This window comes from Streptomyces sp. Root431 (assembly GCF_001426585.1).
In the GTDB taxonomy this organism is placed as follows: domain Bacteria; phylum Actinomycetota; class Actinomycetes; order Streptomycetales; family Streptomycetaceae; genus Streptomyces; species Streptomyces stackebrandtii.
On sequence record NZ_LMEI01000006.1, the window covers coordinates 638,267 to 680,762 of the forward strand.

At 72.7% G+C, this 42,496-nt stretch carries 39 protein-coding genes and 1 pseudogene (1 of these 40 only partly in view); 18 read left to right on the forward strand and 22 right to left on the reverse strand.

Going from position 1 to position 42,496, the window contains the following annotated elements; translation table 11 throughout:
* Window positions 1–233, forward strand: partial view of a cytochrome P450 gene (locus ASC82_RS07150; protein WP_056643122.1) — the 3' end only. The gene continues 1,135 nt to the left of window position 1, outside the view; only the last 233 of its 1,368 coding nucleotides appear in the window; its start codon lies beyond the left edge, outside the window; it ends in the stop codon at window positions 231–233.
* On the opposite strand, the gene ASC82_RS07155 is transcribed toward ASC82_RS07150, so the two are convergent.
* The 3 genes from ASC82_RS07155 to ASC82_RS07165 form a co-directional block, all read right to left on the reverse strand.
* Complete coding sequence (locus ASC82_RS07155) at window positions 209–661, reverse strand: hypothetical protein (protein WP_157863449.1); 453 nt, start codon at window positions 659–661, stop codon at window positions 209–211. The genes ASC82_RS07150 and ASC82_RS07155 overlap by 25 nt on opposite strands.
* Before the next feature lie 38 nt (window positions 662–699).
* Entirely contained in the window at window positions 700–1,506 is an 807-nt protein-coding gene (locus tag ASC82_RS07160; protein ID WP_157863450.1) for a hypothetical protein, read from the reverse strand.
* A 393-nt stretch (window positions 1,507–1,899) separates the two neighbouring features.
* Complete coding sequence (locus tag ASC82_RS07165) at window positions 1,900–2,727, reverse strand: oxidoreductase (protein WP_056643130.1); 828 nt, start codon at window positions 2,725–2,727, stop codon at window positions 1,900–1,902.
* Between the two features lie 96 nt (window positions 2,728–2,823).
* Between ASC82_RS07165 and ASC82_RS07170 the strand changes: the two genes are divergently transcribed.
* Window positions 2,824–3,285, forward strand: a complete 462-nt coding sequence (locus ASC82_RS07170; RefSeq protein ID WP_056643133.1) for a MerR family transcriptional regulator — start codon at window positions 2,824–2,826, stop codon at window positions 3,283–3,285.
* A 96-nt stretch (window positions 3,286–3,381) separates the two neighbouring features.
* Here ASC82_RS07170 and ASC82_RS07175 read toward each other — a convergent pair whose 3' ends face one another.
* The gene (locus tag ASC82_RS07175; protein WP_199862479.1) at window positions 3,382–4,653 is read right to left on the reverse strand and encodes an MFS transporter; all 1,272 of its coding nucleotides are present in this window, start codon (window positions 4,651–4,653) and stop codon (window positions 3,382–3,384) included.
* 277 nt (window positions 4,654–4,930) lie between these two features.
* On the opposite strand from ASC82_RS07175, the gene ASC82_RS07180 reads away from it, so the two are divergent.
* Together ASC82_RS07180 and ASC82_RS29325 are read left to right on the forward strand one after the other, a co-directional pair.
* The gene (locus tag ASC82_RS07180; RefSeq protein ID WP_056643136.1) at window positions 4,931–5,677 is read left to right on the forward strand and encodes a phosphotransferase; all 747 of its coding nucleotides are present in this window, start codon (window positions 4,931–4,933) and stop codon (window positions 5,675–5,677) included.
* Between the two features lie 28 nt (window positions 5,678–5,705).
* A complete protein-coding gene (locus ASC82_RS29325) occupies window positions 5,706–6,014 on the forward strand; it encodes an ester cyclase (protein ID WP_277914779.1) in 309 nt (102 codons plus the stop codon).
* Here ASC82_RS29325 and ASC82_RS07185 read toward each other — a convergent pair.
* On the reverse strand, window positions 5,941–7,833 hold the full coding sequence (locus ASC82_RS07185; protein ID WP_056643139.1) for an NAD(P)-binding protein: 1,893 nt from the start codon (window positions 7,831–7,833) through the stop codon (window positions 5,941–5,943). The two genes, ASC82_RS29325 and ASC82_RS07185, sit on opposite strands and share 74 nt — an antisense overlap.
* Window positions 7,834–8,125: 292 nt before the next feature.
* On the opposite strand from ASC82_RS07185, the gene ASC82_RS07190 reads away from it, so the two are divergent.
* On the forward strand, window positions 8,126–8,518 hold the full coding sequence (locus ASC82_RS07190; protein WP_056643142.1) for a nuclear transport factor 2 family protein: 393 nt from the start codon (window positions 8,126–8,128) through the stop codon (window positions 8,516–8,518).
* Between the two features lie 31 nt (window positions 8,519–8,549).
* Here the strand turns inward: ASC82_RS07190 and ASC82_RS07195 are convergent, their stop codons facing one another.
* Window positions 8,550–9,533, reverse strand: a complete 984-nt coding sequence (locus ASC82_RS07195) for a helix-turn-helix domain-containing protein (RefSeq protein WP_056643145.1) — start codon at window positions 9,531–9,533, stop codon at window positions 8,550–8,552.
* A gap of 70 nt (window positions 9,534–9,603) precedes the next feature.
* Between ASC82_RS07195 and ASC82_RS07200 the strand changes: the two genes are divergently transcribed.
* Window positions 9,604–10,572 carry an NADP-dependent oxidoreductase gene (locus tag ASC82_RS07200; RefSeq protein ID WP_242427590.1) on the forward strand — a complete coding sequence of 323 codons (969 nt, stop codon included), beginning with the start codon at window positions 9,604–9,606 and terminating at the stop codon, window positions 10,570–10,572.
* A gap of 138 nt (window positions 10,573–10,710) precedes the next feature.
* Here ASC82_RS07200 and argG read toward each other — a convergent pair whose 3' ends face one another.
* Window positions 10,711–12,165, reverse strand: coding sequence for an argininosuccinate synthase (gene argG, locus ASC82_RS07205; RefSeq protein ID WP_056643149.1), 1,455 nt, complete (start codon window positions 12,163–12,165; stop codon window positions 10,711–10,713).
* A 143-nt stretch (window positions 12,166–12,308) separates the two neighbouring features.
* On the opposite strand from argG, the gene ASC82_RS07210 reads away from it, so the two are divergent.
* Both ASC82_RS07210 and ASC82_RS07215 read left to right on the forward strand, forming a co-directional pair.
* Window positions 12,309–13,133, forward strand: coding sequence for a maleylpyruvate isomerase family mycothiol-dependent enzyme (locus ASC82_RS07210; RefSeq protein ID WP_242427591.1), 825 nt, complete (start codon window positions 12,309–12,311; stop codon window positions 13,131–13,133).
* A gap of 49 nt (window positions 13,134–13,182) precedes the next feature.
* On the forward strand, window positions 13,183–13,482 hold the full coding sequence (locus ASC82_RS07215; protein WP_056643155.1) for a DUF1876 domain-containing protein: 300 nt from the start codon (window positions 13,183–13,185) through the stop codon (window positions 13,480–13,482).
* Window positions 13,483–13,646: 164 nt separating this feature from the next.
* On the opposite strand, the gene ASC82_RS07220 is transcribed toward ASC82_RS07215, so the two are convergent.
* The gene (locus tag ASC82_RS07220) at window positions 13,647–14,264 is read right to left on the reverse strand and encodes a CBS domain-containing protein (protein ID WP_056643158.1); all 618 of its coding nucleotides are present in this window, start codon (window positions 14,262–14,264) and stop codon (window positions 13,647–13,649) included.
* A 165-nt stretch (window positions 14,265–14,429) separates the two neighbouring features.
* Between ASC82_RS07220 and ASC82_RS07225 the strand changes: the two genes are divergently transcribed.
* Window positions 14,430–15,704, forward strand: a complete 1,275-nt coding sequence (locus ASC82_RS07225) for a YncE family protein (RefSeq protein ID WP_056643161.1) — start codon at window positions 14,430–14,432, stop codon at window positions 15,702–15,704.
* Between the two features lie 19 nt (window positions 15,705–15,723).
* On the opposite strand, the gene ASC82_RS07230 is transcribed toward ASC82_RS07225, so the two are convergent.
* The 4 genes from ASC82_RS07230 to ASC82_RS07245 form a co-directional block, all read right to left on the reverse strand.
* Window positions 15,724–17,796 (reverse strand): discoidin domain-containing protein, encoded by a 2,073-nt coding sequence (locus ASC82_RS07230; RefSeq protein WP_056643164.1) that lies wholly within the window; start codon window positions 17,794–17,796, stop codon window positions 15,724–15,726.
* A 132-nt stretch (window positions 17,797–17,928) separates the two neighbouring features.
* Window positions 17,929–18,522 (reverse strand): TetR/AcrR family transcriptional regulator, encoded by a 594-nt coding sequence (locus ASC82_RS07235; protein WP_056643168.1) that lies wholly within the window; start codon window positions 18,520–18,522, stop codon window positions 17,929–17,931.
* A 76-nt stretch (window positions 18,523–18,598) separates the two neighbouring features.
* Window positions 18,599–19,270 carry a GntR family transcriptional regulator gene (locus tag ASC82_RS07240; protein ID WP_056643170.1) on the reverse strand — a complete coding sequence of 224 codons (672 nt, stop codon included), beginning with the start codon at window positions 19,268–19,270 and terminating at the stop codon, window positions 18,599–18,601.
* Window positions 19,271–19,343: 73 nt separating this feature from the next.
* Window positions 19,344–20,504: a CoA transferase gene (locus tag ASC82_RS07245; RefSeq protein ID WP_056643174.1), complete on the reverse strand. Its 1,161-nt coding sequence runs from the start codon at window positions 20,502–20,504 to the stop codon at window positions 19,344–19,346.
* A 170-nt stretch (window positions 20,505–20,674) separates the two neighbouring features.
* On the opposite strand from ASC82_RS07245, the gene ASC82_RS07250 reads away from it, so the two are divergent.
* On the forward strand, window positions 20,675–21,868 hold the full coding sequence (locus tag ASC82_RS07250; protein ID WP_056643177.1) for an acyl-CoA dehydrogenase family protein: 1,194 nt from the start codon (window positions 20,675–20,677) through the stop codon (window positions 21,866–21,868).
* 33 nt (window positions 21,869–21,901) lie between these two features.
* Here the strand turns inward: ASC82_RS07250 and ASC82_RS07255 are convergent, their stop codons facing one another.
* Both ASC82_RS07255 and ASC82_RS07260 read right to left on the reverse strand, forming a co-directional pair.
* Window positions 21,902–22,405, reverse strand: a complete 504-nt coding sequence (locus ASC82_RS07255) for an FBP domain-containing protein (protein ID WP_056643180.1) — start codon at window positions 22,403–22,405, stop codon at window positions 21,902–21,904.
* Between the two features lie 67 nt (window positions 22,406–22,472).
* The gene (locus tag ASC82_RS07260) at window positions 22,473–23,939 is read right to left on the reverse strand and encodes a PLP-dependent aminotransferase family protein (protein ID WP_056643183.1); all 1,467 of its coding nucleotides are present in this window, start codon (window positions 23,937–23,939) and stop codon (window positions 22,473–22,475) included.
* A 100-nt stretch (window positions 23,940–24,039) separates the two neighbouring features.
* Between ASC82_RS07260 and ASC82_RS31345 the strand changes: the two genes are divergently transcribed.
* Window positions 24,040–24,171 carry a hypothetical protein gene (locus ASC82_RS31345; RefSeq protein ID WP_277914777.1) on the forward strand — a complete coding sequence of 44 codons (132 nt, stop codon included), beginning with the start codon at window positions 24,040–24,042 and terminating at the stop codon, window positions 24,169–24,171.
* On the forward strand, window positions 24,168–24,827 hold the full coding sequence (locus ASC82_RS07265; RefSeq protein ID WP_157863451.1) for a universal stress protein: 660 nt from the start codon (window positions 24,168–24,170) through the stop codon (window positions 24,825–24,827). Before ASC82_RS31345 ends, ASC82_RS07265 begins: the two co-directional genes overlap by 4 nt.
* Here ASC82_RS07265 and ASC82_RS07270 read toward each other — a convergent pair.
* Window positions 24,786–26,039 (reverse strand): DUF6777 domain-containing protein, encoded by a 1,254-nt coding sequence (locus ASC82_RS07270; RefSeq protein WP_107105842.1) that lies wholly within the window; start codon window positions 26,037–26,039, stop codon window positions 24,786–24,788. The genes ASC82_RS07265 and ASC82_RS07270 overlap by 42 nt on opposite strands.
* Window positions 26,040–26,586: 547 nt before the next feature.
* Here ASC82_RS07270 and ASC82_RS07275 point away from each other — a divergent pair.
* Window positions 26,587–27,918, forward strand: coding sequence for a streptophobe family protein (locus tag ASC82_RS07275; protein WP_199862481.1), 1,332 nt, complete (start codon window positions 26,587–26,589; stop codon window positions 27,916–27,918).
* 99 nt (window positions 27,919–28,017) lie between these two features.
* Here the strand turns inward: ASC82_RS07275 and ASC82_RS07280 are convergent, their stop codons facing one another.
* Genes ASC82_RS07280 through ASC82_RS07290 form a run of 3 tightly spaced genes read right to left on the reverse strand, consistent with a single transcriptional unit; the run spans window position 28,018 to window position 32,355 of the window.
* Complete coding sequence (locus tag ASC82_RS07280; protein WP_056643186.1) at window positions 28,018–29,010, reverse strand: serine/threonine-protein kinase; 993 nt, start codon at window positions 29,008–29,010, stop codon at window positions 28,018–28,020.
* The gene (locus tag ASC82_RS07285; RefSeq protein ID WP_056643189.1) at window positions 29,010–29,801 is read right to left on the reverse strand and encodes a hypothetical protein; all 792 of its coding nucleotides are present in this window, start codon (window positions 29,799–29,801) and stop codon (window positions 29,010–29,012) included. Before ASC82_RS07285 ends, ASC82_RS07280 begins: the two co-directional genes overlap by 1 nt.
* Before the next feature lie 4 nt (window positions 29,802–29,805).
* Window positions 29,806–32,355, reverse strand: coding sequence for an FHA domain-containing protein (locus ASC82_RS07290; protein ID WP_056643192.1), 2,550 nt, complete (start codon window positions 32,353–32,355; stop codon window positions 29,806–29,808).
* A 103-nt stretch (window positions 32,356–32,458) separates the two neighbouring features.
* Between ASC82_RS07290 and ASC82_RS07295 the strand changes: the two genes are divergently transcribed.
* Window positions 32,459–33,115 (forward strand): TetR/AcrR family transcriptional regulator, encoded by a 657-nt coding sequence (locus ASC82_RS07295; RefSeq protein ID WP_056643195.1) that lies wholly within the window; start codon window positions 32,459–32,461, stop codon window positions 33,113–33,115.
* Here ASC82_RS07295 and ASC82_RS07300 read toward each other — a convergent pair.
* Entirely contained in the window at window positions 33,079–33,885 is an 807-nt protein-coding gene (locus ASC82_RS07300) for a class II aldolase/adducin family protein (RefSeq protein WP_056643198.1), read from the reverse strand. The two genes, ASC82_RS07295 and ASC82_RS07300, sit on opposite strands and share 37 nt — an antisense overlap.
* Before the next feature lie 116 nt (window positions 33,886–34,001).
* Window positions 34,002–34,817 carry a DUF3626 domain-containing protein gene (locus tag ASC82_RS07305; RefSeq protein WP_056643199.1) on the reverse strand — a complete coding sequence of 272 codons (816 nt, stop codon included), beginning with the start codon at window positions 34,815–34,817 and terminating at the stop codon, window positions 34,002–34,004.
* 158 nt (window positions 34,818–34,975) lie between these two features.
* Between ASC82_RS07305 and ASC82_RS07310 the strand changes: the two genes are divergently transcribed.
* Window positions 34,976–35,635, forward strand: a complete 660-nt coding sequence (locus ASC82_RS07310) for a ThuA domain-containing protein (protein ID WP_056643202.1) — start codon at window positions 34,976–34,978, stop codon at window positions 35,633–35,635.
* Between the two features lie 128 nt (window positions 35,636–35,763).
* Window positions 35,764–37,161 carry an NADP-dependent succinic semialdehyde dehydrogenase gene (locus ASC82_RS07315; RefSeq protein WP_056643205.1) on the forward strand — a complete coding sequence of 466 codons (1,398 nt, stop codon included), beginning with the start codon at window positions 35,764–35,766 and terminating at the stop codon, window positions 37,159–37,161.
* A 60-nt stretch (window positions 37,162–37,221) separates the two neighbouring features.
* Here the strand turns inward: ASC82_RS07315 and ASC82_RS07320 are convergent, their stop codons facing one another.
* Both ASC82_RS07320 and ASC82_RS07325 read right to left on the reverse strand, forming a co-directional pair.
* On the reverse strand, window positions 37,222–38,247 hold the full coding sequence (locus ASC82_RS07320; RefSeq protein WP_056643208.1) for a PHP domain-containing protein: 1,026 nt from the start codon (window positions 38,245–38,247) through the stop codon (window positions 37,222–37,224).
* Window positions 38,248–38,292: 45 nt separating this feature from the next.
* A complete protein-coding gene (locus ASC82_RS07325; RefSeq protein WP_056643212.1) occupies window positions 38,293–40,377 on the reverse strand; it encodes a SpoIIE family protein phosphatase in 2,085 nt (694 codons plus the stop codon).
* A 254-nt stretch (window positions 40,378–40,631) separates the two neighbouring features.
* Here ASC82_RS07325 and ASC82_RS07330 point away from each other — a divergent pair.
* Both ASC82_RS07330 and ASC82_RS07335 read left to right on the forward strand, forming a co-directional pair.
* On the forward strand, window positions 40,632–41,888 hold a 1,257-nt coding region (locus ASC82_RS07330), incomplete at its 3' end, for a BTAD domain-containing putative transcriptional regulator (RefSeq protein ID WP_242427592.1).
* A gap of 106 nt (window positions 41,889–41,994) precedes the next feature.
* Window positions 41,995–42,496, forward strand: a pseudogene (locus ASC82_RS07335) (AfsR family transcriptional regulator); the annotation flags it as partial.

Consider the following 42,496-nt stretch of genomic DNA (forward strand, 5'->3'; position numbering starts at 1 on the left):
CCCGCCACGCCTTCCTCCCCTTCGCCGCGGGCGCCCGGAAGTGCATCGGCGACACGTTCAGCATGATCGAGAGCACCCTCGCCCTCGCGACGATCGCCACACGCTGGCGCCTGGAGCACGTGTCCGGCCACCGAGGCCGCCTCGCCGCGGCCGTCACGCTCGAACTCCGCGACCTCCGGATGCAGGCGACCCCACGCACCGCGGCGCTTCACGGCCAGACGCGAATGTCGTAGCACTCGGGCCCGCCGACGCCCCTCGCCGGGCGCCGCCACACCCGCACCTGGTGCTCGCCCTCGTCGGGCAGCACCAGGACGGGTCCGGGCTCCCGCCCCTCCACGTTGACGAGAGCAAGCTCTCTGTCGGGCGCCACGATGCGGCTCGTGCCCAGCAGCTTGCCGGGCCCGTCCGGCGCGGGCCCCTCCCAGACCGACAGCGCGACGGCGACATGCCCCGCGGAAGCGAGCGTGGGGATGCCGATCGCCTCTCCGTTCCCCGTCAGGGAGTCGCCTTCGGGGATGGCGCTCACGATGCCGGCGCCGGGTCCGTCGCCGGCGACGAGCCAGAACTCGCCGTGAGACACCCGCAAGACGTCGAACACCACGTCCCAGGGCTGGGCGTGGGGGAAGAGGTCTTCGCCGGTGAAAGCCGTCTCGGGACGCATGGCCGCTACCGTAGCGCCCGGCTGCTCGCTGCGAATCGTCACAAGTACCGGATGGCCGGCGGCGTTCGTACGGTCTCGGGTTCCGCCGACTCTTCCTCCGGCATCTCGGTCTCCTCGGTCTCCTCGGTGGCGCGCGGGGGCTGGGGCAGGTTCTGGAACGGCAGCCACGTCCGGTGCTTCGTGTCCGTGTCGCAGCACTCGTCGTAGCGGACGCCGACCTTGAAGTCGGTCGCCTTGACGGTCTCGGGGAACGTGGCGTCGAGGCGACAGCTCATGATCAGCGTGCCCCGCGAGGGGAAGTTGGTTCCGTCGCCGTCGTTCCGGAGTTCCTCGCAGCCGCTGTAGAACGACCCGGCGGAGAGCTCACAGAGACCGACGCCTTCCAGGGGCAGGCAGTCGGGGAATCGCGACGGCTTGACGAAGAAATTGAAGCCGTAATTGTGCCCCACCCACAGGCTGTTGGGAGAAGGGATCTCCGGACGACGGTCGTCCGTCGCCGTCATCTGCACGGTCAGCGTGACGTGTACTTCGCCCGGCTTGTCGTACTGGCCGCCATCACCGTTGACGTCCTTGGAGAACCCGCGCCAGGCGTACCCGTAACGCCAGTCGTCGATGGTGACCGCGGTGAGCTCGGGCGTGATCGGCTTCGGTGACGGAGGCGGTGTCGTCTCCGGCGCGGGCGGTGCGGGGCTGGGGCTGGGACTGGAGCCGGGCGTGGGGGCCTCCTGCGCGGCCGTTTCCCTGTCCGTGACCGGCGGCTTCGCGTCGGCGATCTGCCCGGACGGGACGGCGCACGCGGTGGCGGTCACGAGCATGGCGACGGCCGCGAGGAAGCGGTGACGCACGATGACCCTCCTGATGACGTGCTTGCGGTGCACGAAGGGTAGCGATCCCGAGGTGGGTTGGGTCCGTTAACGGAGAAATGGGCTCTTCACGTCAGCTCGGGAGTTGACGGAAGATGATCTCTCTTCACGGACTCGGACTCGGACGTGCTGCGGCCGGCACGGAAATCACTTCGCCCCACCGCGGTGCGACCGAGTGAGGCAATCGCTCGACGACACCGCCGGGTTGGACTCCGCGGACTGAGAGGCGTACGACGGCGACAACGGAACCTCCCTGTGCTCAGCCCACTCGCATTGCCGAGCTACCAGGAGGCCCCGTCTTCATGCGTCGGCGCCGGCGCAACCACCTGATCAGGTCCCCGCGTTCGTACCGACGGCGCGGCCAGAAGTGGCCGCTCAGGCGCCGGTGGAGAGGGCTACGTGGCGCCATTCGTCAAGTTCGCGGCGCACCAGATCCAGCTTCGCCTCGACGCGCTCGATCGCGTCCGCGCCCAGTTGCAGGCGCAGCGGCGGCTCGGCGACCTCGGTGATGTCGACGATGGCCTTCGCCGCCTTCACCGGATCGCCCGGCTGGCGGCCGTCGTTCATGGCCAGCGCCTCGCGCACCGGCCCCGCGCCGGCGGCGTAGTCGGCGATGGAGGCCGGTTCGACCCGCATGCTCAACCCGCTGAGGAAGTCGGTGCGAAACCCGCCGGGCTCCACGATCGTGACGCGGACGCCGAGCGGGGCCAGCTCTCCGTGCAGCGCCTCGGAGATGCCCTCGATGGCGAACTTCGACGCGCCGTACAGGCCCGCCGCCGGAGCGGTGACGAAGCCGCCCACGGATCCAATGTTCAGGACGTGTCCCGAACGCTGGGCGCGCAACGTCGGGAGAGTCGCCCGCAACGTGTCGAGCACGCCGAAGACGTTGACGTCGAACAGTGCCCGGGCGGCCTTGTCGGAGATCTCCTCGATCGCGCCGACGAGTCCGTATCCGGCGTTGTTGGCCACGACGTCGATCCGGCCGAACTTCGCCAGGCCGGCCTCCACCGCAGCCGTCAGCTGCTCCGGTTCGGTCACGTCCGCGTTCACCGCCAGCAGCCCGTCCGGCGCTTGCGGGTACGCCCGGAGCACCGCTGACGCGTCCCTGGCCGTGGCGATCACGCAGTGCCCGCGGTCCAGCGCCTCCCGGGTGATCTCCGCGCCGAGCCCACGCGATGCCCCGGTGACAAACCACACGCTCATGCTTTCCCCCTGTTCCGATGGCCCGATTGGCCTACGCCCCGACGCTAGAACCTAGAGTCGTGTCTAGATCAACAGTCATGCGGGGGAGGGGCGCTCATGGACCTGAGCATCGGTGAGGTGGCACGACGCAGTGGGTTGAGCGTGCACGCGCTGCGGTTCTACGAGCGGGAGGGCCTGTTCGCCAACCCGGTGCGCCGCCTGTCCAACGGCCGCCGGATCTACCACGAAGAAGACCTGGAGTGGCTGGCGATCTGCACGAAGCTACGCTCCTCCGGCATGTCCCTGGCGATGATCCGGCAGTACATCGAGCTGGCCCGACAGGGCCCGGGCAACGAACACGAGCGCCTTCGGCTACTGCGCCACCATGAGAACCACGTGGAGGCGCAGATCCGCGAGCTGCAGGACACCCTCGATGTGATGCGGCACAAGGTGCGCATCTACGAGGACCATGTCGCCCGCGGTGAAGCCGACCGGCTCTGGAATCCGTCCCACCCGTCCCACTCGGATGCCGCACAGGCCGGGACCCACCAGGACTGCCATCCACCCGAGGACACGTGATCGTCCGGTGACGACCCGCGCGAAGTCGGGCGCGACATGCCAACGAGCAGCGTGCGCCGCTGCCGTCGGGCGGTACGTTGCGCGAGATGGCCTGCCTCAGGATGCCTTTCGGTCGGCGGGCTTCTCGATCTCGGTGGCCACCCGTGCCCCTCGGAAGAGCACCGGGAGCCAGAGGATGCATGCCAGCACGGGGACTGCGGCGTAGGCGGCCATGCCCGTACCGGAGCCCAACCCGTCCATGAGCGCGCCGAGGACGAGATAGCCGGTGCCGATGAGCGCCGACTCCACGAACGCGATCATCGACAGCAGGCTCGCCCGGTGGCGCGACGGCACTGCCTCGTTGAACACGTTGTCCACGAGCACGGCGGTGATCTCGGGAATTCCGACCAGAGCAAGAAACGCGGCGATGGTGACCCAGACAACTCCGAGGCCGCTCAGGGCGAGTGCCGCAGCCAGCGTCAGGAGAGACACCGGGACGACGATCCGATACCCGATGCGCCGGTTCGCGCGGTCCGACAGCAAGGGAGTGAGTCCGCCGACGAAGAATCCCGCGGATATGACCACGCTGACCCATGCGGTGCCCGCTCCCTGATCCGAGAGGGTCTTCTGCGTAAGAATGATGTACGGCGTCAGTGTCGCGTGCATCAGTCCGGACACCACGACGAGCGTCACGAGCGCCGGCGTGGCGACCCGAAGCATCGCCCGCCATGCCGTGGCGTCGCCGTGCCCCTCCTCGGTTCCCTCCTGCTCGTCCACCGCGTCCGCGCCGCGGATCTCGGGCACCCGTGACATCAGCACCACCACGGCCAGGACGAGGCACGCCGCCGAACCGGCGTACACGACTCCCCAGGAAATCCGCTGCAGTTGGCCGCCGAGGACGATGGCGGCTCCCGAGGTGACCGTCCCGAGCATGGTGAACCGGGACTTGATCTTGACGTAGTCGGTCGTTGCGCCACGACGCACGAGCAGGTCGTACAGCAGGGCGGTGTCCGAACCGGACACACACGCCATGCCCACGCCCTGCCCGATGAACAGCGCCAGGAACACCCAGTAGTTGGAGGACGTCACCTGACCGAGCAGGCATCCGGCTATCAGCACCTGGCCGATCACGATACTGGCGCGCCTGCCGATTCGGTCGGCGATGACTCCCGTCGGCAACTCCGCAAGTCCGCTGACCAGGTAGAGCAGTGTCTGAAGCAGGGCCACCTGCCCGACGGAGAAGCCTCGCTGATAGAGGAAGAGGACGAATACGCCACGCTGAAACAGCGAGTTGGCGAGCACGGCGTACACGTAGAACGGGCGTGTGACGCTTGGTGCTGCACGGTCGACTGAAGCCGACCCGCCAAGGGCCTCCGTGGTGCTGGTCATGTGGTGAGCTCCCCCTGGTGACTCCGGTGATCGCTGCCGAACTCGATGAACGCCGGCGGACGCTCAAGCGCGTCATCCTCGGCCCCAGCTGCCGTATGGGTGACGTAGCCCGCGCCGCCCCTGCCCGCGACCGCCACTGGACTCCTCATGAAAGTAGTGGGCTTGACCTGGTCAAGGGTGAGTGTCGCGCACGAGGGTGGAGGGTGGCGGTCAGCCGCGTAGTCGCATGCGATATATCCGGCGACGTCGGCGATCATCTCCGGGATACTGGTCGCCCATGGATGAGGTCAAAGTCGTCGTCGCCCATTCCGAGCGCGTGACCCTGCACGTAGGCGACGTGTTCCTGAAGGTGGACGCCGATCAGGCGCGTATCGACGTCGAGGTCGAGGCGATGTCCCTCGCGCCGGTCCCGACCCCGGAGATCCTGTGGCGCAAGCCGTCCGTGCTCGCGATCGCCGCGCTCCCGGGGACGACGCTCGGGCGCCTCGGCGGGCCGTCGACCGGGTCGTCGGCGGCGTGGACCGCGGCGGGCGCCGCCGTCCGGAAGCTGCACGACGCGCCGCTGCCGCCCCGGCCGGGCCGGGCGGGCCGGAGCATCGCCGCGCTCGCGGCGGAACTCGACGACGAGTGCGAGTTGCTCGTGACGAAGGGCATCCTGCCTTCTGACCTGGTCACCCGTAACCGCCGGGTCGCCGAGGCCGCGCTCCGGCCGTGGACTCCGGCGTTCACGCACGGCGACCTGCAGATCGCGCACGTCTTCGTCGACGGCGACGAGGTGACGGGCATCATCGACTGGTCCGAGGCGGGCCAGGGTGATGCTCTGTACGACCTCGCCACCTTCACGCTCGGACACGAGGAGCATCTCGACGACGTCCTCGCCGGCTATGGCGCCGACATCGACCTCGACGTGATCCACGCGTGGTGGTCGTTGCGAAGCCTGCTAGCGGTTCGCTGGCTGATCGAGCACGGCTTCGACCCGTTCGCGCCGGGTTGTGAGGTCGACGTCCTGAGATCCCGGATGTGAGGCTGCGCGGGTACGACCGCGACTGCGACTGCCCTGCGCAGTCGTCGCCCTTCGCCCGGGGGCATCTGCTGGAGGCGCAGGCCATGCTGACGGATTTCCCGACCTTCGGATCGATGTCGAGGACATGTTCGGCGCCGGTGACAAGGTGGCGGTCCGGGTTCGTTTTCGGGGAACGCACCGGGGCGCTTTCCAAGGGGTTGCGGCGACGAACGCGCCGAAGGACGGTCGCAATGCCGGGGTCCGGGCAGGTGGACGCTCCCGGATCACGCGTCGGCGTCGGTACGCGGCCGGTGTCTGCCCAGCAGTTCCGCGAGGCCGAGGCGGGTGGCGGCGATGACGACGCGGTCCTCGGGGCGCAGGACGTAGCCGGGGTGGAGGTCCCACAGGAGTTGGGGCTGTTCGCCCGCGTGGCGGGCGGCGGCGAGGTCGGGGCGGCGGGTGCCCGGGGCGGCGGTGTCGAGTGCGAGGACGCGCCACCCGCCGGGGCGGAAGGCCTCGGTCACGGTGCGGCCTTCGAGCTGGGGGAGCCCCGCGACGGGGAGGGCGGCGAACACCAGGACCCGGCGCTCGACAGGGATCGCGCCCAGAATCTGGCGGCCCATCATCGCTCCGGCGAAGGCGGGTGCGGCGAGGTGGGTGACGCTGCGGCTGCGCGTGAGGGCCTCGGGGTGCGCCGCGCGCAGCGTGCGGTACACGGCGGTGGCGAAGTCGTCGTCGTACAGGCGCAGGGCGACGCGCAGGTCGGGCTTGACCGTGCGGGCGTAGAGCGTGGCCTCCAGGTTGGTGGTGTCGGAGCTGGTGAGGGCTAGCAGGGCGTGCGCCCGGTGGACCTTGGCGGCCTCCAGGACGCCGTCCTCGGTGACGTCGCCCAGGATGACGGGGATGCCCAGGCCGCGGGCCAGGGGGATGCCGCGGGCCTCGGGGTCCTCCTCGACGCAGACGACGGGGATGTCGAGTTCCCGCAGCCGGGCCAGGACGCGGGTGCCGATCTTGCCGAGTCCCAGGAGGACGACGTGGCCGGACAGGCCGCGGGGCGGACGGCGCAGCGCGCCCGTGGCGCGGAAGGTGCCGAGCGCCTCCAGGGCTCCGGCGACCAGGAGGGGCAGCAGCGCGAGGCCGACGAGCCCGGACAGGAGTTGGAGGATCTGATGGGTGGTCGTCGCGTCGATCGCGGGGTCGTTGATCGAGAACAGGTCGAGCAGCGTGATGTACGCGGCGTGCACGGGGTCGGCGTCCGTGAGCAGCGTGGTGGTGAGCGTCAGGCCGAGCACGGAGGCGGCGATGCCGGCGAGCGCCCACCGCAGCCGGCGGGAGAAGAGCTCGCGCAGCGGAGCACCCCGACGGGCCGGGCGCCGTGAGGACCGGGCGGGCCCGGCGTACCGTACGGCCTCCAGAACGACGCTCCCGCGCCCGGCCGAGACCGCCACCGCCCGGTCGTCGGGCAGGAGGAGGGGGCCCTGGGGGCCACTGGCCTCCGAGCCCTCGGTGCCCGCCGGATCGGTGGTCGTGGACGACAGCAGCGCCAGGGTGCACAGGCCCGGATCCGGGACCTCGCCGCGTCCGGGCGGGGTGTGCTCGGCGGCGCGCAGGAGGACGCCGTCGGCCTGGACGACCTTGCTCGTCCCGGCGACGGCGGTGGCGGCGAGCGCGGGGGCCGCCGTGTCCGCGTCGGACAGGACGGTAGTGGAGGCGTCGAGGACGCTGCGGTCGATGCCGGGGGAGTGCACGAGGGCGGCCTGGTCGAGCAACTCCTCCAGGTGCTGGCCCAGTTTCCGGTCGTACATGCGGACCACGAGCCGCAGCCCCGGGCTGAGCCGTCGGGCGGCGATGGCGGCGCGCAGGTTCGTCTCGTCGTCCTCGTACAGCAGGGCGAGGGCTGCGGCCCGGTTCACACCGGCCCGCAGGAGCGCCGCCTCGGTGGGTGCCGGTGACACGACGTCCTGCGGAGGAGCGGGCGCGCTGCCGGTCGGGCCGTCCGGTACGGGTCTGGCGGCGCGGCGCAGAAGCCGTGCCGCACGGGACGGTACGGCGGCCTGCTCGCCGTCCGGTTCCCCGGGCGGGCCGCCGGGCGCGACGAGGACGACCTGCCGGCGGTAGACGTCCCGCAGCTCGGCGGCGAGCCGGTGCGCGAGTCCGTCGTCGCCGCAGACCACCATGTGGCCGCCGTCCCGTCGTTCTCCCGCGTCGTGGTGCGGTGGCGCGATCACGCTTCCTCCCCCGGACGGATCCTCGGCGTGAGCGGCGCCGCGCCGTTGCGAGGGATGGTCCCAGAGGGACGGACGTCCGCACAGTGCCGGACTCCGGCAGTCCTCGCCCCCTCCTGTGTGCCGCTGTACCGCTGTGCCGCTGTGTCGCGCGGGATGAGGCCAGGTATCGCTGGACAGGTTGATCCGCCAGGCATAACCTCCGAATCACCTATTCAATTCTTTGAGTATTCGAGGAGGGTGCATGCACCCGTTCCGCAAGGCCGTCGAGGACCGGGACCCGGACGCCCTGGAAGCGCTGCTCGCCGAGAACGTCGTCTTCACCAGCCCGGTGGCCTTCGCCCCGTACGCCGGCCGCGCGATGACCGCGGCGATCCTGCGCGGCGTGCTGCGCGTCTTCGAGGACTTCACGTACGTCCGCGAGATCGCGAACCCCGAGGGTCGCGACCACGCCCTCGTCTTCACCGCGACGGTCGGCGGGAAGCAGATCCAGGGCTGCGACTTCCTGCACGTCGACGAGGACGGGAAGATTGACGACCTGACCGTCATGGTCCGCCCGCTGTCGGCGGCCCGGGCGCTCTCCGAGGCGATGGGCGCGCAGTTCGACCGGATCGCCCGCGAGGCGTCCGGCGGCTGAGCGGCGAAACGAAGGCGGTCCCGGCGGCGGCTCAGACGGTCGCCGCCTCCGGGGTCGTCCTCGTCTCGCCCCGGAATGTGCGCCGGTACGCGAGCGGGGTGACGCCGATGGCGGCGTGCAGGTGCTGGCGCAGCGAGGTGCCGGTGGCGAAGCCGACCTGCCCGGCGATGTCGTCCACGGCCAGGTCGGTGGTCTCCAGGAGCTGCCGGGCACGGGTCACCCGCTGCTGGATCAGCCACCGGCCCGGGCTCATCCCGACCTCCTCGTCGAACCGCCGGGCGAAGGTGCGCAGGCTCATCCGGGCGTGCCCGGCGAGGTCGCCGAGGGCGATCGGCTCGTGCAGCCGCTCCAGTGCCCACTGCCGGGTCGCCGAGGTGTCGTTCGCCGTCGCCGCGGGCACCGGCTGCTCGATGTACTGCGCCTGCCCGCCGTCCCGCCACGGCGGTGCGACGCACATCCGCGCCACCCGGTTGGCGACGGCGGCGCCGTGGTCCTTCCGTACGAGATGGAGGCAGACGTCCACCCCCGAGGCCGCGCCCGCCGAGGTCAGGACGGACCCGTCGTCGACGAAGAGGACGTCCGGGTCGAGCTCCACCCCCGGGAACCACGAGCGGAAGGTCTCCACGAGCGCCCAGTGGGTCGTGGCGGGCCGCCCGTCGAGCATCCCGGCCGCGGCCAGCACGAACGCGCCCGTGCAGATGGACACCAGCCGGACCCCCGGCGGGATGGACGCGAGCGCCTCGGCGACCGCCGGCGGCGGCTCGCGGGTGAGGAGCGACAGGTCGAAGGGCGGCAGCACCACCGTGTCGGCCGTGCGCAGCACCTCCGGGCCGTGCGCGACGGTCACCGAGAAGTCGGAGTTGGTACGGACGGTCGGGCCGTCCACCGAGCAGGTCACGACCTCGTAGAACTCGGGCACGGCACCGAACACGCGGTTCGGGATCCCCAGCTCGAAGGGGTACACCCCCTCCAGGGCGAGGACGACGACGCGGTGGCGGTTTCCCCTGACGGTCATGGCAGAATCCTGTCGAAAGATGGCAATCATGCCATGGTACGCCGCCGGGCCGGCGGCGAGGCTGGTGCACATGACCAATCACCGCACCATGCGCGCCATCAGCCAGGACGTCCACGGCACCCCCGACGTGCTCCAGGAGGCCGTGGTCCCGCGCCCCGAGCCGGGCCTGAACCAGATCCTCGTCGCCGTCCGCGCGGCCGGCGTCAACCCGACCGACTGGAAGCACCGCTCCTCCGGGCTGTTCCTCGACCGTCTGCCGCTCGTCCTCGGCTGGGACGTCTCCGGCGTCGTGGAGGCGGTCGGCTACGGCGTGACCGTGTTCAAGCCGGGCGACGAGGTCTTCGGGATGCTGCCCTACCCGTACGGCGTCGGCTCGCACGCCGAGTACGTGACGGGCCCCGCCCGCGCCTTCGCGCACAAGCCGGCCGACGTCGACCACGTCCAGGCCGGAGCCCTGCCGCTCGCCGCCCTCACCGCGTACCAGGCGATCGTCGACACCGCCCAGGTCGGCCCCGGACAGCGGGTCCTCGTCCACGCGGCCGCCGGCGGGGTCGGCCACCTCGCCGTCCAGATCGCCAAGGCCCGCGGCGCGTACGTCATCGGCACCGCGAGCGCCGGCAAGCACGACTTCGTCCGCTCCCTCGGCGCGGACGAGGTGATCGACTACCGCTCGGTCGACTTCGCCGAGGTCGTCGCGGACGTCGACATGGTCCTCGACCCGCTCTCCGGCGACACCCGTACCCGCTCCCTCGGCGTCCTGCGCCCCGGCGGCGTCCTCGTCTCCCTCCTCCCGGGCGCCGACCCGGACGAGCCGGCGAAGGCCGCGGCCCGGGGCGTGCGCGTGGAGACCCTCCTCGTGGAGGCCGACCACGCCGGCATGAACGCCGTCGCCGAACTCGTCGCGTCCGGCGCCCTGCGCGCCCACGTCGAGGCCGTCTTCCCGCTCGCCGACGCAGCCAAGGCCCACGCCCTCGGCGAGACCGACCGCACCACGGGCAAGATCGTCCTGGTCGTGGACGAGGCGCCCGCCGGGGCCTGAGTCGGGGCCTGAGACGGGGCCTGAGACGGGCCGCCCGGGGCTCGGGGTGAGGTTCGAGACCGGGTCATGAACGCCGAAAGGCCGGCCCGGCGCTTCGCGCGCCGAGCCGGCCTTTCCCGTGCCCGAAGAGGCGGACGGTCAGTCCGTGCCCATCTCCATCGCGGCGCGGTCCAGCATCTCGTCGTCGCCGGAGACCTCGCCGCGGGAGGCGATCGCCTCGGCGCCGCCCTCCGGCAGCTCCGTCAGGGTGCCGATCAGACCGGTCGCGGCCGCCTGGGCGGCACCGATGGCGGGGCTGCCGGTGCCGATGAGGCCGAGGACGGCGTACTGCTCCAGCTTGGCGCGCGAGTCGGCGATGTCGAGGTTGCGCATGGTGAGCTGGCCGATCCGGTCCACCGGGCCGAACGCCGAGTCCTCGGTGCGCTCCATGGAGAGCTTGTCCGGGTGGTAGCTGAAGGCCGGGCCCGTCGTGTCGAGGATCGAGTAGTCCTCGCCGCGCCGCAGCCGCAGCGTCACCTCGCCGGTGACGGCCGCGCCGACCCAGCGCTGGAGCGACTCGCGGACCATCAGGGCCTGCGGGTCCAGCCACCGGCCCTCGTACATGAGCCGGCCGAGACGCCGTCCCTCGTTGTGGTACTGGGCGAGGGTGTCCTCGTTGTGGATCGCGTTGACGAGCCGCTCGTAGGCCGCGTGCAGCAGGGCCATGCCGGGCGCCTCGTAGATGCCGCGGCTCTTGGCCTCGATGATCCGGTTCTCGATCTGGTCCGACATGCCCATGCCGTGGCGGCCGCCGATGGCGTTGGCCTCCATCACCAGGTCGACGGCGGAGGAGAACTCCTTGCCGTTGATGGTCACGGGGCGGCCCTGGTCGAAGCCGATCGTGACGTCCTCGGTGGCGATCTCGACCGAGGGGTCCCAGAATCGGACGCCCATGATGGGCTCCACCGTCTCCACGCCGGTGTTCAGGTGCTCCAGGGTCTTCGCCTCGTGCGTGGCGCCCCAGATGTTGGCGTCGGTGGAGTACGCCTTCTCCGTGCTGTCCCGGTAGGGGAGGTCGTGGGCGACGAGCCACTCCGACATCTCCTTGCGGCCGCCGAGCTCGGTCACGAAGTCCGCGTCGAGCCACGGCTTGTAGATCCGCAGGTGCGGGTTGGCCAGCAGGCCGTACCGGTAGAACCGCTCGATGTCGTTGCCCTTGAACGTCGAGCCGTCGCCCCAGATCTGGACGTCGTCCTCGAGCATGGCCCGGACCAGCAGGGTGCCGGTGACGGCGCGGCCGAGCGGCGTGGTGTTGAAGTAGGCACGGCCGCCCGAGCGGATGTGGAACGCGCCGCAGGTGAGCGCGGCCAGGCCTTCCTCGACCAGCGCGGCGCGGCAGTCGACCAGGCGGGCGATCTCGGCGCCGTACGCCTTCGCACGGCCGGGCACCGAGGCGATGTCGGGCTCGTCGTACTGGCCGATGTCAGCGGTGTAGGTGCACGGGACGGCGCCCTTGTCGCGCATCCACGCGACCGCGACCGAGGTGTCGAGGCCGCCCGAGAAGGCGATGCCGACGCGCTCGCCGGCGGGAAGGGAGGTGAGGACCTTAGACATAGGAAGAGTATGCATGATCCTGCATGGTCATGCAACGTGGGTTCGCGGAAGGATCTCCACCGCATGCCCTTACCCCTGGTACGGTCCCTCACCGGCCGATGCTCCGTCCAGTGGAGCGCGGCATCCGGGGAGGGGTGGAGAGAGTGCAGCGAACGAGCGGAGTGCTTCCCGGGGAGCTCGCCGAGGCGATACGGGCGACCGCCGACGACATCGCGGAGGTCCTGCGCGCGCCGCAGGGCGGGGACGCCGGGCCCCACGGCGGCCTGCCCGTTCCCCGGTCCATCTGGACGGTCGGCGAGGCCGCCGCGCACCTGGCCCAGGCGAACGCCCTCATGGCCGAGATCGCCGACGGGCATGAGCGCCCCTACGGTGACGGCACCCCCGGGAGCCTCGCCGAGGCCAACGAGCGCGCCCTCGCCTCGTTCGCGGAGCGCGACCCCGCCCCGCTCGCCGAGATGATCGCGGCGCAGGCCGAGGCCTTCCTCGTCGCCGTCGAACGGCGCGACCCGGCGGAGGCGCTCACCACTCCGCTCGGCACGATGACCCCGGCCGTCCTCGGCTCGTACCTGCTGACCCACATGCTCGGCCACGGCTACGACCTGGCGCTCGCCCTTGGCCGCCCCCACATGCTCGACGCCCGCCGGGTCGTCCTGACCCTCCCCTTCATGCTCGCCGCGATGCCGAAGGTGGCCGACCCGGTCGCCGTCGCCGGTCTGACCGCGCGCTTCGCGGTACGGCTCCGGGGCGGCCCGGCGTTCGGCGTCACGATCACGGGCGGCGACGTCCGGGTCGACCGGGAACCGCCGGCCCGCCCGGACTGCACGGTCCTCACGGAACCGGTCGCCTTCCTCCTCCTCGCCCTGGGCAGGATCGACCCGTGGCCCGTGATCGCCCGGGGCAAGGCGCTCGGCTGGGGCCGCAAGCCCTGGCTCGCACCCCGCTTCCCCCGCCTCTTCCGCGCGCCCTGAGGCCCGGGCCGGTGGATGCTGGTAGTAGCCATGCGCGAGGAGGCAGACCATGACACGCACCCTGGAGTGGACGGTCGGCCTGGAACTGGTCGAGGAAGCCGGCAGGACGGACGCCGAGGCACGGCTGAGCACCGGCACCTCGACGATCACCGGCCACGGCACCGCCCGCTGCAACCCGTCGGACGTGGACGTCCCGGCGATCGGCGACGAACTCGCCGCGAGCCGGGCGATGAAGGACCTGGCCGGCAAGCTCATGCGGGAGGCCAACCGGGAGATGGAGGCGGTGGGCGCGGGGACCGTACCCCAGCACACCGGCCCCGGATACGGCTGGCCGGAGGCGGTCTCCTGATCGACATCGACCGAACGCCGACCGCTGAACGCCGATCGCCTGATCGAGTGAACGCCTGACGGAGCCGCCACCCGCCCCGCGGGGCCCGGCCGCACGGCACCGCACCGCCGTGCCGGGCTCCCGTGCGGGTCCCTTACGGGCCGCTGCCGTCGCCGGCGGGTCCCTTACGAGCCGCCGCCGCTCTCGTCCGCGTCCCCGTCCCCGTACGCCAGCCGGTCCACGACCTCGACGACTCCGTCCACGGTCTCGCACAGCCGGACGAGGATCGGCGCGGTGTCCGCGCTGTCCAGAGTGCCGCTGAGCGTCACCACGCCCTCGTCGACGTCGATGTGCACGGCGGCGGGGGAGAGGCGCAGGATGCGGACGACGACGTCCTCCCGGATCTCCTCCTGGATCGACCGGTCCCGCCGCAGGAACAGCTGGAGGAGGTCGCTGCGGCTCAGCACGCCGATGAGGCGGCCCTCCGAGTCCACCACCGGCAGCCGCTTCACGCGGTGCCGTTCCATCAGCCGGGCCGCCTCGACCGCCGTCCACGACGGGCGGGCGGTCACGACCGGGCTCGACATCATGGCCTCGGCCGTGCTCGGGCCGTCCTTCGCGGTGTGCCGCCGCAGCAGGTCCGCCTCCGAGACGACGCCCACGGGCCGGTTCTCGTCGTCGACGACGGGGACCGCGGTGATGCCGTACTCGTCGAGGAGCCGCGCGATCTCCTTGAATGACGTCCTCCGCTGCACCGCGACCGCGGCCGGCGTCATCAGGTCCGCGACACTGCGGTTCCTCATCGTCCGTTCCGTCCCTTCTGCGTACCGGACTCCATGATCCCGCACCGGAGGCGGTCCTGGTGTGAGGGGGTGGGGAACGGGGGCTCGACAGGGGCTTGCCGGAGATGTCATGTACATGGTTACTTCGGGTAAGTCGCTGCTCCGAGAAGGAAGAAGGACCCCCTCATGCCCTCCCCTCGCACGCACCGCCGACGCCGCTTCGGCGGCGCCCTCGCACTGGCGCTCGCCCTCCTCGCGACGACCGGAGCCACCGGAACGGCCGCCCAGGGCACGCCGTCCGACGACGCCTCCGCCGCGCTGCGCGAGGTGATGTTCGTCGGCAACAACTGGGACGGAACGGCCGACGTCATCGAGTCCCGGGGCGACTTCCGCCGCCTCGGACGTCTGAACGTCGTCCCCGACCGGGAGGAGCGGCTCCGGGAGATCTACCTGAACCCCGTCAAGCTCGCCTTCTTCCTCGGCGTCCGCAGCGGGCCGGGGGAGGGGCACGACCAGTTCGTCGACGACATGTACGCGACCCCCGACGGCTCCGCCATGGTCGTCTCGCGCCCCAGCTTCGCGGACGTCGTCTCCCTCGACCTGCGCACCGGACGGATCAACTGGCGCTTTCCCGTGGCCGGCTACCGCGCCGACCACATGGCCGTCTCGCCCGACGGCACCCGCGTCGCCGTCTCCGCCTCCACGGCGAACACGGTGCACGTCCTCGACATCGCCACCGGCCGTCAACTCGGCTCCTTCAAGACCGGCGACAAGCCCCACGAGAACGTCTTCACCTCCGACGGCCGCCTGTGGAACATGTCGATCGGCGAGGTCACCACCGCCCTCGACGCGCCCTGGCTCGACTGGACCAAGGGCGACCGCCGCATCACCGTCGTCGACGCCGACACCTTCGAGACCGTACGGGTCATCGACATGCGCTCCCGCCTCGACGCCTTCGGGCGCGACGACCTCTCCGACGCCGTGCGGCCGCTCGTCTTCACCCCGGACGAGAAGAAGATGTACTTCCAGGTCTCGTTCCTCAGCGGGTTCCTCGAGTACGACCTCGCCACCGACCGGATCACCCGGGCCAAGTACCTCCCCGGCAACCCGTCGACCGATCCCGACCGGACGACCTGGGTCAACGACTCGCGCCACCACGGCCTGTCGATCAGCCCCGACGGCAGCAAGCTCTGCGTCGCCGGCACGATGGACGACTACGCCACCGTCGTCGACCGCGAGAGCCTCCGGCAGGGCCCGCTGGTCGAGGTGTCCAAGCCCTACTGGGCGACCGTCAGCGGCGACGGACGGTCCTGCGTCGTCTCCGAGAGCGGCGCCGACCGCGTGACGGCGATCGACTTCGCCACCGGCCGGAAGGTGGCCACCGTCGATGTCGGTGACCACCCCCAGCGGGTACGGCTCGCCCGCGTGCCCGCCGACTGGACGGGCCCTGCCGGGAGTTGAGCCGCGGCAGCGGTGAAGGTCAGGTGCGGTGCACCGCGACCTCGTGGAGCGAGTAGCCCCACTGGGTCGCGCGCCGCACCCCCTGGATCCGTACGTACCGCGCGGACTGCGAAGCGAACTCCGCGGTGTCGTAACCGCCGTCACCCGCGTCCGTGGACCACGCCGTCTTCCAGTCCGTGCCGTTCTCCGACAGCTCGATGCGGTACGCCCGCGCGTAGGCCCGTTCCCAGTCGAGGGTCACCTTGCCCACCCGGTGCACGGCGCCGAGGTCCATCTGGAGCCACTGGCCGTCCGACCAGTCGCTGGCCCAGCGGGTGCCCGTGTCGCCGTCGACGGCACGGCCCGGCGCGTAGCTCGTGAACGGGTTCCACTCCGAGGAGCTCGCCGAACTCGCGGCACCCGTCGCGAGGTTGATGCCCGGCTCGTGCTTCTCGGTCGACTTCCACGTGGTGAGGTACGACTCCGCGCCGCCGGACAGCTCGTCCACGACTCCCTGGCCGCCGCTGAGCCGGATCTGCTCGATCCAGTCCGGGACCAGGCCGTTGTGCGCGGCGCCGTCGGTGTTGAGGTCCCAGGTCCGCTCGCCCGTGACCTGACGGTCGATCACCGCACCGCCGTCCGCGCTGCGGAAGGGGTACTTCACAGCGTTCGGGGCATCCGGGCCGACCGGGCCCGGCCAGCCGCCGACGCCGTTCATGTCCGTGCCGTAGCCGAGCCCGACGCCGTACTTCTGACGGAGCTCCGCCTTCTGGCCCGCCTCGCCGATGAAGCCCTCGGCGCCGTGCATGTACTGGGCGACGAAGCCGCCGAGCTTGTAGAGCCGCTCGGTCCAGTCGAGGTCCATCCAGCTGTGGGTGGACAGGACGCCCGGGTACTCCTCGGACTCCAGGATGTCGAGCGCCCGGCCGGCGGCCTTCACGCTCATGTGGTCGAGCTCCAGCATCATGCCGCGGTCGATCATGCCCCGCAGGGCGTGCTCGCCGAGTCTGGTGAGACCCCGGGTGTTGCACTTGGCGTCCGAGGCGTACGACGGCACGCTCACCCCGGCCGGCAGCTTCGCGGCCATCGCGGGAGCGGCGGCCAGTCCGATCGGGTTGTCGTGCTGCGGGCCCGCGCACCGCTCCGTGGCCCAGAAGGTCCCGGTGGACAGGAACTGGCCGATGTTCACGGCCGTGCCGATCGCACCCTGATCGAAGCGCACGCCGCACAGCGCGTTGTCGAACTTGTGGCACAGGAACATGCTGCGCACGCCGAGGGCGTACAGCTCGTCGAGGCCGCGGTCGATGTCGGCCTTGTCGCACTGGGCGATGTCGAGGATCTGCTTGCAGCCGAAGGGCTCCGAGGTCTCGACGCCGAGGACGACCGCGAGCTTGCCCTGCTCGACCACCGAGCGGGCCTGGGCGGAGCTGGTGACGATCCGGAACCAGCCCTTGCCGGGGCCTCCGTACATCCCGTCGACGTAGTCCTGGAGCTCGTACGTCTTCCTGGCCTGGAGGCGGATCGACTCCATCTCGTCACAGCCGCGGTCCCGGGGCAGGATCGAGCAGATCAGGCCGTTCGTCACCAGGTCGTTGACGAGCACGCGCTGCCCGCCGCGCCAGGCCCGCTCGACCCAGGCGTAGTAGTTCTGCTGGTGCGTCAGGGAGTTGTTGGCGGGCCAGTCCTTGAACGTCGGCCAGCCGACCGGGTCGTGGGTGCCGTCGGCGCCGCCGGTGATGTTCTCGAAGAGCGCGCCCCTGCCGTCGGGGTAGTGCTCGGGACAGTCCTTGAGCGCGTCGGCCGGACCCGCGGCGGAGAACGTCTTGCCACAGATCAGCCGGCCGCCGAAGCCCTCGTTGGACATGAGGTGGTTGTGCGCGTCGACGAAGCCGCGCACCTTCCCCTGGGCGTCGGTGCCGGTGAACGGCGCTCCGGTGACGTTGATCCCGGAGTCCGGCGAGGGCCGGGAGGTCGGCTCCCACCACGCGCCGGTAGCGGCTCCGGCGGCGGCCGCGGGGACCGGACCTGAGCCGAACAGGAGGGCGGCGAGGGCGAGGAACAGGGCGAGGAGGGCGGATCTGCCGCCGGTCCTTCGCGGTGAGGGTCGAATCATGGTCGGCGAAGCCTCCGGTCGATGGGGGTGTGCCGGGCGCCCCGAGAATCGCGGTGTCGAGCCAGTGAGTCAAGAGTCCGGGACAAACGACCTGTTGGCGAAGTGACCGACGAGTAGACCGACCGGTAGCTTTCAGCCCTCGATCAGCACCGCCAACTGATCCGCCGTCATGTCCAGGTGACCGTCCGCCACTTGCTCGTCCCCCAGGACCAGGAACTGGAGCGTGAGACCGTCGATCGCCGCCGCCAGGTACCGCGCGAGCACCTCCACCGGCACCCGCGGCTCCACGCCGAGGACCGTGCGCACCTGGTCGAGCAGGGCGGCCGCCGACGCCACGTACTGCCCGTACTGCGCCCGCGCCAGATGCTCGAACCCCGGCTCGCGCAGGGCGTACTGGGTGAGGTCGTACGTCAGCATGTGCTCACCGGGGTGCGCCGTGACGTGGTCCCAGTACGTCTGCAGCCCGGCCCGTACGGTCTCGCGCAGCGTGGCCCTCGGCTCCACCGCCGACTTCACCCGGGCCACGTAGTTGCCGGTGATCGTCTCGATCGCGGCTTCGAGGAGCGCCTGCTTCGATTCGAAGCAGTAGTGGAAGACGCTCAGCGAGACACCCGCCTCCGCGCAGATCGACCGCGTGGTCGTCCGCGCGACACCGTCCCTGGTCATCGCCCTGATCGCCGCCTCGACGAGCTGCGTGCGTCGTTCGGCCGACGGCATCCGCGCCATGGTTCCTCCTCGCGTCCGGCGACAGGGTAAGGCGCGAGGGCGCGGCACGTCAGGAGCGGGGTGCGCCGACCGGGAGTCAGCCCCGGTCCAGGTCCAGGACCTCGCGGAGCGCCGCCACCGCGTGCGCGCGGTGCTCGTCGAGCCACCGCACGGCGGCGTCCTCGTCGCCGTGGAGCAGTGCCGAGAGCACGGCGCGGTGCTCGTGGACGGCCTGCTCGCGGTGCGGGGTCTCCGCGTAGTAGAGCGAGCGGTACGCGTCGGTGGAGTCCCACAGCGTCGCGATGAGGCGGACGAGCCGCGGCATCCCGGACGCCTCGATCAGGGTGAAGTGGAAGCGCCTGTTCGCCGCCGCCATTCCCGGCACGTCACCGTCCTCGGCCGCCCGCTCCACCTCGCGCTGGATGCCTTCGAGCGCCTCGACCGTACCGTCGGGCATGTGCCGCACGGCCCTGCGCACCGCCTCGGTCTCCAGGAGCTCCCGGATCCGGTAGATCTCCTCCAGATCGGCGAGCGAGAGCTCGGCGACGAAGTACCCCCGGTGTATGTGGTGCACGACCAGGCCCTCGGCCTCCAGGGCCTGGAGCGCCTCGCGGAGCGGGACGCGGCTCACGTCGAGCCGCGCCGCGAGCGCGTCCTGGCGGATCTGGTCGCCCGGCCTGAGCTCTCCGCCGGTGATGGCGCGCCGCAGTTCCTCCAGGACGAACTGCTGGACGGTCTGCGGCCGCCGCCTCTGCACCGCGCTGCTCATCGCCTGTGACCTTCCGTTCCTCGTGTCGCCCACCGGCGGGCTCCGCCCCCGGTGACGACCATCTTCCTATGGATCAGGGCGTGCGGGCGGGCCGTCCCAGCACGGCGAGCAGGCCGTCGGTGTGCTCGCCCAGGCGCGGGGGAGCGCTGCGGTACGAGGGCGGGGTGGCCCCGAGCCGGATCGGGTTGACGACCTGACCGGGACCGGCCGCCCGCTCGGGGACCCGCGGGTCGAGCCCCAGCCGCTCGGCGAGGTCGAAGGCGGCCGCCAGGTCGTTGATGGGGCCGCAGGGCACGCCGGCGGCGGTGAGCTCCTCGAACCAGCCGTCGGCCGTACGCGTGCCGAGCGGCCCGGACAGCGCCGCGACCAGCTCCTCGCGGTGGGCGACCCGGGCCGTGTTGGTCGCGAAGCGCGGGTCATCGGCCAGCCCGGGCAGGCCGAGCCGCTCGCACAGGGTGCGGAACTGCCGGTCGGTGCCGACCGCGAGGACCAGCGGCCGGTCCCGCGCCTCGAAGACCTCGTACGGGGCGATGCTCGGGTGCCTGTTGCCCATCGCCCGCGGGACGACGCCCGCCCCCAGATGCGCGGCGGCCTGGTTGGTGAGCGCCGAGAGCAGCGAGGTCAGCAGCGAGACCTCGACGCGCTGGCCCTCGCCGGTGTGCTCGCGGTGCCGGAGGGCCGCGAGGATCCCGAGACCCGCGTGGAGGCCGGTGATGACGTCGACGAGGGCGACCCCCGCCTTGGTCCCCGGTCCGTCCGGCTCGCCCGTCACGCTCATGAGGCCGCCCATCGCCTGCACGAGCAGGTCGTAGCCGGGCAGCCGGGCCCCTTCGTCGGTGCCGAAGCCGGTCACCGAGCAGTACACGAGCCCGGGATTGCCCGCGCGCACGTCCTCGTACCCGAGGCCCAGCTTCTCCATCGTGCCCGGGCGGAAGTTCTCCACCAGGACGTCCGCGCGGTCGACGAGCGCGCGCGCCGTCGCCAGGTCCTCGGGGTCCGTCAGGTCGAGCGAGACGGAGCGCTTGTTCCGGTTCACCCCGAGGAAGTACGTAGCCTCGCCGCCGGCGAACGGCGGCCCCCACGCGCGGGTGTCGTCCCCGGAGCCGGGCCGCTCGATCTTGATGACGTCCGCGCCCAGGTCGGCGAGGAGCATCGTCATGTACGGCCCCGCGAGCACCCGGCCGAAGTCGGCGACGACGATCCCGGCCAGGGCGCCCGGCTGGTCTGTGTGCATTCCGCTCTCCCCGGCTGGCGATGCTGACGATGCTGGCGACTGGATCCGGTGGATCTGATGCGGACCGTACGGTCGGGCCACCGGATTTTCAATACTGGATCCAATATCCGATCTGCCGCTACGCTCGCCTCGCCGAGTTGCCACAGTCGCCAGTCGCCAGGAGGCCGTCCGTGAAGTCGTCGCCGTCCCCGAGCTCCACCCCCGTCCACCCCTTCGACCTGCTCGCCATCGACGGACTGCTCACCGACGAGGAGCGCGAGATCCGGCGGACCGTGCGCGCCGTCGCCGACCGCGAGCTGCGGCCGCACGTCGCCGGCTGGTTCGAGAAGGGCGAGATCCCGGCCCGCGAGCTCGCCCGCACCCTCGGCGGCATCGGCGTCCTGGGCATGCACCTGGAGGGGTACGGCTGCGCCGGCACCAACTCCGTCGCGTACGGCCTCGCCTGCCTGGAGCTGGAGGCCGTCGACTCCGGACTGCGCTCCCTCGTCTCGGTCCAGGGCTCCCTCGCCATGTACGCGATCTGGAAGTACGGCTCCGAGGAGCAGAAGCAGCGCTGGCTGCCGAAGATGGCGGCCGGCGAGTACATCGGCTGCTTCGGCCTCACCGAGCCCGACGCCGGCTCGGACCCCGGGGCGATGCGGACCAACGCCAAGCGCGACGGCTCGGACTGGATCCTCAACGGCACCAAGATGTGGATCACCAACGGCTCCGTCGCCGACGTCGCCGTCGTCTGGGCCCGCACGGAGGACGGTGTCCGCGGCTTCCTCGTCCCGGCGGGCACCCCCGGCTTCAGCGCCCCCGAGATCAAGATGAAGCTGTCGCTGCGGGCCAGCGTCACCAGCGAACTGGTCATGGAGGACGTGCGGCTACCCGCCGACGCCATGCTCCCCGAGGCCCGCGGCCTGTCCGGCCCGCTCGGCTGCCTCAACGAGGCCCGCTTCGGCATCGTCTTCGGCGCCCTCGGCGCCGCCCGCGACTGTCTGGAGACGGCGATCTCCTACGCCCGCGACCGCACCGTCTTCGCCCGCTCGCTCGCCTCCTACCAGCTGACGCAGCAGAAGCTCGCCGACATGGCCGTCGAGCTCGGCAAGGGCATGCTGCTCGCCCTCCACCTCGGCCGCCTCAAGGACGCGGGCGCGATCACGGCCGAGCAGATCAGCGTGGGCAAGCTGAACAACGTACGGGAGGCGATCGCGATCGCCCGCGAGTGCCGCACGATCCTCGGCGCCAACGGCATCACCCTGGAGTACCCGGTGCTGCGCCACGCCAACAACCTGGAGTCGGTCCTCACCTACGAGGGCACGAGCGAGGTCCACTCCCTGGTCATCGGCAAGGCGCTCACCGGCGAGCAGGCCTTCCGCTGACCCTTCCGGCCGGCGCCACGGGAAGCCTTGCGCTCAGCCCGCCGTCACCCGGTCGACGAAGGCGTCGAGATTGGCCGTCGTCCGTGCGATCAGCTCGTCGACGGTGAGGGACTCCTCGTGGCGCCGGCCGCGCAGCTTCGGCTGTCGCTTGCCCCGGACGTAGAGGGAGCAGGCGAGGTCGGCGCAGAGGTAGATGCCGACCGTGTTCCCCTCGCGGCCGCGGCTCCCGGCGAGCGGCGCCACGAGCAGGGTGACGCCCGAGGAGGCGTGCCCGGTCAGACAGACCTGGCACATGCTGGACTTCACGGCGCTGGTCCGGCCGGCGGCCGGGACCCGCAGGGACACCCCGACCGGCCCGTCCTCGCGGGGGACGACCAGGTGCGCGCGCAGTGGCGCGCCCGGATCGACCCATCCGAGGAAGTCCAGGTCCTGCCAGGGGAGTTCGGCGAAGTCGAGCGGCAGCTTCAGTCGTGCCGCCTCACCCTTCGTGCAGTTCACGAAGGACGAGCGGATCTCTTTGTCGGTCAATGGTTCCACTCGTTGGACCGTACACGGACCGCCGGTCGCGGGCACCCGAATATGCGGCGGCCACGGACCGGCGGTCTCAGGCCACCCAGTCCGGCAGCGCCGGGTCGGCGAACCGCCCCGGAGCCCCGTCGAGGGCCGCCGCGAGCCGCTCGGCCGCCGGCTCGTACACGTCCTCCGGCAGCGTGAAGGGAATCCGCAGCCGGTGCTCGTGCGTGCCCGGGTCCACCCCGAACCGGGCACCGCCCTCCACCCGCACCCCGTGCCGCAGGGCACGCGCCGCGACGGAGGAGGCCACCGGGCGGCCCAGGTCGATCCACAGGCACATCCCGCCCGGCGGCACCGTCCAGCGCCACTCGGGCACGTGCCGCGCCAGCGCCGTCGTCAGCGCCTCCCGGCGCCGCCGCAGCTCCTCCAGGCGCCGCGGCACGATGGTGTCGAGCCGGTCGAGCAGGGCGACCGCGACGAGCTGGTCGAGGACGGACCCCGACAGGTCGGCGGTGATCCGGACCCGCGCCAGCTCGGTCACGACCCGGGACGCGGCGCGGACCCAGCCGACCCGCAGCCCGCCCCAGCAGCTCTTGCTCAGCGAACCGACGGAGACGATCTGCTCGCCGTCGCCCCCGCCGGCCGTCGCGGCGAAGGGCAGGGGCGCGGGCACGTCCAGGGCGATGTCGGCGAGCGTCTCGTCCGCCACGAGCCACGTTCCGGTGGCCCGCGCGGCCCGCGCGAGCTCCCGGCGCTGCTCCTGCGGCATCAGGTGCCCGGTCGGATTGTGGAAGTCGGGGATCAGATAGGCCAGACGCGGCGCGGTCTGCCGCAGCGCGGCGTCGACGAGTCCGGTGTCCCAGCCGGTCTCGGTCACCGGCACGGGCGTGATGCGGAGCATGCGGCCACGCATCGCGTCGAGGGCGTTCGTGTACGAGGGGTTCTCGGCGAGCACCCGGTCGCCGGTTCGGCCGAGCAGCGTCAGGACCAGCGACAGCGCCTGCTGCGCGCCCGTGGTGACGAGGATCTGCTCGGGCCTGGTCGGCAGGCCACGGGCCGTGTACCGCTCCGCGATCGCCGCGCGCAGCACGGGCAGCCCGTACGGGTGGTAGCCCTGCGAGCCCGCGTAGCGCGGCAGCTCGGCGGCGGCCGAGGCCAGCGCCGCGGTCAGCTCGTCCGGGGCCTGCGGCGCGGCCAGGGCGAGGTCGATGGTGGCGCCCGCGTCGTCCTGGAAGGCGCCCAGCGGGGTCGGCGCCTGACCCTCCGGCAAGGCCGTCCACGTACCGGCGCCGCGACGGCTGTGCGCGTAACCGCTCTCCCGCAGCAGGTCGTACGCCCCGGTCACGGTCGTCCGGCTCACCGCGAGCACCGTCGCGAGCTCGCGCTCGGCCGGCAGCCGCAGGCGCAGCGCGACCCGCCCGTCGAGCAGCGCCTCGCGGACCGCCCGCGCGAGCTCCCGGTAGCCGAACCTGCCTTCGGCGGGCGGGGTGAGGAGCGACGCGAGCTGGCGGCCCGTCAGGGTCCGGTCCGCTGTGTGGACCACGCGTGCCACGGCCATGCCAATCACTCCTTATTGGCTCTGCTGTCCAGGCCAATAAGACTACAGACTCCTGTCCAGTGGCCTGGTGGCCACCTCACCACGGGAAAGGAGACGACCGATGTCCGGACACTTCACCGACCGCGACGAGCGGATGTGGCAACTGCGCGCCGAGGAGCGCACGGCGCGGCCCCTGCGGATCGGAGCCTGGCTCCGTGGCCTGCGCGCGGCCATACGGGGTGACGCGTCGTGAGCGAGCCGGTGAGCGGGCCGGTGAGCGAGCCGGTGGGCGAGTCGGTGGGCGGTCCCCTCGCCGAGGGGAGTGTGCGACGCGTCGTCGTCGGCGTGAGCGGCTCGCTCGCCTCGCTCGCGGCCCTGCGGTACGCGACGGCCCTCGCCCGCCGAGAGTCCGCACCGCTCCTCGCGGTGCTGGCCTGGGAACCGCCGGAAGGCGAGGCGCTGTACGCCCGGAGGCCCGACCGGGACTGGGCGCACCTCTGGGGCGAGGACGCCCGGAACCGGCTGCGGAGCGCCTTCGCCGACGCCCTCGGCGCCGCTCCCGAGGACCTCGCGGTGGAGCGGCGAATCGTCAGGGACACCCCCGCGGCCGCCCTCCGCGCGGCGGCCGACCGCCCCGGAGACCTCCTGGTCGTCGGCGCCGCGTCGCGCAGGGGCCGCCTCGCACGGCTGCGTCGCAGCCCGGTCCTGCGCGCGGTCCAGGGCCGCGCGGCCTGCCCGGTGCTGACCGTGCCGGGGCCGGTGCTGCGCCCGGGGGAGGCCCGCGTCCTGCGCAGGAACGCGCGTACCTCCGTACCGGGCGGAACCGGGACGGAGGCACGCGCGGACGGGGGTCGACGGGCCGAGAGGTCAGACGAAGGGCGCGGTACGCGGACCGGGAGCCGGGACTGAGCCCGTCCCCGCTACGGAAGGCGAATCCGCCAGGGACACCGACGGGGACCTGGGCGCGGACTGGCTCTGGGACTGGTTCGGCGGGAGCGACGGGGAGGAGGGCGAGACCAAGGACGCCGACTCGTCCGCCGGCGTGGTCGTCGTCAGATTCGCGGACTGGCTGTCGGAGGCCTGCCCCGACTCCGGACCGGTCGACTCGTCCGCCGGTGACGACTCGTCCGCCGGCGACGATTCCTCCGCCGGTGACGACTCGGGCGGCGACGATTCGCCGGACGGGCTCGTCGAGTCGGTCGGCGAGGACGGCGTGTCCGTCGGCGTCAGCGTCGAGGGGCACGGCGACGGCGTGATCCCGTCGACGGGCGCCGGGGTCTCCGTACCCGTCACCGTCACGCACGGCACCGGCGAGGACGGGGACGTGGACGCCGACGTCGACGGCGACACGGGCGGCGACGACGAGTGCGAAGGCGGCGGAGGCGGCGGCGGGGTGGGCTTGTCCTGCTTGCCGGTGTCGCCGTGCTTCCGCGCGAACCAGTCGTCGTCCTCGACGTCGTACACGACGAAGACGTTCACGACCGTCACCGAGGGGGCCACGACGACGACCCGGTTCGAGTTGTATCCCTGCCAGGGCTTTCCCGTCTCCCGCGGCGCCTTCTGGGCCACCGGCTCGGTCAGCGGATTGCCGCACGCGCAGCGGACTCGCGGCACGCCGCGGGCGTCGACCAGGACCGCGGTCCCGCTCTGGAGCACGGACTGGTACGTGGTGGCGGCGCCGTTCCGGAAGCCGTGGTTCGTCACCCGGGTGTCGACCCGGAGCTGAAGCGGGGTCAGGGAGCGGATGTAGCCCGGGACCTGGTTCGGCTTGATGCCGACGACCGAGGCGAAGGCCGCGTTCTTCGCCGGCTCGGCGGAGAGGTAGCGCACCTGCTGCTCGACGTCGCAGCTCGCGACCGACTGCGTCCCGCCGTAGAGGCCGGGCGCCGAGCCCGACACCCGTGGCGTGCCGGCCTGGGCCGACGTGGTGCGGGGCGGCAGCGAGGCGGGCGAGGAGGCGGGCGAGGAGGAACCGGTGCCGGTGCGGGCCGTCGACGGTGTGAACGGGTCGGGGCCGGACGCGGAGGCGTTCTGGAGGAAGACCTCGCCTCCGCCGGACGCCGTGTCGCTCTTGTCGTCGGACTGGTTGGTCAGGACGACGGCCAGCGCCGCGCCCGCCACGAGGATGGCGGTGATCGACGCGACCTTGGGGACGGACCTCCACCACGGGCGGTCACCGTCCTTGCCGGGGCCGCCGCCGGACGGGCCGCCGCCGGACGCGCCTCCTCCGCCGGACGAGCCACCGCCTCCGTAGCCGCCGCCGGAGGGCGGACCCGGGGGTGGTGGGGGACCGGCGGAGCCCGGGCGGGCGCCCGGCTCCGAGAGGGGGCCGGAGGGCGGGCCTGACGGCGGGATCGACGGAGGGCCTGACGGAGGGCCGGCCGGAGGGTCTGGCGGCGGGTGGGAAGTCACGTTTTTCCCTTTCTTCCGTTCCGCGCCATTGTGTGCGCGGAACGGCACCGCCCCGCAAGCGGAACTGCACCCACCCACAAATGGAACTGCACCCACCCGCAAGCGGAGGAGCACCACCCACCGGCGCAGCAGCACCCACCCGCGAGTGAGGTGCACCCACCCACCGGCGCAGCAGCACCCACCCGCGAGTGAGGAGCACCCACCCGCCGGTGCAGCAGCACCCGTTCCCAAGCGGGCGGGCGCCACCGGTACTAGCGTGGACAGCGTGAGCAGTCGGCTCTCCACCTCAGCGAGCCCCGCGACCCCGACCGGGCTCTTCGTACGCGTCGGCGTCCAGGCCCTGGCAGCGGTGTTCGCCGGGTACGTCGCGATGGGCGTCGTCGCCGGGCTCGGCCTCTGGGCCGCGGGCGCGGCCGACCTGCCGGGCGGCTTCACCGCCGTCCTCGCCGCGGTCGTCGTCATGGCGACGGGCGGCAAGGTCGACCTCTCCGGCGACGCGGGAGCCCTCGCCGGAACCCAGGCCGAACTGACCGCGATGCCCCTCACCGTCACCCTGGTGGGCGCACTCGTCACCGGCTTCTGCTTCCTCCGCCCCTTGCGCCACCACGCGGTCACGGGCACCCGCGAACTCCTGCTCCGCGCCGTGAGCACCGTCGTCCTCTGGCTGGCCGCCCTCGCGGGCCTCTCCGCCCTCGCCCGGCACGACTTCCCGCTCACGATCGGCGGGGACACCTCGTCGGACACTTCCGAGAACCCCCTCGCGGACCTCTTCGGCGAGCTCGTCGACGCCGTCAACCCCACCGTCGGCTTCCGCACCGACGTCGGCCCCACGCTCTTCTACGGGCTCCTGTGGATCCTCGGCGTGCTCGCCGTCGCCCTCCTCGTCTCCCGAAAGACCCCTCTGCCGCCCCGGCTCGTCCGCTATCACGAGCCCGTCCGGCCCGCCGCCCACGCGATGCTCCTGCTGGTCCTCGCGTACGTGGCCCTGGGCCTGGTCATCGGGATCGTCGTCGCGACCACCAAGGGCCATGTGGCGGAGACCCTCGCCGTCCTCCTGCTCGGTCTGCCCAACGTGTCCTGGCTCGCGCTCGGCGTGGGCATCGGCGGCTCGTGGGAGGGCAAGGCCGAGGGGCCGTTCGGCCTCCCCATGCCGCAGATCCTCGACGCCGTCCTCCGCGACGGCCAGGGCACGGACCTGTCCACGGTCGACCTGTCCTCGCTCGCCGCGGAGGACGCGAGGGCCTGGTGGCTGCTTCCCATCGCGGCCGTCCTGCTGCTCGGCGCCGCCTTCGCGGCGGCGGTCCGCTCCCCGGCCAGGACCCGGCTCTGGCAGCACTCCCTGCACCTGGGCATCGCCTTCGCCGTGACGATGCTGGTCATCACCCCCCTCACCCTGGTCCAGGCCCGCTTCGGCCTCTCGATCCTCGGCATCGGCGACCTCGAATCCCTGGGCGGCGAGGTGCTGCTGCGCCCGCACGTCTGGAAGACGGTCGGCTTCGCCCTCCTCTGGGGCCTGGTCTTCGGCTTCCTCGGCGGCCTCCTCGCCTCCCGCGTCCACCGCAAGGGCGAGGTCGAGGCCGAGAAGTAGTCCGGCCTCCTGAAGCCAGGAGGCCGGACTGTTCGTGAAGCCAGGAGGCCGGACTGTTCGTGAAGCCAGTAGGCCTGGCTGCTCGTGAAGCAGGGCTCCCTACAGCTCCCGGAAGACCGGTCGCGCCCAGGCCGGTGGCGCCGGGGGCGGTCTCAGCGGCCGGTGGCCCGAGCTCTCCCCGGGCGGCCTCGTCGTCCCCGTGCCCGGGGTGGCCAGCGCCGACCGGAGCTCCGCGACGAACTCCAGGCACGTCCCGTACCGCTCCTCGGGGGCCTTCGCCAGCGCCCTCGTGAAGACCGCGTCCGCCGCCTCGGGCAGCCCCGGACGCGCTTCGGAGAGCGGCGGCGGCGGATCGTACTGCTGCGCCCACAGCACCGCCCAGTCCGTGTCGCGGCGGAACGGCGGGGCGCCCGTCAGCGTCTCGAACACCACGCACGCCAGGCCGTAGACGTCGCACCGGCCGTCCACCGGCTTGCCCGAGATCTGCTCGGGCGCCACGTAGTCCAGGGTGCCGACGAACTCGCCCACCGTCGTGAACCCGGTCAGCGACAGGGACTTCTTCGTCAGCCCGAAGTCCGTGAGGTAGACGTGCTCGGGGTGGTCGCGGTCGGTTCCCTCGGCGACCAGGATGTTGCCGGGCTTCACGTCCCGGTGCACCAGGTCGTGCGCGTGCGCCGCGTCCAGGGCGGAGGCCACCTGTACGGCGATGCGGCCGGCCGTCTGGGGAGGCAGCGGCCCCTCGCGGGTGAGCAGCGCAGCCAGGTCCTGCCCCGCCACGTACCGCATCGCGATGAAGAGGACCCCCTCCGTCTCGCCGGCGTCGAAGACCGGCACGATGTGGGGGTGGTCGATGGAGGCGGCGACGCGCGACTCGTGTGCGAAGCGTTTGCGGAAGGTGTCGTTGCGGGCCAGCTCGGGCGCGAGGAGCTTCAGGGCCACCGTCCGGTCCAGCCGCAGGTCGCGCGCCCGGTACACGACGGCCATGCCCCCTCGCCCGATCTCGCTCTCCACCCGGTAGCCCGCGATCTCCTTGCCGAGGAGCCCGGAGGGCCGGCCGGCCGGGAGGTCGCCGTCCCGCTCGCCGCCGGCCATCAGCCCTCATCCGTCTCGTCCGGCGGCCGTTCCACGATCTGTGTCGGCGGCGGCCCGGCCGCCACCGCCGGGTCGACCTGCGGCACCACCTGAGTCGGCTCGTACGCGGGAGGCGCCCCCCGTGCCCGGTCGCCCGCCTTGCCGGCCCCTGCGGCCCCGGCAGCCCCGACGGACGCCGGGACCTCCTTCGTCCCGGGCCGATGCCCGTCCGCCGACGGCGGCTCGCCGTCCGGCGGCGTGCCGGCAGGCGTGTCGGCCAGGGGGGTGTCGACGGGGCGTGCCGCGGCCGAGGGGGCCGCGGCCGCCGCGTACGTGATCAGCCCGAGGCCGTCGCAGAACACCCAGCGCTCGTGCTCCGCGTCGTACAGCCACACCGACTCGCCGTCGACGACCATTCCCACCCGCAGGCCGCGGGTTCGCAGCCGGAACGCCTCGCCGTCCAGACGGCCCGCGCCCAGTTCCTCCGCCGCCCGCCGGTACCGGCCCAGCGCGTCCTCGGCGCGGGCGATCAGCGGCCGCGGATCGGCCGTCCTGGTGAGCGGCCGGCCCGCCGCCGGGGGATCGTCCGGCACCGCCACGAGCAGCCGCGCGTCCACCCACGCCGACCAGCCGTTGGAGCACAGCACCCGCCCCCAGTCCCCGGCCCGCTCCGTCAGCCGCACCGGCAGGAACGCGTCGAGGGGCGCCGTCGGCAGCCCCGGATCCGGGGCCTCCCAGGCGGAGAGGCCGTCGCGCGGCACGACGTGCGTGGGCCGGAAGTCCGGCACGTAGTCGGGTACGGGGACGTTCACGGGCCTACCTCCGCATCACGACCGGCTCGTGGCGGCGCAGCAGCCGCGCGACCACGACACCGAGGGCGAGACAGATCACGACCAGCATGCCCATGTCGAACAGCCAGGCGTCCAGCGTGTGGCGCATCAGCGGATCGTCGGTCTTGTCGCTCGGCGCGACCGTCCCGATGTCGATGGTCGCGCCCATCGCGGCGAACGCCCAGCGAGAGGGCACCAGCCAGGAGAGCTGCTCCAGGACGGGCGTGCCGCGCACCGTGAGCAGGGCGCCGCAGAACACCACCTGCACGATGGCGAGGAGGACGAGCAGCGGCATCGTCACCTCCTCCTTGCGGACCACGGCCGACACGAGGAGGCCGAGCATCATCGCGGTGAAGGCGAGGAGCGCGACGGCGAGCGTGATCTCGACGAGCGGGGGCAGCAGGACGCCCTTGTCGCCGGGCACGTTCAGCGGGACGCCGATCAGGGCCACCAGGGTCAGGACCACCGCCTGCACGACGGTGATCACGCCGAGGACCACCACCTTGGAGGCGAGATAGGCCGAGCGGGAGAGGCCGACGGCTCTCTCGCGCCGGTAGATCGTGCGTTCCTTGACCAGCTCGCGCACGGCGTTCGCCGCGCCCGTGAGGACTCCGCCCACACAGAGGATGAGCAGGACGTTCAGGGTCGATTCCGGGTTGAGACTGCCCTCGGACAGGGCGCGGGCCATCGCGCCCATCACGAAGGGCAGCGCGATCATGATCGCGAGGAAGGTGCGGTCGGCGGAGAGCGCGGCGGCGTACCGGCGCACGAGGGTCCGCAGCTGGGAGCCCCAGCTCTGCGCCTTCGGCGGCGGCGCGGGATCCGGTACGGGCCGCACGGCGGCGCCCGAGTCGCTGCTCTCCCCACCCTCGCCCCCGGTGGGCAGGAAGGGGCGGGCCGTCGCGTCCGTGACGTACCGGCGGTGGAAGCGGGACGACCGGTACTGCCCGGCCCAGTCGCGGTCCCGCTCGTTCTCGAAGGCTTCGAAGGCCTCCGGCCACTGCGTGTAGCCGAAGAAGTCGAGGGTGTCGGCGGGCGGCCCGTAGTAGGCCACCTTGCCGCCGGGGGCGAGGACGAGCAGCCGGTCGCAGACGTCGAGGCTGAGGACGCTGTGCGTGACGACGACGACCGTGCGCCCGTCGTCCGCGAGCCCGCGCAGCATGTGCATCACGGACCGGTCCATCCCCGGGTCGAGGCCGGAGGTCGGCTCGTCGAGGAAGAGCAGCGACGGCTTGGTGAGCAGTTCGAGGGCGACGCTCACCCGCTTGCGCTGGCCGCCGGAGAGACTGTGGATGGGCTGATCGGCCCGCTCCACGAGACCGAGCTCGCCGATCACCTCGTCCACCCGGGCCCGGCGCTCGGCCGGCGCCGTGTCCTCGGGGAAGCGCAGCTCGGCGGCGTAGCCGAGGGCGCGGCGGACGGTGAGCTGGAGGTGCAGGATGTCGTCCTGCGGCACGAGCCCGATGCGTTGGCGCAGCTCGGCGTAGTCCCGGTAGAGGTCACGGCCGTCGTAGAGCACGGTGCCGCGGTCGGCGGGGCGCTGACCGGTCAGCGCGCCCAGGAGCGTCGACTTTCCGGCGCCGGACGGCCCGACGACCGCGAGCAGGGATTTCTGGCCCACCGGGAACGACACCGCGTCGAGGAGGGTCTTGCGGCCGTGGTCGACGGTGACCGCGAGCTCCTGGACGTCGAGGGAGATCTCGCCGGTGTCGGTGAACTCGACGAGCTGCCCTCCGATCAGGCAGAACGCACACCGGCCGATGCCGACGATGTCGTCCGCCGTCACACGGGCGTCGACGACGCGCCGACCGTTGAGGAAGGTGCCGTTGTGGCTGCCGAGGTCGTGGATCGCGTACGTGCCGTCGGGCAGGGCCCGCAGCTCGGCGTGACGCCGGGAGACGATCAGGTCGGAGACGACCACGTCGTTGTCGGGCGCGCGGCCGATCCGGATGCTGTGGACGGGCAGGGGCCGCACGGAGGTCGGCTGCCGGAACGTGCCGGTGGCGTTGGGGTACGAGACGGAGGCAGGCCGGAGCGGCGCGGCGGCGACGGAGGCCGGGGCGGCGGCAGAGACGGGGGCAGGCGGCTCCTGGGACTCCTGGGACTCCTGGGGCACCGGGGGCTCCGGGGGGCGGGGCTCCTCGGGCTCCTGGGGCTCCTGGGGCTTCCGGGGTGGCGCTGCCGGGGGCGGAGGTGCCGGCGGCCGCGGCCGGGTCGCCGACGAGAGCACCGCACGCGGGCCGTCCTGCGGATGCCCGAACCGTACGACCGTCCCGGGGCCGACCTCCCGCGCTCCCGCCACCCGCAGGCCGTCCGCGAAGGTCCCGTTGGTACTGCCCTCGTCCGCCAGGTCCCAATGACCACCGACGGCGCGCAGCAGAGCGTGGTGCCAGGACGCCCGGGCGTCCGAGAGCACGACATCACTGGTCGGGTCGCGCCCGATGCGATAGACGCGGCTCGGGTTCATGAGCGTCGCGTCCCCGTCGATCTCGAGGACCAAGGCGGGCGCGGCGGGCACGACGGGCCGCTCTCCCATGCGTGAATCCTATCCGCCGACGCTGATCCCTGCCCGGGATGAAGGCGCCGGTAGGGTGGGCGCTTCCGCCGCCGACGCGGCGACCGACGAAGGAGGCCCACCCGTGCCGAAAGGTGTCACCAGGCGACGGCCCCGCACGCGCGCGGCCCTTCTGAAAGCCGCCCTGGAGGCCTTCGCCGAGCACGGTTTCCACGCGACGACGATCGAGCAGATCTGTGAGCGCGCGGGGTACACGCGGGGTGCGTACTACTCGAACTTCGCCAGCAAGGAGGAGCTCTTCCTCGCGCTCTTCGACGAGCACAGCGACCGGACCGTGCGACGGCTCGCCGACGCGATCGACGCGCTGACCGCCGAGGAGTACACGCTGGCGCGGCTGGCCGAGCTCGCCTCCCGGATCGAGCCGGACGAGCGGGACTGGTACCTGGTCACCACCGAGTTCACTCTGCACGCCATCCGCGACCGGCAGGCCGCGTGGGTGCTCGCGCGCCACGACGAGCGGCTGCGCGCCGAGATCGCCCGCGGCCTCACGCTCGTCCTGCGCCGCGCCGGGCGCGAACTCACCGTGGAGGCCGACCGGTTCGCCCGGCTCATCGTGGCCCTGCGCGAGGGCGGCCTCGCGCAGAGCTACGTCGAACCGGCGGCGCTGCCGCCCGGCAGCCTCGAACGTGAGTTCCTCGCACCGCTCCTGGAGGTCTCGACGCGCGAGATCCCCGCTCCCGGAGGTCAGCCGAACAGGTCCGGGTCGGACGCGGTGATCTGATCCCACAGGGGGCGCGCCTGGAACCAGCCCGCGAGGTGGCCCCCGATCTGGCCGCGGGTGAGGAGCGCCGTCTCCCGGTCGATCAGCTGCGGGGTGCCCGCCGCCATCGCGAGGAGCTGCGCCTGGCAGGAGCGCTCCATGGTCACGAACCACCACACGGCCTCGGCGACGGAGTGGCCGACCGTCAGAAGGCCGTGGTTCTTGAGGATGACGGCCTTGTGCTCGCCCAGGGCCTTCGCGACCCGCTCGCCCTCCTCGGTCTCGTTCACCACGCCGCGGTAGTCGTCGTAGATGCCGTGGTCCTCGAAGAAGGCGCACGCGTCCTGCGTGATCGGGTCCAGCGGGATGCCGAGGCTGGAGAACGCCTTGCCGTGCAGGGAGTGCGAGTGCGCGGCGGCGACGGCGTCGGGCCGGGCGGCGTGGACGCGCGAGTGGATGACGAACGCGGCCCGGTTCACGGGCCTGCGCCCTTCGAGGACGGTCCCCTCGTGGTCCACGAGGATCAGGTCCGAGGCCTTGATCTGACTGAAGCTCATCCCGAACGGGTTGACCCAGAAGGCGTTCGGGTCGCCGGGATCGCGGACGGTGATGTGCCCGGCGACCCCCTCGGAGAATCCGAACCTCCCGAAGATCCGGAACCCGGCGGCGAGCTGCTCCTTGCGGTACGCGCGCTCCTCCTCGACGGTGTCGAAGGCGGGCGGCAGCGGCAGGACGACCCCGTCGGGCAGCGGCCCGACGGCGGCGGCGAGCGCGGGCGGCACGGTGCTCATGGCGGCTCCTCGGTGAGGGGGTGGGGCACGGCGCGCCAAAAGATACAGAGATGTATCCGATACGACAATGGATCACTTCGGCTCGTGCAGGACGAGCTGCGCGTGGGTGGGCCGCGTCATGCGGTCGGCGCCCCGAAGCGGGCCAGGTAGTGCCACACCTTCTTCACGCCCTGGGGGTCGTGGTCCCCGGAAGCGGCCGCCTCCTGCACGATCCGCGGGTCCAGGACCCCGTCGACGGCGATCCGGGCGCCCAGCTCGACGTACTCCGGTCCCCGGAACCCGGGATACCGCCGCAGCTCCTCGACGGGCAGTCGGAACCCGCCGTGCCACTCGACGGCACACGGCAGCAGCCTGGCCGCCGCCTCCACCGCCGTGCCCCGGTGGCTCGGGTCCAGGACCAGTGCCTCCACGTCGCGTCCGATCACGACGGGCCCGTGGATGTGCGCCTCGACGTAGTCGTCGAGCAGGTCCCGTCCGTCGGCCTCGGCCATGGCGACCAGCCGCATGCGGGAGGCGACGCCGAAGTCCGTGGGCTCCAGATGACTGTCCGGATAGCAGAACGAGGCCCGCTCCACGACCGGTGCCGCCAGCCGCAGATGGGCGGAGCCGAAGCGGGGAGCGGCGCCGAAGGGGCGGTTGCGGAAGTCCAGCGCCCCGTAGACCGGCCGCCTGTGCGGGGGAGCCGCGTCGTAGGCCCCGCCGAATAACCGGCTCTCCCAGCGCCAGCGGTCCCCGCCGGGCCGGGCGGTGAGGCCGGCATTGCTCGTGCCGGTCACGAACTGGGAGCGGTAGACGCCGTCGACCGCGAGCAGGTCGAGGAAGTGCGGGTGGAAGTTGATCGTGACCCGCAGGGCCGGGTCGAGCGGATCGCCGGTGGAGCGGCCGGCCACATGGGCGAGCGCCTGGACTGCGTGGTCGTGAAGGGGTGTCATCGGGGCAGCATGCCCGCGCGGCGGGGCTTGCGGGGAGGGGGCGGCGCTGGCTACGGTCGGGGTGAGGAGTGTAGAAAGCGCTTTCTATCCGTCTTCTCGGGGCCGGCCTCGTCCCTCCCCCGCCCCTCCGCCGAACCGCAACCCCAGGAGTCCACCGCGTGCCCACCGCCGACGTGCTGATCTACACCCGCACCACCGGGTACCGCCACGACTCGATCCCCGCCGGCGCCGCCGCCCTCGCCGGGATCGCCCGCGAGCAGGGCTGGGGGGCCGAGATCACGGAGGACCCGGAAGCCTTCACGCCCGGACGGCTCGCCCGGTGCGCCGCCGTCGTGCTGCTCTCCACCACCGGCACCGTCCTGACGCCCGAGGGGCGCGCCGCCTTCGCCGCGTACCTCCGGGACGGCGGCGCCCTCCTCGCCGTCCACGCGGCGGCCAACGCCGAGCCGGACTGGCCCTTCTACGGCGAGCTCCTCGGCACCCGCTTCGACGGCCACCCGGAGATCCAGCCGGGCACCGTGCTCGTCGAGGACCCCGCCCATCCGGCGACGGCTCCGCTCCCGGAGAGCTGGGCCTGGACCGACGAGTGGTACAACTTCACCTCCAACCCGCGAGGGGCGGGCGTGCGGGTCCTCGCGCGGGCCGACGAGACCTCGTACAGCGGCGGTACTCTCGGCGACGACCATCCGCTGGTGTGGTGCCGGGGGGTGGACCGGGGGCGCGTCTTCTTCACCGCGCTGGGGCACTCCTCGGAGGCGTACGACGACCCGGCCTTCCGCGCCCACATCTCGGGCGCACTGTCCTGGCTGACCGCCTGACCGCCTGACCGCCTGACCGCACGTCCTCGCGGCGGTCAGGCGGTCACCCCACCGCCCCGCCCCTGTTGCGCCGTCGCGTCCGGCGCGGGAGGTTGCCGGTGGGGGCCGATGGCAGGAGGAGAGACGTCATGGGCATCGCCACGGTGAACCCCGCGACGGGTGAGACGCTGCGCACCTACGAGGCCCACGGGCCCGAGGAGGTCGAGCGGCGCATCGCCGCCGCGCACGAGGCGTACCGCCAGTACCGCACCACGTCCTTTGCCGAGCGCGCCCGCCTGATGCGGGCCGCCGCGACCCTCCTCGACGAGGACGTCGAGGACATCGCCCGGACCATGACGGTCGAGATGGGCAAGCCGATCGCCGCCGCCCGCGCCGAGGCCGCCAAGTGCGCCAAGGCCATGCGCTGGTACGCCCGCAACGCCGAGGAGCTGCTCGCCGACGAGCACCCGGCCGAGAGCGACGTCCAGGACTCCGGCGCCGACCTGGCCCGCGTCCACTACCGGCCCCTCGGCCCGATCCTCGCCGTCATGCCGTGGAACTTCCCGCTCTGGCAGGTGATCCGCTTCGCCGCGCCCGCCCTCATGGCGGGCAACACCGGTCTCCTCAAGCACGCGTCGAACGTGCCGAGGACCGCCCTCTACCTCGGCGACCTGTTCCGCCGCGCCGGATACCCGGACGGCTGCTTCCAGACGCTCCTCATCGGCTCGCGCGACGTCGAGGCCGTCCTCCGGGACCCCCGGGTCGTGGCCGCCACCCTCACCGGCAGCGAACCCGCCGGCCGGGCCGTCGCCGCCGTCGCGGGCGACGAGGTGAAGAAGACCGTCCTGGAGCTGGGCGGCAGCGACCCGTACATCGTCATGCCCTCCGCCGACATCGTGCGGGCGGTGAAGACCGCCGTCACCGCGCGCGTGCAGAACAACGGCCAGTCCTGCATCGCCGCCAAGCGGTTCATCGTCCACCACGACGTCTACGACGACTTCGCCGAGCGCTTCGCCGCCGCCATGAACGCCCTCACCGTGGGCGACCCCCTCGACGAGTCCACCGACGTCGGCCCCCTCGCCACCGAGCAGGGCCGCACCGACCTGGAGGCCCTCGTCGACGACGCCGTACACCGGGGCGCGGTCGTCCTGTGCGGCGGCGGTCGCCCGGAAGCCGAGGGGCTGCGGCGGGGCTGGTACTACCGGCCGACCGTGCTCACCGGCATCACCCCCGAGATGCGGATCCACCAGGAGGAGACCTTCGGCCCCGTCGCCACCGTCTACCCGGTGCAGGACATCGAGGAGGCCGTGGCCGTCGCCAACGACTCCCCGTTCGGGCTCAGTTCGAACGTCTGGACCCGCAAGGACGAGGACATCGCCTTCTTCGTGCGCGACCTGGAGGCCGGCGGGGTGTTCGTCAACGGCATGACGGCCTCCCACCCGGCGCTCCCCTTCGGCGGGATCAAGCGCTCCGGCTACGGCCGCGAACTCTCCGGCCACGGCATCCGCGAGTTCTGCAACGCGACCACGGTCTGGCAGCGCGCCTGACCGGCCTCGCACCCGGCGTGGGACCCGGCGTGGGACCCGGGGCGCGGGTCGTCACCCGGGTCAGGCCCGCGTCCACGCCAACAGCCGTTCCGCCGGCCAGGTGTTGATCACCCGGTCCTCCGGTACGCCGCACTCCTCGGCCCGCGCGCAGCCGAGGATCTGCCACTCCAGCTGACCCGGCGCGTGCGCGTCCGTGTCGATCGCGAAGTACGCGCCCGAGGCCACCGCGGTCCGCAGCAGCGCGCGCGGCGGATCGAGGCGCTCCGGGCGGCTGTTGATCTCGACCGCCGTGCCGGCCTCGGCGCACGCCGCGAAGACCCGTTCCGCGTCGAACTCCGAGGCGGGCCGCAGCCGTCCGCCCGCCACGAGCCGGCCCGTGCAGTGCCCGAGCACGTCCACGAGCGGGTCGCGGACGGCCCGTTCGAGCCGGCGGGTCATCGTGCGCGCGTCCATCCGCAGCTTCGAGTGCACCGACGCGACCACCACGTCGAGCCGTTCGAGCAGCTCCGGTTCCTGGTCGAGCGAGCCGTCCTCCAGGATGTCGCACTCGATTCCGGTGAGAAGCCGGAAGGGCGCCCACTCCTCGTTCAGCCGTGCCACTACGTCCAGTTGCTCCCGCAGCCGCTCGGGCGAGAGGCCCCGCGCGACCGTGAGTCGCGGCGAGTGATCCGTGAGGACCGCCCACTCGTGCCCGAGCCCCGCCGCCGCACGCCCCATGGACTCGATCGTGGCGCCGCCGTCGGACCAGTCGGAATGGAGGTGGCAGTCGCCGCGCAGGGCCGCCCGGAGCGCCTCGCCGCCGCTCGTGGGTTCCCCGGTCCGCAGCGACTCCTCCAGCTCCGTCTCGAGCCCCGCCAGGTACTCCGGCACCCGGCCGTTTAGTGCCTCCCGCACCACGGCCGCCGTCTTCGGCCCGAGCCCCTTCACCGACTCCAGGGTGCCCGCAGCCGCCAGCCGGGCCGCCTCGCCCTCCGGCAGGGCGTCGACGGCGGCGGAGGCCGTGCGGAACGCCCGCGCCCGGTACCCCGGCGCCTGCGCGCGCTCCAGCAGGAACGCGATCCGGTTCAGAGCGGCCACGGGGTCCACGGCATCCTCCTCCTCAGACCGGCCACGGGGTCCACAGCGTCCTCCTCACCCACCGCCCGGGACGGCGTCGGCCGCCACCGGCGCCGGCTCGATCTCGCACCAGACCGCCTTGCCCTCGCCGCGCGGCTCGACCCCCCACCGGGACGCGAGCGCGTCGAGCAGGAGCAGCCCCCGCCCCGAGGTGGCCGCCTCGCCGGGGGTACGCCGCCGGGGCCAGGCGCTCGACCGGTCCTGCACCGAGAGCCGTACGCGCCGCACGGGCTCGGGCAGCACCTCCAGGGTCAGCACCGCGCCGCCCTCGGTGTGCAGCAGGACGTTGACGAGCAGCTCACCCGTCAACAGCTCGGCGTCGTCGGCCAGTTCGGGCAGACCCCAGTCGCGCAGCGCCTGCGTCACGGCGGCCCGCGCGTCCGAGAGGCCCTGCGGGTCGGCCTGGTGGATGTACTGGTGGATCCGCGGCGCCCGGGGCGTGCCCGGGTCCGGGCTCCGCCGCAGCACGAGCAGCGCCACGTCGTCGCCGGAACCCCACCGCTCCCACAGCCGCTCCGAGAGGTGGTCGGCGAGCGCCTCCGCCTGCGGCGGGCCGCTGCCGATCGCCTCGGAAAGGGCGTCGAGACCCGCGTCGATGTCGGAACCGGGCTGCTCCACGAGCCCGTCCGTGCACAGCACAAGCGTCTCCCCGGGCACCAGGTCGAGGCGCGTCTCCGGGAACTCCTCGTCGCCGAACACGGTCGCGAGCCCCAGCGGCAGCCCGCCCCGCAGTTTGGGCTGCCCGACCCGCCCGTCGGTGTGCCGGATCAGCGGCCCGAGGTGCCCGGCCCGTACGGCGCGCAGGGCGCCGCTCGCCAGGTCCACCTGCGCGTAGGTGCAGGTCGCGAAGCGGTTGGTGTCCAGTTCGGCGAGGAAGCGCGAGGCCCGGGCCAGCACCGTCGACGGGGCGTGGCCCTCGCCGGCGTACGCCCGCAGCGCGATCCGCAACTGGCCCATGATGGCGGCCGCGTGCGTGTCGTGGCCCTGCACGTCGCCGACGACGATCCCGACCCGGCCGCGGGGCAGCGGGATCACGTCGTACCAGTCGCCGCCGACCTGCCGTCCGCTCCACGCCGCGTGATAGCGCACGGCGATCTCGCCGCCGGTGATCGCCGGGATCCTGCGCGGCAGCATCGTCGCCTGGAGCCCCGTCGCGAGCTCCCGCTCCTCGTCGAAGAGGATGGCCCGCTGGAGAGACTGGGCGACGATCGCCGCGAGACCGAGCGCGAGGTTCCGCTCGTCGGCGTTGAAGGACGAACGGCCCCGGTAGAACAGCGCCATGCCGCCCAGGGAGCGGGCCTGCGCCACCAGGGGCAGGTAGCAGGCGGACTTGAACCGCAGCCGCGAGAGGTACGGCGCCAGTTCGGGGAAGTCCCGGCCGAGCGACTGGAAAGAGGAGACGAACCGCGGCCGGCCGGTCAGCACCGTCTCGGCCAGGGGGAGGCCCCCGTCGAGCCGCCGGCTGCGGAAGTCGTTCAGGGCGTCGAGGGACTCGCCGCTGAGCGCGATCACGTTCAGCGAACCGTTCTCGACGAGCCCGAGTGCCAGCCCTTCCGCGCCGAGCCGGGCGAGCCCGCCGGGGCCGGTCAGGGCGGCGGTCACGTCGTCCACGGTCACCGCGCGCGACAGCGCGTTCGTGGTCCGCTCGACGATGCTCGTCTGCACCTCGCGCCGCTTCTCCAGCTCCTGCACGAAGGCGGAGTGCGTGACCTCGGCGGTCGTGTCCCTGACGACGCCGACGATCCGCTGGGCCCTGCCGTCCGGCTTGCGCAGGATCCGCGCCTGCACGTGTGTCCAGTGGGGTGCACCCTCGTCCTGCGGGATCGGGAAGTGCGCGGTGTACGACACCGAGCCGCCCTTGACCGCCTCCCGCACGATGTCTTCCAGCCGGGTCCGCTCCTCGGGCGCCAGGCGCGCGACAAGCGTCGCCGGGCGCCCGTCGTAGGTGTCCGGGGCCAGCCCGAAGACCAGCAGCCCGGACTCGTCGACATCGATCGTGCCGGTGTCGAGATCCCAGTCGAAACTGCCGGTCCGGTTCATGGCGAGCCGTTCGGCGGGCCCGATCTCGCCATTGCGCGTCAGCCGGTCGTCATCGCTCATCCCCCCCATTGTCGAACCCGCACCCCGTGGACGCCATGGCGATGACACGGCGTGGCGCAAGTTCGCCCCGACGGTCGAGGCACCGGAGGCCGCCACCGGCGGGGCAGAATGGGCCGGTGCAGCCGTCCTACCGCGTTCTCGGTCCCTGTCAGGCGCTCCGTACCGACGGGACGGAGGCCGTACTGGGCGGTGCCAGGCTCCGGGCCCTGCTCACCGCACTCGCCGCCGGAGGTACCGGGGGAGCGGGGCGGCCGATGAGCGCCGAAGCGCTGATCGCCCAGGTGTGGGCCGACGACGACCCGGCCGCCGACCAGGACCGGACGGCCGCGCTCCAGGCCCTCGTGGGCCGTCTGCGCCGGGCCCTCGGACACGAGGCGATCGTTTCCGCCCCCGGTGGCGGCTACCTGCTTGCAGCCGACCAGGACGCCGTCGACCTGCACCTTTTCGAGCGGCTCGCCGCCGAGGGTTCGGCCGCCCTCTCCGTCGGCGACGCCGTACGGGCCGCGGCCCGTCTCGACGAGGCCCTCGGCCTGTGGCGCGGCCCCGCCCTGGCCGACCTCCCCGGCCGGGACGCCGACCCCCTCGTCGTACGGCTCGAACAGTGGCACACGCGAGCCCGCCGCGACCGGTTCGCCGCCGACCTGGCCCTGGGGCGGGCCGCGGACGTCCTCGCGCCGCTCGCCGCCCTCGCCGCCGGGCACCCGCTCGACGAGCCCGTTCAGGCCTTGCGGATCCGCGCCCTGCGGGCCGCCGGACGTCCTGCGGAGGCCCTCGCGGCGTACGAGGAGGTACGTGCGGACCTCGCCGACCGGCTGGGCACGGACCCGGGGCCCGAACTGCGCGCCCTGCACGCCGAACTCCTCGGCACACCCCGGCCCGCACCCACGCCCGGACGTCTGCCGGCCCGGCTGACCTCGTTCATCGGCCGGGACGGCGAACTGGGCGCGCTCGCCGCCGGGTGGGCCGACCGGCGGCTCGTCACCCTCACCGGACCCGGCGGCGTCGGCAAGACCCGGCTCGCCCTGGAGGCGGCCGAGACCTTCGAGGGCGGACCGGTGCACGTCGCCGAACTCGCCTCCGTACGGGAGGAGTCCTCGGTCGCCGCGGCCGTCCTCAGCGCGCTCGGGGCCCGTGAGACCCAGCTCTGGAACGGTCCGGCCGTCGCCGAGGCGACCGGACCGAAGGACGCGCTCGCCCACCTCGTCGAGTACTGCTCCGGGCGGCGGATGCTCCTCGTCCTCGACAACTGCGAGCACGTGATCGGCGCGGCGGCGGAACTCGCGCAGACCCTCCTCACGCGCTGCCCGGGTGTGACGGTCCTGGCGACGAGCCGGGAGCCGTTGGGGGTGCCGGGGGAGGTGCTGAGTCCGTTGGGGCCGTTGCCGGTGGGGATGGCGTTGCGGTTGTTGGGGGAGCGGGGTGCGGCGGCGCGGCCGGGTTTCCGGGTGGGGGACGATCCGGAGGCGGCGGAGGAGGTGTGCCGTCGGCTCGACGGTTTGCCGTTGGCGATCNTTGCGGTTGTGGGGGGAGCGGGGTGCGGCGGCGCGGCCGGGTTTCCGGGTGGGGGACGATCCGGAGGCGGCGGAGGAGGTGTGCCGTCGGCTCGACGGTTTGCCGTTGGCGATCGAGCTGGCGGCGGCGCGGTTGCGGATGCTGTCGGTGCGGCAGATCGCGGACCGTCTCGACGATCGTTTCCGGTTGCTGACGTCGGGGGCGCGGACGGTGTTGCCGCGGCAGCAGACGTTGCGGGCGGTGGTGGACTGGTCGTGGGAGTTGCTGGACGAGGGTGAGCGGGCGGTGYTGCGGCGGCTCGCGGTGTTCACGGGCGGGTGCGATCTSGCGGCGGCGGAGACGGTCTGCGCGGACGGYGCGCATAGGGATGTCCTGGACGTCCTGGGTGCTCTTGTCGACAAGTCGCTCGTGGTGGCCGGTCCGGCTGCGGACGGCCGGGGGATGCGGTTCCGGCTCCTGGAGACGGTGGCGGAGTACGCGGGGGAGCGGCTGGACGAGGCCGGTGAGCGGGCGGCGACGGAGCGGCGGCATCTCGCGTACTACCGCGAGCTGGCCCGTCGTACCGACCCCGAGCTCCGCGGCTCCGGACAGGTCGCCGCCATCGCCC

What these genes read in the sequence shown, in the direction of transcription:
- ASC82_RS07175 (WP_199862479.1), bottom strand. Translation starts at nt 4,653, where the DNA reads ATGACCAGCACCACGGAGGCCCTTGGCGGGTCGGCTTCAGTCGACCGT.
- ASC82_RS07200 (WP_242427590.1), top strand. Translation starts at nt 9,604, where the DNA reads ATGACCAATCACCGCACCATGCGCGCCATCAGCCAGGACGTCCACGGC.
- ASC82_RS07220 (WP_056643158.1), bottom strand. Translation starts at nt 14,264, where the DNA reads ATGAGGAACCGCAGTGTCGCGGACCTGATGACGCCGGCCGCGGTCGCG.
- ASC82_RS07240 (WP_056643170.1), bottom strand. Translation starts at nt 19,270, where the DNA reads ATGAGCAGCGCGGTGCAGAGGCGGCGGCCGCAGACCGTCCAGCAGTTC.
- argG (WP_056643149.1), bottom strand. Translation starts at nt 12,165, where the DNA reads ATGTCTAAGGTCCTCACCTCCCTTCCCGCCGGCGAGCGCGTCGGCATC.
- ASC82_RS07195 (WP_056643145.1), bottom strand. Translation starts at nt 9,533, where the DNA reads ATGACCGTCAGGGGAAACCGCCACCGCGTCGTCGTCCTCGCCCTGGAG.
- ASC82_RS07260 (WP_056643183.1), bottom strand. Translation starts at nt 23,939, where the DNA reads ATGGCCGTGGCACGCGTGGTCCACACAGCGGACCGGACCCTGACGGGC.
- ASC82_RS07290 (WP_056643192.1), bottom strand. Translation starts at nt 32,355, where the DNA reads ATGGGAGAGCGGCCCGTCGTGCCCGCCGCGCCCGCCTTGGTCCTCGAG.
- ASC82_RS07225 (WP_056643161.1), top strand. Translation starts at nt 14,430, where the DNA reads ATGCCCTCCCCTCGCACGCACCGCCGACGCCGCTTCGGCGGCGCCCTC.
- ASC82_RS31345 (WP_277914777.1), top strand. Translation starts at nt 24,040, where the DNA reads ATGTCCGGACACTTCACCGACCGCGACGAGCGGATGTGGCAACTGCGC.
- ASC82_RS07180 (WP_056643136.1), top strand. Translation starts at nt 4,931, where the DNA reads ATGGATGAGGTCAAAGTCGTCGTCGCCCATTCCGAGCGCGTGACCCTG.
- ASC82_RS07185 (WP_056643139.1), bottom strand. Translation starts at nt 7,833, where the DNA reads ATGGTGGTCTGCGGCGACGACGGACTCGCGCACCGGCTCGCCGCCGAG.
- ASC82_RS07165 (WP_056643130.1), bottom strand. Translation starts at nt 2,727, where the DNA reads ATGAGCGTGTGGTTTGTCACCGGGGCATCGCGTGGGCTCGGCGCGGAG.
- ASC82_RS07235 (WP_056643168.1), bottom strand. Translation starts at nt 18,522, where the DNA reads ATGGCGCGGATGCCGTCGGCCGAACGACGCACGCAGCTCGTCGAGGCG.
- ASC82_RS07245 (WP_056643174.1), bottom strand. Translation starts at nt 20,504, where the DNA reads ATGCACACAGACCAGCCGGGCGCCCTGGCCGGGATCGTCGTCGCCGAC.
- ASC82_RS07280 (WP_056643186.1), bottom strand. Translation starts at nt 29,010, where the DNA reads ATGGCCGGCGGCGAGCGGGACGGCGACCTCCCGGCCGGCCGGCCCTCC.
- ASC82_RS07190 (WP_056643142.1), top strand. Translation starts at nt 8,126, where the DNA reads ATGCACCCGTTCCGCAAGGCCGTCGAGGACCGGGACCCGGACGCCCTG.
- ASC82_RS07230 (WP_056643164.1), bottom strand. Translation starts at nt 17,796, where the DNA reads ATGATTCGACCCTCACCGCGAAGGACCGGCGGCAGATCCGCCCTCCTC.
- ASC82_RS07315 (WP_056643205.1), top strand. Translation starts at nt 35,764, where the DNA reads ATGGGCATCGCCACGGTGAACCCCGCGACGGGTGAGACGCTGCGCACC.
- ASC82_RS07305 (WP_056643199.1), bottom strand. Translation starts at nt 34,817, where the DNA reads ATGACACCCCTTCACGACCACGCAGTCCAGGCGCTCGCCCATGTGGCC.
- ASC82_RS07155 (WP_157863449.1), bottom strand. Translation starts at nt 661, where the DNA reads ATGCGTCCCGAGACGGCTTTCACCGGCGAAGACCTCTTCCCCCACGCC.
- ASC82_RS07325 (WP_056643212.1), bottom strand. Translation starts at nt 40,377, where the DNA reads ATGAGCGATGACGACCGGCTGACGCGCAATGGCGAGATCGGGCCCGCC.
- ASC82_RS07170 (WP_056643133.1), top strand. Translation starts at nt 2,824, where the DNA reads ATGGACCTGAGCATCGGTGAGGTGGCACGACGCAGTGGGTTGAGCGTG.
- ASC82_RS07300 (WP_056643198.1), bottom strand. Translation starts at nt 33,885, where the DNA reads ATGAGCACCGTGCCGCCCGCGCTCGCCGCCGCCGTCGGGCCGCTGCCC.
- ASC82_RS07215 (WP_056643155.1), top strand. Translation starts at nt 13,183, where the DNA reads ATGACACGCACCCTGGAGTGGACGGTCGGCCTGGAACTGGTCGAGGAA.